The organism is Ruegeria sp. TASC047 (assembly GCF_059612445.1).
In genome coordinates, this window is record NZ_JBXWQP010000029.1 from 395,113 (window position 1) to 449,299 (window position 54,187).

Annotated in this window: 60 protein-coding genes, 1 tRNA gene and 1 riboswitch (2 of these 62 running past the window's edge); of the genes, 29 read left to right on the top strand and 32 right to left on the bottom strand. The window is 59.0% G+C overall.

Annotated features, from left to right (window positions below; translation table 11 throughout):
* Positions 1-144 carry the beginning of an SRPBCC family protein gene (locus AC2FLO_RS09735; RefSeq protein WP_267365293.1) on the bottom strand. The gene continues 282 nt to the left of window position 1, outside the view, so the window shows 144 of its 426 coding nt (coding positions 1-144); its start codon is at positions 142-144; the stop codon falls past the left edge of the window.
* Complete coding sequence (locus AC2FLO_RS09740; protein WP_496752974.1) at positions 141-461, bottom strand: ArsR/SmtB family transcription factor; 321 nt, start codon at positions 459-461, stop codon at positions 141-143. Before AC2FLO_RS09740 ends, AC2FLO_RS09735 begins: the two co-directional genes overlap by 4 nt.
* A 114-nt stretch (positions 462-575) precedes the next feature.
* Between AC2FLO_RS09740 and AC2FLO_RS09745 the strand changes: the two genes are divergently transcribed.
* Positions 576-1,007 (top strand): MmcB family DNA repair protein, encoded by a 432-nt coding sequence (locus tag AC2FLO_RS09745; protein WP_480481559.1) that lies wholly within the window; start codon positions 576-578, stop codon positions 1,005-1,007.
* A gap of 4 nt (positions 1,008-1,011) precedes the next feature.
* On the opposite strand, the gene AC2FLO_RS09750 is transcribed toward AC2FLO_RS09745, so the two are convergent.
* Entirely contained in the window at positions 1,012-1,200 is a 189-nt protein-coding gene (locus AC2FLO_RS09750; protein ID WP_117869403.1) for a DUF6324 family protein, read from the bottom strand.
* Between the two features lie 77 nt (positions 1,201-1,277).
* Here AC2FLO_RS09750 and AC2FLO_RS09755 point away from each other — a divergent pair, with 77 nt between their 5' ends.
* Entirely contained in the window at positions 1,278-1,760 is a 483-nt protein-coding gene (locus AC2FLO_RS09755; RefSeq protein ID WP_496752949.1) for a GNAT family N-acetyltransferase, read from the top strand.
* Positions 1,761-1,808: 48 nt separating this feature from the next.
* A tRNA-His gene (locus AC2FLO_RS09760) sits at positions 1,809-1,885 on the top strand.
* Between the two features lie 93 nt (positions 1,886-1,978).
* Here AC2FLO_RS09760 and AC2FLO_RS09765 read toward each other — a convergent pair.
* The 7 genes from AC2FLO_RS09765 to AC2FLO_RS09795 form a co-directional block, all read right to left on the bottom strand.
* Positions 1,979-2,785: an ABC transporter permease gene (locus tag AC2FLO_RS09765; RefSeq protein ID WP_209595834.1), complete on the bottom strand. Its 807-nt coding sequence runs from the start codon at positions 2,783-2,785 to the stop codon at positions 1,979-1,981.
* A gap of 91 nt (positions 2,786-2,876) precedes the next feature.
* Positions 2,877-3,764 carry an ABC transporter permease gene (locus AC2FLO_RS09770; RefSeq protein WP_480481688.1) on the bottom strand — a complete coding sequence of 296 codons (888 nt, stop codon included), beginning with the start codon at positions 3,762-3,764 and terminating at the stop codon, positions 2,877-2,879.
* A 79-nt stretch (positions 3,765-3,843) separates the two neighbouring features.
* On the bottom strand, positions 3,844-4,593 hold the full coding sequence (locus AC2FLO_RS09775; protein WP_267365285.1) for a transporter substrate-binding domain-containing protein: 750 nt from the start codon (positions 4,591-4,593) through the stop codon (positions 3,844-3,846).
* 34 nt (positions 4,594-4,627) lie between these two features.
* The gene (locus AC2FLO_RS09780) at positions 4,628-5,404 is read right to left on the bottom strand and encodes an ABC transporter ATP-binding protein (RefSeq protein ID WP_267365283.1); all 777 of its coding nucleotides are present in this window, start codon (positions 5,402-5,404) and stop codon (positions 4,628-4,630) included.
* A gap of 128 nt (positions 5,405-5,532) precedes the next feature.
* Complete coding sequence (locus AC2FLO_RS09785; protein WP_480481552.1) at positions 5,533-6,282, bottom strand: phosphate/phosphite/phosphonate ABC transporter substrate-binding protein; 750 nt, start codon at positions 6,280-6,282, stop codon at positions 5,533-5,535.
* Positions 6,279-6,716 (bottom strand): tellurite resistance TerB family protein, encoded by a 438-nt coding sequence (locus AC2FLO_RS09790; protein ID WP_480583528.1) that lies wholly within the window; start codon positions 6,714-6,716, stop codon positions 6,279-6,281. Before AC2FLO_RS09790 ends, AC2FLO_RS09785 begins: the two co-directional genes overlap by 4 nt.
* 20 nt (positions 6,717-6,736) lie before the next feature.
* Complete coding sequence (locus tag AC2FLO_RS09795; RefSeq protein ID WP_480583530.1) at positions 6,737-7,186, bottom strand: tellurite resistance TerB family protein; 450 nt, start codon at positions 7,184-7,186, stop codon at positions 6,737-6,739.
* 126 nt (positions 7,187-7,312) lie between these two features.
* Here AC2FLO_RS09795 and AC2FLO_RS09800 point away from each other — a divergent pair, with 126 nt between their 5' ends.
* Entirely contained in the window at positions 7,313-8,317 is a 1,005-nt protein-coding gene (locus AC2FLO_RS09800) for a methyltransferase domain-containing protein (RefSeq protein WP_496752948.1), read from the top strand.
* Positions 8,318-8,478: 161 nt separating this feature from the next.
* Here the strand turns inward: AC2FLO_RS09800 and AC2FLO_RS09805 are convergent, their stop codons facing one another.
* The 4 genes from AC2FLO_RS09805 to secG form a co-directional block, all read right to left on the bottom strand.
* Complete coding sequence (locus AC2FLO_RS09805; protein ID WP_496752947.1) at positions 8,479-9,249, bottom strand: isocitrate lyase/PEP mutase family protein; 771 nt, start codon at positions 9,247-9,249, stop codon at positions 8,479-8,481.
* A gap of 160 nt (positions 9,250-9,409) precedes the next feature.
* Positions 9,410-9,892 (bottom strand): bacterioferritin, encoded by a 483-nt coding sequence (locus AC2FLO_RS09810; protein WP_496752946.1) that lies wholly within the window; start codon positions 9,890-9,892, stop codon positions 9,410-9,412.
* A 112-nt stretch (positions 9,893-10,004) separates the two neighbouring features.
* Positions 10,005-11,648, bottom strand: coding sequence for a CTP synthase (gene pyrG / locus AC2FLO_RS09815; RefSeq protein WP_267365949.1), 1,644 nt, complete (start codon positions 11,646-11,648; stop codon positions 10,005-10,007).
* 160 nt (positions 11,649-11,808) lie between these two features.
* A complete protein-coding gene (secG, locus tag AC2FLO_RS09820) occupies positions 11,809-12,168 on the bottom strand; it encodes a preprotein translocase subunit SecG (protein ID WP_267365950.1) in 360 nt (119 codons plus the stop codon).
* Between the two features lie 150 nt (positions 12,169-12,318).
* Here secG and nthA point away from each other — a divergent pair, with 150 nt between their 5' ends.
* The 5 genes from nthA (at position 12,319) to AC2FLO_RS09845 (ending at position 15,688) form a co-directional block, all read left to right on the top strand.
* On the top strand, positions 12,319-12,933 hold the full coding sequence (gene nthA / locus AC2FLO_RS09825) for a nitrile hydratase subunit alpha (protein ID WP_480481542.1): 615 nt from the start codon (positions 12,319-12,321) through the stop codon (positions 12,931-12,933).
* Positions 12,930-13,607, top strand: a complete 678-nt coding sequence (nthB, locus tag AC2FLO_RS09830) for a nitrile hydratase subunit beta (RefSeq protein ID WP_496752945.1) — start codon at positions 12,930-12,932, stop codon at positions 13,605-13,607. Before nthA ends, nthB begins: the two co-directional genes overlap by 4 nt.
* The gene (locus AC2FLO_RS09835; RefSeq protein WP_496752944.1) at positions 13,604-13,933 is read left to right on the top strand and encodes a nitrile hydratase accessory protein; all 330 of its coding nucleotides are present in this window, start codon (positions 13,604-13,606) and stop codon (positions 13,931-13,933) included. Before nthB ends, AC2FLO_RS09835 begins: the two co-directional genes overlap by 4 nt.
* A gap of 223 nt (positions 13,934-14,156) precedes the next feature.
* Complete coding sequence (locus AC2FLO_RS09840; RefSeq protein WP_209504287.1) at positions 14,157-15,452, top strand: adenylosuccinate synthase; 1,296 nt, start codon at positions 14,157-14,159, stop codon at positions 15,450-15,452.
* The gene (locus AC2FLO_RS09845; protein ID WP_496752943.1) at positions 15,452-15,688 is read left to right on the top strand and encodes a DUF2842 domain-containing protein; all 237 of its coding nucleotides are present in this window, start codon (positions 15,452-15,454) and stop codon (positions 15,686-15,688) included. The genes AC2FLO_RS09840 and AC2FLO_RS09845 overlap by 1 nt, the downstream gene beginning before the upstream one ends.
* A gap of 200 nt (positions 15,689-15,888) precedes the next feature.
* Here the strand turns inward: AC2FLO_RS09845 and AC2FLO_RS09850 are convergent, their stop codons facing one another.
* Positions 15,889-17,592, bottom strand: a complete 1,704-nt coding sequence (locus tag AC2FLO_RS09850) for a hypothetical protein (RefSeq protein ID WP_496806705.1) — start codon at positions 17,590-17,592, stop codon at positions 15,889-15,891.
* Between the two features lie 123 nt (positions 17,593-17,715).
* Here AC2FLO_RS09850 and AC2FLO_RS09855 point away from each other — a divergent pair, with 123 nt between their 5' ends.
* Complete coding sequence (locus tag AC2FLO_RS09855) at positions 17,716-18,423, top strand: thiamine diphosphokinase (RefSeq protein WP_480583555.1); 708 nt, start codon at positions 17,716-17,718, stop codon at positions 18,421-18,423.
* Here AC2FLO_RS09855 and AC2FLO_RS09860 read toward each other — a convergent pair.
* The 4 genes from AC2FLO_RS09860 to AC2FLO_RS09875 are packed head-to-tail and all read right to left on the bottom strand — an operon-like array spanning position 18,368 to position 21,841.
* Positions 18,368-19,282: a DMT family transporter gene (locus AC2FLO_RS09860; RefSeq protein WP_496752941.1), complete on the bottom strand. Its 915-nt coding sequence runs from the start codon at positions 19,280-19,282 to the stop codon at positions 18,368-18,370. The genes AC2FLO_RS09855 and AC2FLO_RS09860 overlap by 56 nt on opposite strands.
* A 45-nt stretch (positions 19,283-19,327) precedes the next feature.
* On the bottom strand, positions 19,328-19,744 hold the full coding sequence (locus AC2FLO_RS09865) for a GFA family protein (RefSeq protein WP_496752940.1): 417 nt from the start codon (positions 19,742-19,744) through the stop codon (positions 19,328-19,330).
* A gap of 20 nt (positions 19,745-19,764) precedes the next feature.
* On the bottom strand, positions 19,765-21,138 hold the full coding sequence (locus tag AC2FLO_RS09870) for an L-serine ammonia-lyase (protein ID WP_496811671.1): 1,374 nt from the start codon (positions 21,136-21,138) through the stop codon (positions 19,765-19,767).
* A gap of 1 nt (position 21,139) precedes the next feature.
* Entirely contained in the window at positions 21,140-21,841 is a 702-nt protein-coding gene (locus tag AC2FLO_RS09875) for a glutathione S-transferase family protein (RefSeq protein WP_496752938.1), read from the bottom strand.
* Between the two features lie 167 nt (positions 21,842-22,008).
* On the opposite strand from AC2FLO_RS09875, the gene rpiA reads away from it, so the two are divergent.
* From rpiA to AC2FLO_RS09905, 6 genes are all read left to right on the top strand, one after another.
* The gene (gene rpiA / locus AC2FLO_RS09880) at positions 22,009-22,797 is read left to right on the top strand and encodes a ribose-5-phosphate isomerase RpiA (RefSeq protein ID WP_480583566.1); all 789 of its coding nucleotides are present in this window, start codon (positions 22,009-22,011) and stop codon (positions 22,795-22,797) included.
* A 124-nt stretch (positions 22,798-22,921) separates the two neighbouring features.
* On the top strand, positions 22,922-24,280 hold the full coding sequence (gor, locus tag AC2FLO_RS09885; protein ID WP_496752973.1) for a glutathione-disulfide reductase: 1,359 nt from the start codon (positions 22,922-22,924) through the stop codon (positions 24,278-24,280).
* Between the two features lie 72 nt (positions 24,281-24,352).
* Complete coding sequence (hflK, locus tag AC2FLO_RS09890) at positions 24,353-25,495, top strand: FtsH protease activity modulator HflK (protein ID WP_496752972.1); 1,143 nt, start codon at positions 24,353-24,355, stop codon at positions 25,493-25,495.
* On the top strand, positions 25,495-26,391 hold the full coding sequence (gene hflC / locus AC2FLO_RS09895) for a protease modulator HflC (RefSeq protein ID WP_496752937.1): 897 nt from the start codon (positions 25,495-25,497) through the stop codon (positions 26,389-26,391). Before hflK ends, hflC begins: the two co-directional genes overlap by 1 nt.
* The gene (locus AC2FLO_RS09900) at positions 26,391-26,585 is read left to right on the top strand and encodes a DUF2065 domain-containing protein (protein WP_496752971.1); all 195 of its coding nucleotides are present in this window, start codon (positions 26,391-26,393) and stop codon (positions 26,583-26,585) included. The genes hflC and AC2FLO_RS09900 overlap by 1 nt, the downstream gene beginning before the upstream one ends.
* Positions 26,586-26,712: 127 nt before the next feature.
* Positions 26,713-28,206 carry a DegQ family serine endoprotease gene (locus AC2FLO_RS09905; protein WP_496752936.1) on the top strand — a complete coding sequence of 498 codons (1,494 nt, stop codon included), beginning with the start codon at positions 26,713-26,715 and terminating at the stop codon, positions 28,204-28,206.
* A 218-nt stretch (positions 28,207-28,424) separates the two neighbouring features.
* Here AC2FLO_RS09905 and AC2FLO_RS09910 read toward each other — a convergent pair whose 3' ends face one another.
* From AC2FLO_RS09910 to AC2FLO_RS09930, 5 genes are all read right to left on the bottom strand, one after another.
* A complete protein-coding gene (locus tag AC2FLO_RS09910; RefSeq protein WP_209504274.1) occupies positions 28,425-29,093 on the bottom strand; it encodes a Crp/Fnr family transcriptional regulator in 669 nt (222 codons plus the stop codon).
* A gap of 114 nt (positions 29,094-29,207) precedes the next feature.
* Positions 29,208-29,813 (bottom strand): inner membrane-spanning protein YciB, encoded by a 606-nt coding sequence (locus AC2FLO_RS09915; protein ID WP_267363984.1) that lies wholly within the window; start codon positions 29,811-29,813, stop codon positions 29,208-29,210.
* A 16-nt stretch (positions 29,814-29,829) separates the two neighbouring features.
* Entirely contained in the window at positions 29,830-30,732 is a 903-nt protein-coding gene (locus tag AC2FLO_RS09920; RefSeq protein ID WP_496752935.1) for an EamA family transporter, read from the bottom strand.
* 88 nt (positions 30,733-30,820) lie between these two features.
* Positions 30,821-31,963, bottom strand: coding sequence for a signal recognition particle-docking protein FtsY (ftsY, locus tag AC2FLO_RS09925; protein ID WP_496752934.1), 1,143 nt, complete (start codon positions 31,961-31,963; stop codon positions 30,821-30,823).
* Between the two features lie 58 nt (positions 31,964-32,021).
* On the bottom strand, positions 32,022-32,660 hold the full coding sequence (locus AC2FLO_RS09930; RefSeq protein ID WP_496752933.1) for a lysoplasmalogenase family protein: 639 nt from the start codon (positions 32,658-32,660) through the stop codon (positions 32,022-32,024).
* A gap of 140 nt (positions 32,661-32,800) precedes the next feature.
* Between AC2FLO_RS09930 and AC2FLO_RS09935 the strand changes: the two genes are divergently transcribed.
* Entirely contained in the window at positions 32,801-33,196 is a 396-nt protein-coding gene (locus AC2FLO_RS09935) for a hypothetical protein (protein WP_496752932.1), read from the top strand.
* Here AC2FLO_RS09935 and AC2FLO_RS09940 read toward each other — a convergent pair whose 3' ends face one another.
* Together AC2FLO_RS09940 and xseA are read right to left on the bottom strand one after the other, a co-directional pair.
* Positions 33,197-33,838 carry a glutathione S-transferase family protein gene (locus AC2FLO_RS09940; protein WP_496752931.1) on the bottom strand — a complete coding sequence of 214 codons (642 nt, stop codon included), beginning with the start codon at positions 33,836-33,838 and terminating at the stop codon, positions 33,197-33,199.
* A 3-nt stretch (positions 33,839-33,841) separates the two neighbouring features.
* Positions 33,842-35,326, bottom strand: a complete 1,485-nt coding sequence (xseA, locus tag AC2FLO_RS09945) for an exodeoxyribonuclease VII large subunit (protein ID WP_496752930.1) — start codon at positions 35,324-35,326, stop codon at positions 33,842-33,844.
* Positions 35,327-35,402: 76 nt separating this feature from the next.
* On the opposite strand from xseA, the gene purD reads away from it, so the two are divergent.
* Positions 35,403-36,671, top strand: coding sequence for a phosphoribosylamine--glycine ligase (gene purD, locus AC2FLO_RS09950; protein WP_480583580.1), 1,269 nt, complete (start codon positions 35,403-35,405; stop codon positions 36,669-36,671).
* A 135-nt stretch (positions 36,672-36,806) separates the two neighbouring features.
* Here purD and AC2FLO_RS09955 read toward each other — a convergent pair whose 3' ends face one another.
* Positions 36,807-37,550, bottom strand: a complete 744-nt coding sequence (locus AC2FLO_RS09955) for an FG-GAP repeat domain-containing protein (RefSeq protein ID WP_496752929.1) — start codon at positions 37,548-37,550, stop codon at positions 36,807-36,809.
* On the bottom strand, positions 37,550-37,873 hold the full coding sequence (locus tag AC2FLO_RS09960; protein WP_209504265.1) for a 2Fe-2S iron-sulfur cluster-binding protein: 324 nt from the start codon (positions 37,871-37,873) through the stop codon (positions 37,550-37,552). Before AC2FLO_RS09960 ends, AC2FLO_RS09955 begins: the two co-directional genes overlap by 1 nt.
* A 127-nt stretch (positions 37,874-38,000) precedes the next feature.
* Here AC2FLO_RS09960 and AC2FLO_RS09965 point away from each other — a divergent pair, with 127 nt between their 5' ends.
* Together AC2FLO_RS09965 and AC2FLO_RS09970 are read left to right on the top strand one after the other, a co-directional pair.
* Positions 38,001-38,372, top strand: coding sequence for an OB-fold nucleic acid binding domain-containing protein (locus AC2FLO_RS09965; RefSeq protein WP_496752928.1), 372 nt, complete (start codon positions 38,001-38,003; stop codon positions 38,370-38,372).
* 240 nt (positions 38,373-38,612) lie between these two features.
* Positions 38,613-39,110: a hypothetical protein gene (locus AC2FLO_RS09970; RefSeq protein WP_496752927.1), complete on the top strand. Its 498-nt coding sequence runs from the start codon at positions 38,613-38,615 to the stop codon at positions 39,108-39,110.
* Positions 39,111-39,296: 186 nt separating this feature from the next.
* Here the strand turns inward: AC2FLO_RS09970 and AC2FLO_RS09975 are convergent, their stop codons facing one another.
* Together AC2FLO_RS09975 and AC2FLO_RS09980 are read right to left on the bottom strand one after the other, a co-directional pair.
* Positions 39,297-40,133: a class I SAM-dependent methyltransferase gene (locus AC2FLO_RS09975; protein WP_496752926.1), complete on the bottom strand. Its 837-nt coding sequence runs from the start codon at positions 40,131-40,133 to the stop codon at positions 39,297-39,299.
* A 76-nt stretch (positions 40,134-40,209) separates the two neighbouring features.
* Positions 40,210-40,908, bottom strand: a complete 699-nt coding sequence (locus AC2FLO_RS09980; RefSeq protein ID WP_480486013.1) for a glutathione S-transferase N-terminal domain-containing protein — start codon at positions 40,906-40,908, stop codon at positions 40,210-40,212.
* Positions 40,909-41,031: 123 nt separating this feature from the next.
* Positions 41,032-41,109: riboswitch (SAM riboswitch) on the top strand.
* Positions 41,110-41,170: 61 nt separating this feature from the next.
* Here AC2FLO_RS09980 and metZ point away from each other — a divergent pair.
* From metZ to AC2FLO_RS10005, 5 genes are all read left to right on the top strand, one after another.
* Positions 41,171-42,361 (top strand): O-succinylhomoserine sulfhydrylase, encoded by a 1,191-nt coding sequence (gene metZ / locus AC2FLO_RS09985; RefSeq protein ID WP_496752925.1) that lies wholly within the window; start codon positions 41,171-41,173, stop codon positions 42,359-42,361.
* A gap of 250 nt (positions 42,362-42,611) precedes the next feature.
* Positions 42,612-43,715, top strand: coding sequence for a GTP cyclohydrolase FolE2 (gene folE2, locus AC2FLO_RS09990; RefSeq protein WP_496752924.1), 1,104 nt, complete (start codon positions 42,612-42,614; stop codon positions 43,713-43,715).
* 282 nt (positions 43,716-43,997) lie between these two features.
* Positions 43,998-44,636 carry a hypothetical protein gene (locus AC2FLO_RS09995; RefSeq protein WP_496752923.1) on the top strand — a complete coding sequence of 213 codons (639 nt, stop codon included), beginning with the start codon at positions 43,998-44,000 and terminating at the stop codon, positions 44,634-44,636.
* Positions 44,637-44,695: 59 nt separating this feature from the next.
* Positions 44,696-46,144 carry a TrkH family potassium uptake protein gene (locus tag AC2FLO_RS10000; RefSeq protein WP_496752922.1) on the top strand — a complete coding sequence of 483 codons (1,449 nt, stop codon included), beginning with the start codon at positions 44,696-44,698 and terminating at the stop codon, positions 46,142-46,144.
* Entirely contained in the window at positions 46,144-47,718 is a 1,575-nt protein-coding gene (locus tag AC2FLO_RS10005) for a thiamine pyrophosphate-binding protein (protein WP_496752921.1), read from the top strand. Before AC2FLO_RS10000 ends, AC2FLO_RS10005 begins: the two co-directional genes overlap by 1 nt.
* Positions 47,719-47,785: 67 nt before the next feature.
* Here the strand turns inward: AC2FLO_RS10005 and AC2FLO_RS10010 are convergent, their stop codons facing one another.
* Entirely contained in the window at positions 47,786-49,525 is a 1,740-nt protein-coding gene (locus AC2FLO_RS10010; protein WP_496752920.1) for a serine protease, read from the bottom strand.
* Between the two features lie 207 nt (positions 49,526-49,732).
* On the opposite strand from AC2FLO_RS10010, the gene AC2FLO_RS10015 reads away from it, so the two are divergent.
* Positions 49,733-50,665, top strand: a complete 933-nt coding sequence (locus tag AC2FLO_RS10015) for a glycine--tRNA ligase subunit alpha (RefSeq protein ID WP_496752919.1) — start codon at positions 49,733-49,735, stop codon at positions 50,663-50,665.
* A gap of 5 nt (positions 50,666-50,670) precedes the next feature.
* On the opposite strand, the gene AC2FLO_RS10020 is transcribed toward AC2FLO_RS10015, so the two are convergent.
* Positions 50,671-51,303, bottom strand: a complete 633-nt coding sequence (locus AC2FLO_RS10020) for a MarC family protein (protein WP_267363361.1) — start codon at positions 51,301-51,303, stop codon at positions 50,671-50,673.
* 78 nt (positions 51,304-51,381) lie between these two features.
* Between AC2FLO_RS10020 and AC2FLO_RS10025 the strand changes: the two genes are divergently transcribed.
* The 3 genes in view from AC2FLO_RS10025 to glyS are tightly spaced (at most 9 nt apart) and all read left to right on the top strand, a layout consistent with a single transcriptional unit that may run on beyond the window.
* Positions 51,382-51,903 carry a DUF6446 family protein gene (locus AC2FLO_RS10025; RefSeq protein WP_496752918.1) on the top strand — a complete coding sequence of 174 codons (522 nt, stop codon included), beginning with the start codon at positions 51,382-51,384 and terminating at the stop codon, positions 51,901-51,903.
* On the top strand, positions 51,879-53,126 hold the full coding sequence (gene gltS / locus AC2FLO_RS10030) for a sodium/glutamate symporter (protein WP_496752917.1): 1,248 nt from the start codon (positions 51,879-51,881) through the stop codon (positions 53,124-53,126). Before AC2FLO_RS10025 ends, gltS begins: the two co-directional genes overlap by 25 nt.
* Positions 53,127-53,135: 9 nt before the next feature.
* Positions 53,136-54,187, top strand: partial view of a glycine--tRNA ligase subunit beta gene (glyS, locus tag AC2FLO_RS10035; RefSeq protein WP_496752916.1) — the beginning only. It continues 1,168 nt past the right edge of the window; 1,052 of the gene's 2,220 nt are visible here — the first part of the coding sequence; its start codon is at positions 53,136-53,138; its stop codon lies off the right edge, out of view.

The window sequence follows — 54,187 nt, forward strand, 5'->3', positions numbered from 1 at the left end:
CATCTCCAGCTTTTGACCCGCGGTCAGAGGATGTTTCGGTTTGTGGAACCATTCCGCCAGGCGGTCCGGGTCTGTAAGATAAGCCCAAACCGTTTCCGGCTCGGCCCTCAGAAAGATCGATTTCTTCAGAACTGCATCGGTCATTTCGATTTCCTTTCAACAGCTTCCTTGAGAGAGTTGAGGCGATCGTCCCAGAACTGGTCAAAATACCTGAGCCAGTCCAGAACGGGGGCCATGCCTCGTGGTTCAAGACGGTTAATGCGTTCGCGGCCACGGGTTTCAACGGTGATCAAGCCGCCGTCGGATAGCACGGTCAGATGCTTTTTGACCGCGGCCCGGGTCATGTCGAACCGGTCTGTCAACTGCCCGATGGTCATGTCCTGAGACGAGAGCAATTGAACAATGTCCCTACGTGTGGGATCGGCCAGCGCACGGAACGCGTTTTGAGTTCGGTTATCCATATGCAACCCCAGAAGAGATACCATTTGGTATCATATTAATGCGATACCCAATGGTATCATGTCAAGCGCGATGCAGCACTTTACTTTTGTTCACCAATTGTTCACATTTAGGGTATGTTGTTAGATTTGCAGCCCGGACAGAAGCTCGCGCGTGGCGTCGCACGCCACCTTGCCGCGCATGGTTTTGTTTCTGTTGAAGAATTCGTTCCGGCACGTGGTCTGCGTGTCGATGTGATGGGGCTGGGTCCCAAAGGTGAGCTTTGGGTTATCGAATGCAAATCCAGCCGTGCCGATTATCAATCGGATGCCAAATGGCAGGGCTATCTGGAATGGTGTGACCGATTCTTCTGGGCCGTGGATACCGAGTTTCCGACCGATCTGTTACCTGACGAAACAGGATTGATTATTGCCGACGCCTATGATGCCGAGATCGTGCGCATGGCGCCCGAGGACAAGCTTGCTCCGGCGCGGCGCAAGAAGATGATCCAGAAATTTGCAACAGATGCAGCACGCCGTCTGCATGCGCTGCGCGATCCGCGCTTGTAAAAGCTCAGCCTTTGACGGCGAGGGCGGCCTGTATCGCGGCGCGTATCTCGTCGGCGATTTCTTCGGCTTCTTCCGGGTCGAAATCCATCGGAATTTCGATGCCGTCGGCTTCGATGAACAAGCGTACCATCCCCTGATCGGTCGGGCCGATTTGCAGGTTGGCCTGAATATCGCGTTCGGTATTGATGCCCATCTGTGCCTCCGAGACTGAGCGTTCGTGCTAGCGCGCACGGGGTTGAGAATCAAGTCACCTTTGCGGTCAGATAAGACATGGATAAAGTGGTTCTCAGAACGTTTCGCCCCGATGATGCCGCGTGGCTAGTTGAACAGCACGGGTTGCTCTATGCGTGCGACGAAGGATTTGATGACAGCTTTGCTCCATTGGTTGCGCGCATCCTTGAGGAGTTCATTGCCGACAATGACCCGTCCTTTGAAAAAGGCTGGATTGCTGAACGGGCTGGGCAAAGATTGGGTAGCATTTTCTGCGTGCGTGTTGACCTGACAACCGCCAAACTGCGCCTCTTCCTGCTTGTCCCCGAAGCACGCGGACTTGGGTTGGGAAAACGGCTGTTACAGGCCTGTACAGACTTCGCACGCGAGGCTGGATATCGGGAAATGGTTTTGTGGACCCATGAAAGTCATACGGCTGCCTGCGCGCTTTACAGGGCGTTTGGCTGGGAACTGATCGACAGCAAACCGGTGCATTCCTTTGGCGTCGATCTTGTCAAACAAAGCTGGAGAATTCGGCTTTAATCCTCTTGCATTCCCCCGGCGCGTTCGGTACATCGCCCCTCACAAAGTGCCGCCTTAGCTCAGTTGGTTAGAGCGCTGGATTGTGGATCCAGAGGTCCCCTGTTCAAGCCAGGGAGGCGGTACCATTCCCCCCCAAATCGACTGTCCGTGTTCGCATCACCAAGCGTATTACAAGCGTAGTGTAGGCTTGAACGCCGGAATTTGCGGCGCGCCGTCCTTTAGCGCGCCAGGTTCAGTTTGAACCGCATTTTTGCCCGTTTAGCGGTGGGCAGGTGGCGGTTCAGTCGTTTGTTGATCAGGCCGAATCCCCCGACAATCACCAATGTTAGCAGGATGAAATAGAACGCCAGAATTGGATAGGGGATGAAGGGGTTGAACGTTTTGTCCGCGAAATAGCTGGCGTAATAGAGCGCGTCGCCACGCTGCTGCCAGGCCGGAAAGGCCGAGAAGAAGACCAGCGTGGTGGCGTGGAACAGAAAGATCGCTTCGTTCGTATAGGCCGGCCAGGCCAGACGCAGCATGGTGGGCCAGACGATCCGCCGAAACCGCGACCAGCCGGACATGCCATAGGCATCTGCCGCTTCGATATCTCCCTTGGGGATCGAGCGCAGGGCACCGTAAAAAATCTCACCCGAATAGGCTGCGGTGTTCAGGAACAGCACGATCAGCGCCCCCAGCCAGGCCGAGGTGAAGGCGTCGAACATCGGATATGTTTTCTTCAGCGACAGGAAGAAGAAATAAGCAAAGAAGAACTGGATAAAGAGAGGCGAGCCCCGGAACAGAAAGATGAACCATTCGGCAGGTTTGCGCAGCCATTTGTTGGTCGAGGCTTTGCCGACGGCCAGCGCGGTGGCCAGAAAGAACCCGGTCGCCAGCGCCATGACGCCGAAATAGATGTTCCAGATCATGCCCGAGCCGATCAGGGTGAACTGTTCGCACAGGGTGAAATCGGTCTTGGGCAGCAGGCGTTCGCCAAAGCCAAGCGACCGCAGGCCGTAATCCTGAATGGTCTGGATGCAGCTCATGATCGGGCTCCTTGGAAAGGAGATTGCGGGCGCGAGAGAGATTGCTGTGCAATCGCGTGCGGCACCCTGTTGCGGTCTTGAACGCGGATCATCATGCCGTGGTCTCCTTGCGCAGAAGCTCTCCGCCGGAAGTGGCCTGTCCGTGGGACAATCGCCGCATCAGTTTTTCAAGCCCAAGTTCCGAGAAACGGGTCATGCCAAGGTAGAAGATCAGCAGGAACAGGAAATACCACATGCGCCAGTCGCCATGCGGGTATTGCGTGAATTTCGAGGTTTTGGTGCCGCCCAGTTCGCGCGCCCAATACACGATATCTTCGACGCCCAGCAGGAAGAGCAGGGGTGTCGCCTTGATCAGCACCATCCACAGATTGGACAGGCCGGGCAGCGCGTAAACCCACATCTGAGGTACGAGGATTTTCCAGAAGGTCTGGCGGCGATTCATGCCATAAGCTTCGGCCGTTTCCAGTTGCGCATGTGGTACGGCGCGCATTCCGCCGAACAGGACATTGGCCGCAAAGGCGCCAAAAACGATAGAGAAGGTGATGACCGCAAGGAAAAACCCATAGGTTTCATGCACCCATTCAGGCGCGGTTCCGAGTGGCAGCTTGGCGGCCTGACAAACGAGGAAGTCATTGCCCTGGCGGATTGGGTCGGTCCAGTCCGGGCACAATATCTTATGCCGCGTCCACTCAAACGCCTGATCCAACGCGATGACGAAGAACAGGAAAAACGCAATGTCGGGCACGCCGCGCACAATCGCGATATACCCTTTGCCCAGCCAGCTGAGCGGGGGGAAATGCGAGCGCGCCGCCATGGCACCTGCAAACCCGAAGCCAAGAGCGACAGGGGCGGTCACAGCCAGCAAGGCCAAAACCTTGATGAAAGACAGGTAGAACGACCAGTGGACGCCATTGGTCAGGTAGCATGAAAACCAGCGGAACGTGCCCAGCGTGTCAGGATCAGCGCAGTACGAGAACATATGGCGTCTTTCCAACGTCTGTTCCGGCTAGGCCGGAAGCGGCCCGGCGCCAAAGCACCGGACCGGGATTGGTCAGGTCTTAGTTGGTGACGACCGAACCGTCAGTACCGTATGTGGCGGTGCCTTCACCGAACCACTTGATCAGCATCTCGTTCAGCGTGCCGTCAGCTTTCATCGAAGTGATGGCTTCGTCGAACTTGCCGCGCAGTTCACCGTCGCTTTCACGCAGGCCCATGCCGACGCCACCGCCCAGCGGAACCGGATCGCCGATAAAGACCAGCTCACCGCCCGATTCCTCGACCAACGGCACCAGATAGTCGCGGTCGGCCAGAACGGCATCGGCTTCGCCGTTACGGACGGCTGCAATAGTTTCTTCCGGGGTCGCGAATTCGACCAGGGTTGCACCAGATTCGGCAACGTGGCCCGCCTGGATCGTGGCGGTTTGCGCAGCAACGACACCGCCGGTTACGTCTGCCGAGTCAGAGGTCGCGACATAGGCCGAAGCGGTCGGCGGGTAATAGTCTTGGGTAAAGTCGATGACCTCATCACGTTCGGCTGTGATCGACATACCGGCGATGATGGTGTCGTAGTTGCCCGAGACCAGATTCGGAATGATCGAGTCCCAGTCGTTCTTGACCCATTCACACTCCAGGTTAGCGCGTTTGCACAGCTCGTCGCCGACTTCACGTTCGAACCCGTCGATTTCACCTGCATCGTTGATGAAGTTGTACGGAGGGTAGGCGCCCTCGGTGCCCATGCGGACCGTGTCGGCCATCGCGATACCAGCAGTCAGCGCCAGGGCTGCAGTGGACAGAATCAGGTTTTTCATTGGTTACTCCCCAGTTTTGGTTCTGTTCTTGAAGTTAAGCCGCTTGAGTAGCGGAGAGAAAGCCCCGAAGCCGTTCGGATTCGGGTGACGTAAAGATATCTTCGGGCAAACCTTCTTCCTCGATCAGGCCCTGATGAAGAAATACCACGTGGCTCGAGATATCTGCCGCCATTTTCATGTCATGGGTCACGATGATCATGGTGCGCCCTTCTGCGGCCAGATCCTTGATCACCTTGATCACTTCCTGTTCCAGTTCGGGATCCAGCGCCGAGGTCGGTTCGTCGAACAACAGCGCCTGCGGTTCCATGCACAGCCCCCGCGCGATCGCGGCACGCTGTTGCTGACCGCCGGACAATTGTGCCGGATAGGCGTCGCATTTGTCGCCAATCCCTACTTTCTCAAGGTATTTGCGCGCGCTGTCTTCCACTTCGGCCTTGTCGCGGCCCAGAACGGTCACGGGGGCTTCCATCACATTTTGCAGGATGGTCATATGCGCCCACAGATTGAACTGCTGAAACACCATCGACAGGTTGGTGCGGATGCGCAGAACCTGCTTGGGGTCCGCGGGGCGGCGCCCATGGCTATCGCCCGACCATTTGACAGGTTCGCCTTTGAACAGAATTTCACCTTGCTGGCTGTCTTCCAACAGATTGCAGCAGCGCAGCAAAGTTGATTTTCCTGACCCCGACGACCCGATCAGCGAGACCACGTCGCCGCCATGCGCTGTGATATCCACCCCCTTCAACACTTCCAGATTGCCGAAGCTTTTGTGAAGGTTTTTGATTTCGATGACGGGAGCGATTTCTGTCACGGGCAGTCCAGTAGTTTGTGGTGTTGGTGCGGTAATAGGGCCGAAAATTTTGCTCAATGCAATGCGCAATTCGCAAATTCAGGGTCGGAAACAGCCAAAATGACCAAATGCACCGGACAATTTGGTCATCAGATTATCCGCTGTGCGCATGGCGGTGGCGGGGTCGGTACGGACAGGTACTCCTCCGCCGGGATGTCGATCAGCCCCTGAATATGCAGCGTTTTGCGGTCGTGTTCGGCAAGGCCGACTATTGCTGTTCGAACTGCGTCTGCGACCAGATCCGCGTTTTGGTCGGGTCCAGTAATATAGGGCAGGGTTGGTGTAGGAGAGGTTTTTGCCAATTCGCGCAGGCTTTTGCCCAGATCGGTATGTTCCTGCAACATCATCCAGGTCAATGCATCCAGCGCGGCGAAATCTGCCTTCCCGTCCGAGACCGCCTGCGCTGACAGCGCGTGACCGCCTGTTTCCAACAACGACGCAGGATTTAGGTTCTCCCGGGATAGATGCGTGATCGGTGCTGCCCAGCCGGATTGAGACAGCGCTTCGTTATACGCGAAGATACCGTCAGTCATGCCCGCCAGCGTGCGGTTGTCGTCGCGCCGCGCCACAAAGACCGAGCAATAATGCCCGGCAGGACAACCGGGCAGGCCGTAATCCGGGGTGCCCACCAGTTGAACCCGACCATGCAAGCGTGTGCGATAGGGCATTCCACAGGTCTGCGCCAGCACCAGTTCGGGATCAAGCCAGACCTGCCAAACATCGGTGTCTCGGGTCAGCTGTTCTGGCCCGCATCCCAAATGCGCACGAATCAACCCCCAGAACCGATCATTGGCGGCCTGAACCTCGGGCATGTCATACATGCCAAGCATGGCTATCAAGATTTAGCGGCCTTTTGCCGGGCCAAAGCCGAATCCACGTCGCTGACCCCTAGCAGGCTGACAACCAGACGCAGCAGCGAGTCCTCCTCACCCGTACGGTGGCCATCAGCCAGGGCCACCGACCACAGCGCCTGAACCACCGCCAGCCGGTTTTCATAAGCGACTGCTTCCTTGATGGCGCGGGTAAAACGGACCGTGTCGGGGGCCTCGGCCTCAAGGTCTTCGGCACGGGCGCGCAAAGCCGCGCTTTCGAACGGGGACAAACCGTATCGTTCAGCCGAGATGCGGTCGATGCGCGCCATCTCGGAATCAGAATAATCGTTGTCAGATCGTGCCAGACGCACCAGCAGGGCCGTCAGGGCCAGGCGGGCATCATCTTCGACAAGCGGGTCGGGCTTGGGCTGTGTGAGCTTGGAAAGAAAGTCGCTGAACATGGGTAAGATATAGCGGGCGCTTAACTCACATCCAAGCGGCTTTGGACGCGCTCGCGCGATGCCTGACTGTCATTATAGCTCAGGCCCATGGATATGCGGGCTTCTTCGACGATCTTTATCTCGCCCTCGTCCGAACTGCCATCCGCCAGAACGATTTCCCACAACGCGTCAAGGGCTGCCAGCCGCTCTTTCAGGTCCGTGGTTTCCCGGATCAGTTTGCCGAACGTATCAGTTTCCGGTGCCGCAGCATGAAGCTTTTCGCAGGTGGCCCGAACCTTGGCCGCCTCAATCGCGTTATGCTGGTAAAGACGGGCCAGTATCTTGTCGATCAGACTGATCTCTTCCAGCTTATAATCGCGATCTGCCTGCGCGACGCGCACCATCAGAGCACCCAGAGCAAGTTCTGCATCCGGGTCCGGCAATTGTTCATGATGAGGCGGTCTGAGCGCCTTAAAGAACCTTTTCAACATAACAAACACCTAGACGACAGGTCGTGATCGGCCAAGCACGAAATGCCGGTCTTGCTATAGTATGGCGTATGTCCCACGCTGAATCAGAGCTGCGCACGATAAAGTTGCATTTGAAAGGAAATTTACGTGATACCGCGTTTACCTGCCGCAATGGGGATCAGTAAGTCAGACAAGGGGCTGGAAATCGCACCTTGGTTCAATCCGCTCGTTTCGAAAGCTGAAGGCTACAATGTCAAAATAGCAGACGTGCTGACCGCGCAAGAACTATTGGCGTCGGCGGAGAGAAATGACACAATTAACCCCGATAGTTACGGCCTTATCGAGGAGATAGACTTCGTCGGCAGCGCCACCGAGTTGGGTTCAGTTGTGCCAAAGGACGAACATGGCAGTTTTGATTATATATATAGTTCCCATAATTTTGAACATCTGCCGAATCCGATCAAATTTCTTCAGGCTTGTGAGGCGCTACTGAAGCCAGGGGGGCGCTTGATCATGATCGTGCCGGATGGGCGGTTATGTTTCGACCATTTCCGCCCCCCGACAACTACGTCAGAATGGCTTGAAGCCTACCGGGAAGATCGAAAGAAACCGACAGAAAAGCAGGTTTTTGACTCGCGTTACGTTCTCTCTCGCGAGACTTGCGGAGCGGTGTTCAAGCCTGTTAACCACAATACACCACCTGAACTTCACAGACTGCAATTTGATCCCACTGTTTTGTGGGAACAGTGGCAGCAAACAACGCCAGAGTCTCCTTATCAGGATGCTCATTGCACTGTGATGACACCCAGTTCACTGCGCTTGATGCTGCAAGACTGCCAATACCTGGGCTTGTCATCTTTGCAAATCGAAGACGTGCAGGAACCCATGGGTATCGAATTCATGGTCGTGATGCGTAAGCCAGCGCATGAAGTGCAGGTCATGATTGCCGAAGATTACGCAGATGTTCGGTTGGAGCTTTTGCACCGGGTCTGGAAGGATCAGGGCTGGCGTGAAACACGGTTTGGTTCAGTTCAAGGAAAGCATACGCCGCCTTCGGGTGGTAAACGATCTCAATTGAAGGGCTCAAGAATAGGTCGGATTCTAAGGGAGCTGAATTATCGGCGCCTTAAAAAAAGGCGTTCAAAACCATAGCGTTATCTTTCGACTCGTCAGGGTTTACGGGGATTCCGGTTTCTTGATCGGTTTAGTTGGTCGGGGTTATTCAATGAAAACCCTAACCAACTTTGAAGATAGATTGACACCCAGGTCACTCAGAATCCGGAGAAATGGCCTTGGTGAGGTTTTTGAGACGTTTACCGGGTCAGGGCCTCTTTGGCTGCGTTCTGCAACCAGGCCAGCATTTGGCGATAGGGGACCGGACCGTAGCTGATCCGCGCGACCCCGAGCTTTGCCAGAGTGGCCGTATCCGGCGTGCCGGGCAGAGCGATGATATTGACCGGCAACGTGGTGGATTCGCAAAGCCGGGCGATCAGGGCTTCGTTCTTTAGCCCGGGTGCAAAGAATCCACTGGCGCCTGCGTCAGCATAGGCATTGGCACGGGCAATGGCCTCATCCAGCATCGCGTCGTCATGGGTGTCCGCAGCGGCCTTCAGGAAGATATCTGTGCGCGCATTGACATAGGCGGGAATGCTTGCGCGCGCGCAAGCGTCGCACATCGCTTCAACGCGTTTGGCCTGAGTGGCGATATCGTAGAGACCGTCGCCACCTATGATCTGGTCTTCAAAGTTGAACCCGACAACACCGCAGTCCAGCGCGCGCCAAACGTTTTGCCCGATCCCTTGCGGGTCTTCGGCATAAGCACCCTCGAAATCCAGTGTTACCGGCAGATCAACCGCCGCAACGATACGACGTGCATTGTCCAACGCGGCCTCAAGTGGAATGTTCTGCCCGTCGCCATAGCCCTGCGCCATCGCAACAGGGGCACTGCCGGTCGCGATGGCCTGGGCACCGGCGTCCCGAACGGCGCCAGCGCTGCCAGCGTCCCAGATATTGAACAGAATGACAGGATCGCCCTTCTTGTGAAGGCTGGTAAAGGTCACGGCTTTCTGGGACTGGCTGGTCATCGGAACTCTCCTGTTGTCACGTATCCTACAGCTAACGCTGCGAAAATGACCCGGCCAGAGTTTTTGCACCCAGACAGGTCACTTTGAGGTGACGGCACAGGCACAGAATGCGTCAACTGCGCAAAGCACCTGTGACATCCACCGGTTTGAAACCAAGGTCTCAGGCTTCGCCCGCAGCGCCAGAGACGAATTTCGCGCTAAACGCAGATTCGCCCAGACGTTGCAGAAGGCTCAGCTGTGTCTCTAGCCAGGCTTTATGACCTTCTTCTTCCATCAGGATGCGTTCGAACAGTGTACGCGAACCAACATCACCAACTTCGGCCGCCTGTTGCGCTGCATTGGTGTAGAAGTCGACGGCCTCACTCTCGTCTTTGAGATCAGACACGAACATTTCTTCCAGTGTGCCCGCTGCGGCCGGGCTTTTCTGAAACGCAAGCTCGGGGGTTCCACCCAGAAACAGGATACGTTCGATAAAGGCGTCAGAATGCACCAGCTCTTCCTGCATCTCGCCCCGCATTTTCTCGGCCAGAATATCAAGGCCCCAGTCGTCCAGTACGTGCGCGTGCAACTGGTATTGGTGCGCGGCAGTAAGCTCCATATGAAGCGCTTGCTGAAGGTTGGTGATCGTTGTTGCGTTGCTCATCGGAAATCTCCTGAAACCGTGAAATGCAAAAGCAGAAAACCTGCCTCTCCACACAGTTAAGAGGTCAGTCCGCACGAAACAACGTGGGGTGACAGTCCGACACAGTCAGAGATTAGACTAGGCGCGAGGTGTCTTTTGCGGCCCGCACAAATTCGCGAAACAGCGGATGTGGGTCAAACGGCTTGGACTTCAGTTCCGGGTGGTACTGAACGCCGATGAACCAAGGATGATCCGCCCATTCCACGATTTCGGGCAGACGACCGTCCGGGGACATGCCCGAAAACTTCAGGCCCGCTTTTTCAAGCTTGTCGCGATACTTGATGTCCACTTCATAGCGGTGGCGGTGCCGTTCCTCGATCTGCGTGCCGCCATAAACCTCGGACACTTTGGATCCATCCGCCAATACTGCGTTGTAAGCCCCAAGGCGCATTGTGCCGCCCTTGTCGTCGCCGACCTTGCGCTCGACCTTGTGGTTGCCCTGTACCCACTCCTTGAGGTGATAGACCACCGGTTCAAACCGTTTCTTCCCGGCCTCATGGTCGAATTCCTCGGACCCGGCTTCGGCGATTCCCGCAGCGTTCCGCGCAGCCTCGATCACCGCCATCTGCATGCCAAGACAAATGCCCAGATAGGGAACCTTGTGCTCGCGCGCATATTGTGCCGCCTTGATCTTGCCTTCGGTGCCACGCTCGCCAAACCCACCGGGGACGAGGATGGCGTGGAAGCCTTCCAGATACGGGGCCGCGTCTTCGGTATCGAAAACCTCGGCATCCACCCACTCGATCTTGACCTTCACGCGGTTGGCCATACCGCCATGGGTCAGCGCCTCAGCAATCGACTTATAGGCGTCTTCAAGCTGCGTATATTTGCCAACAATTGCCACTTTCACTTCGCCTTCGGCGTTGTGGATGCGGTCGCTCACATCTTCCCATTTGGCCAGATCGGGCTTGGGGGCGGGGCTGATCTGGAACGCGTCCAGAACCGCCTGATCCAGACCTTCGCGGTGATAGGCCAGCGGGGCGTCGTAGATGGTCGACAGGTCCTGCGCTGCGATCACGCTGTCCGGACGCACGTTACAGAACAGGGCCAGTTTTTCCCGTTCCTTGGTCGGGATCGGCCCTTCGGACCGGCAGACCAGAATATCGGGGGCCAGACCGATCGAACGCAGTTCTTTCACCGAGTGCTGGGTCGGCTTGGTTTTCAACTCACCCGACGCTTTGATGTAGGGCAGCAACGTCAGATGCATAAAGATACACTGGCCGCGCGGTTTGTCCTGACTGAACTGACGGATGGCTTCAAAGAAGGGCAGGCCTTCGATATCGCCCACAGTGCCGCCAATCTCACACAGCATGAAATCAACCTCATCCTCGCCGATGGCGATGAAATCCTTGATCTCATTTGTGACGTGCGGGATCACCTGAATGGTCTTGCCAAGGTAATCGCCACGGCGTTCTTTCTCGAGCACGTTCGAATAGATCCGCCCGGAACTGACCGAGTCGGTCTTGCGTGCCGCGACTCCGGTGAACCGTTCGTAGTGGCCAAGGTCCAGATCGGTCTCGGCACCATCATCGGTGACAAACACTTCGCCATGCTCAAAGGGCGACATCGTACCGGGATCGACGTTCAGATAGGGGTCCAGCTTGCGCAGACGCACCGAATAACCGCGGGCTTGCAACAATGCGCCCAATGCTGCCGAAGCCAGCCCTTTGCCCAAGGACGAAACCACACCACCGGTGATGAAAATAAAACGTGCCATAGTTTTTCGGCTGCTCCCGTGAGACGTCAAAATCAGCTGCCCGACGGTTCCGAAAAACCGCTGCATCACGGGACTTCACATATAAAGGATTCGCGCCAAAAGCGCAAGAGAACCGCAAGATGCTGTTGCAGTCCTCTTTCAGGTTTCTAGGTTTTGTGGATCAATCCGCCTGTGGGATCAGTGGCGCGTTGTCGTCCTGCGCCGGCGGCAGAAGATCATCAACCGACGGAATCGCCGGTGTGCTTTCTTCTGTCGAAGCTGGCGCTGGAACACCCAGACGATCGATTACCGAGCTGCCCGAAGATTTCTGAGCCGCAAGAATGGTCAGCGTGATCGAGGTGACGATGAAACAGGCCGCCAGAATCCAAGTCACCTTGCCCAATGCCGTCGCTGCTGCGCGACCAGCCATGGCACCGCCACCACCCATACCCAGGCCGCCGCCTTCGGACCGCTGCATCAGGACAACGGCGATCAGGCCCAGAGCCAGAAGAAGATGGATGATGAGAACGACGTTTTCCATGGTGGTCCTGTACAGCGTGGCGTGTATCGCGTGGTACTTATGCAAGTTTGCCAGCGGGGGCAAGTCAGGAGTTGGCATCAACTTCTTTGATGTATCCCATCACGTCAAAGGGACTGGACAGTGTGTCGATTTGTGACGCAGGCTGCGGCCATGCCACATGACGATCACGACCACCCGCATGCCCTGTTGCCACCTGAACCCGCATTGCGCGTCAAAGCGCTCGAGACGATTCTGACCCGCAAAGGGCTGATCGATCCGGCGGCTCTGGATGAGATTATCGACACTTATCAGAACAGGATCGGGCCGCAAAACGGCGCGCGCGTCGTTGCCAAAGCCTGGAGCGACCCTGCCTTCAAAGCTGCCCTGCTTGAAGACGCCACTCCGGTCGTGGCCGACCTTGGCTATTATGGCCGCCAGGGTGAACATATGGTGGTGGTTGAGAACACACCCGACCGGCATAATATGGTCGTCTGCACGCTGTGCAGCTGTTACCCCTGGCCGCTGCTGGGCATACCGCCCGGATGGTACAAATCCGACGCCTACCGCGCCCGCGCAGTGCGAGAACCGCGCAAGGTGCTGGCCGAATTCGGCGTCACCTTGCCCCAAGACACATCTGTACGGGTTTGGGATTCGACAGCCGAGGTTCGCTATCTCGTCTTGCCCATGCGCCCTGTAGGCACAGACGGGATGAGCGAAGAGGGGCTTGCCGCGCTTGTGACGCGCGACAGCATGATTGGCACGGGCCTTCCAAGGGTGCCCGCATGACCCGCGTTCACGATATGGGAGGACGTTTCGGTGACGGTCCGATAAACCCCGAGACAGAGGATGCGCCGGTCTTTGCCGAAGACTGGCACGCCCGCGCTCTTGCGGTGACACTTGCATCCGGTTTTCTGGGGCAGTGGAACATCGACGTTTCGCGCCACGCGCGCGAACGCCTGTCCCCGAGGGATTACGCCCGGTTTTCGTATTATGAAAAATGGATATCCGGTCTGGCCGATCTGCTGGTCGAAAAGGGTGTTCTGACATTGGATGATCTGCGTGGCGTGAGCGGCGACGAACCGCACCCCTTGGCGGACAGAGCGCTCAAGGCGGAAGCGGTGTCCGCTTCGCTGGCCAAAGGCGGGCCTGCGGACAGGCCTTCCAATGTCGTGGCGCTGTATTCTGTGGGGCAAGAGGTTGTCACGGTCCGACCGGCGGCAAATCGCCTCGTGGATGGAGGTCACACGCGCCTGCCTGTCTATGCATCCGGTGCCAGGGGCCGAATCCTGCGCCTGCACGGAACCCATGTTCTGCCCGATTCCAATGCGCATGGGTTGGGTGAGGCGCCAGAGCCGATTTATGCAGTGGTCTTTGCGGCATCAGAACTCTGGGCCGCCCCCGAACATCCCGCCGACCAGGTGGTTCTGGACCTCTGGCAAAGCTACCTGCAACCGGCATGAACGACTGTATCACATACGGAGCCCCCGAGCCGGTTTTTGCTGAGCCGTGGCACGCTCAGGTCTTTGCCGTCACCGTCGCGCTGAACGAGGCCGGGCGGTTCGAATGGGCGGATTGGGCGGCGCGTTTTTCAGCGACATTGAAACGCAACGGGCTTGCCCGGGAACTGGATGGCGGTGACGATTACTTCCACGCATGGCTGGAAACGCTTGAGGCATTGCTGGTCGAACAGGGCGCTGCCATGCCGAAGGATGTGCTTGATCTGCATAAGGCCTGGGAAGAGGCTTACCTGACCACTCCGCACGGACAACCTGTCCACTTGCGATGACAGGGTAGGGGGCTCTGCCCCCGCCGCCCGTTCCGGGCGCCTCCCCCGGGATATTTAAAGCCAGATGAAGCAGGGGATCCGCTCTTCATCTGGCTTTAAATATCCCCGCCGGAGGCATCGCGCGCCTGCGCGATTTTCCTCTGCGGCGAAATATCGGTTTCCCTGCCGTTTTTGCCCCGCTATATGAGCCGGGTTTGATCACTCAGCACGAAAAGGACCGGATATGGCCAACGTGGTTGTTGTCGGCGCCCAATGGGGCGACGAAGGAAAAGGCAAGATTGTCGACTGGCTCAGCGAAAGGGCGGACGTAATCGCGCGTTTTCAGGGCGGTCACAATGCCGGTCATACGCTGGTGATAGACGGCGAGGTCTATAAGCTGCACGCGCTTCCTTCGGGTGTGGTACGCGGCGGCAAGTTGAGCGTTATTGGCAATGGGGTGGTTCTGGACCCCTGGCATCTGGTCAATGAGATCGCAACCATCCGGGCGCAGGGTGTTGAGATTACGCCCGACACGCTGATGATTGCCGAAAACACGCCGTTGATTCTGCCGATCCACGGCGAGTTGGATCGTGCGCGCGAGGAAGCTGCGAGCAAAGGCACCAAGATCGGAACAACCGGTCGTGGAATTGGCCCGGCCTATGAAGACAAGGTTGGGCGGCGTTCCGTTCGCGTTGCCGATCTGGCGGACGAAGCCACGCTGGAGGCCCGCGTGGACCGCGCATTGCAACATCACGATCCGTTGCGCAAGGGTCTGGGTATCGAACCGGTTGACCGCGACGCGCTAATTGCCCAGCTCAAAGAGATCGCGCAACAAATTCTGCCGTTTGCAGCACCTGTCTGGAAAGTGCTGAACGAAAAGCGCAAAGCCGGGAAACGCATCCTGTTTGAAGGGGCGCAGGGCGCGCTGCTGGATATCGATTTTGGCACCTATCCCTTTGTGACGTCGTCAAATGTGATTGCGGGGCAGGCGGCAACCGGCGTTGGAATCGGTCCGGGCTCGATCAATTTCGTGCTTGGCATTGTTAAGGCCTATACCACCCGCGTTGGAGAAGGGCCGTTCCCGACCGAGTTGGAAGACGCAGACGGTCAGCGTCTGGGTGAACGCGGGCACGAATTCGGCACGACAACAGGCCGCAAGCGCCGCTGCGGCTGGTTCGACGCCTGTCTAGTGCGCCAGACCTGCGCCACCAGCGGCGTGAACGGTATCTCGCTGACCAAGCTGGATGTTCTGGACGGGTTTGAGACCCTTAAGATCTGCACCGGGTATGAGCTGGATGGCGAGCGTTTGGATTACCTTCCAACCGCAGCTGATCAGCAAGCCCGCTGTACCCCGATTTATGAAGAAATGCCGGGGTGGAGCGAATCGACCGAAGGCGCGCGCAGCTGGGCGGATTTACCTGCAAATGCGATCAAATATGTACGTCGGGTCGAAGAACTGATCGAATGCCCGGTGGCACTTTTGTCCACCAGCCCGGAGCGGGATGACACCATTCTGGTGACAGACCCCTTTGCCGACTGATGAGCGAAAAACAGAAGACAAGGTTGAGTTACAAGGCACGCCGGCGCTGGTCGCTGGTGATCCTTGTGCTTGGCCTTCCGCTGTACATCATCGCTGTTGTGACGATCGTGAACTTGCTGGGGCGTCCTCCGATCTGGATTGAGTTGCTGGTTTATATTGTGCTGGGCATCCTTTGGGCCCTGCCGTTCAAGTTTGTGTTTCGCGGCGTCGGTAAAGAAGACCCCGATCAGCCCTAGAGCTCGTCAGGTACGTGTAAATGACCGGGCCTGCTGAGCACCGCGCAGGAAACGCGTGGTTCTCGGCAGTAAGGTGCTGGCTGTCTGGTTTCAGTCGAAACGCTTGGGCTTTGTCATTCAGGGCAGGCGTATGGTCCAATGGCAAAAAAGCAAAAAGGCCGGGGATAGACCCGGCCTTGCTTGGAAACCTTGTGGCGTGATCAGCCTACGGCACGCTCGTCATCGGGGCGAAAACCGATCAGGTTGGACGCCGCGAAACGCCCGCCTCCGGCTTTCTCGATCTTGCCATCGCGCAGCAACTGTCCAAAAGAACGCAGGCTTTCTTCGCGATTGAACTCGTCCTGTTTCAGTGAACGCACCTTGTTCATCAGCTGTGGGCGCGAAAACTGCTCCTGACCTTCGATGAAGGACAGATATGCGGCAGCCGCTTCCAGAAGATCAGGCAGCGATTGCGCACCCTGTTCCTGTGCAAACTGTGCGAAACCGCCTTCCTCCGATCCGGTTGCGTCCTGGTCTGCGGTGACACGACGTGGCGAGACCGGGCTTGCGGATGTTCCGTGTTCATCCACCCGCTGCTCGGCCACCAGCTTGAGCGGCGCCGGAGCTTCCGGTGCCGGACGCATGCTGGTTACCTTGATTTCGGGTCGCCGTGGGCTGACCACGGATGCCAGATCGCCGCGGTAATCCCGGTCGGCCGCCTCTTCCGAGCGTGCCTGACCGTCGCGGTCGGCTTCGGTGGCTGCGACGGCGGTGCGCAGGTGCGAATAGGTTTCGCGCGCATCGCTGCTGCTGGGGTCATCCATATGCTCACCGGTCTTTGCCATCAGGCGCGACATATCCTGATCGGGATCCGCATCGTCCGCCAGTTTTTGGCTCGAACGACCGGACAGGTGCTGTTCGATCTCGGAAATTTCGGTCAGCAGGTGCATTTCGTCTTCTGCCGTCAAAACACCCTGCGTCAGGTCTTCCTCGACCGGTTCATCGTCGGATTCAATTGCTACGTCTTCTACGTTGAGGATGTTGGGGGCATCCTCTTCGTCGAAATCGTCTTCGGCAACGTCTTCAAGATTAGCCAACAGAGGCTCGGCGGCGGTCTGATCCGCCACCGGCGCGTCTTCGATCTCGTCGATTTGCAGGGGCTGGGGGGTCAGGGGCGCCTGCAGGTCAACGTCTTCTTCGATCTGAGTTTCCGCAACTTCGGGAATCAGCGCATCAGCTGTCTCAGCCGCTTGCGGTTCTTCAGCTTCTTGATCCTGCATCTCGTCAATCGCAGGTGCCGCAGGCACTTCGGTTTCCTGGGCTTCAGGCTCTGTGGGCTCGGCAAAGTCTTCCGCGCTGAGCGCACCGGCCTCAAACGCGGCGGCCACTGCATCTACCGGGGGGGCGGTATTGGCCAACAGCGGTGAGTCTTCGTCTTCGGAATACTCGGCCGCGGGCACATCGGAATGAGAGACGACTGCGCGAATGCGTTGCAGTTTCGCCGCGATGCTGTCAGCGGCCGGGGGTGGGGTGTCCGCGACAGGTTCCGCTTCGGCGAACCCGGTCTGCGCAGGGGCCGGTTGTGGCTGAACGTGAGCGGGAGTTTCGGCAACATTGATCGTGGCCGTGTGCGGGGCCGACTCTTCAGCAGCGACAGGGGTTTCGGTTGTCTGAGTGGCGCGCAGCAACAGGCCGGATTCGTTCTGACGGGCTTCGACGCGCTGCGACGCATCGCGCCGGGCGATGCGGGTCAGCATTTCGGCATCAGGTTGCGGGGGTTCCGAGCCGAAGTAACGATCATCCGCTGCGAGATCGCGGAAATATTCGGCGATGGCTTTCATCGTTTCAAAGGAATCATCGAATCCTTCCAAAGTGCAGGAGAAGGTTCCATATGAAACGGTTAGTACCTTGTTATTCTGTACCATCAGACGCACGTCCTTTACAAACTACGAGAGCCCACTTACCCGGAATCGGGAGCACACGAAGGCTCTGAACTTTATGCATGAACCTATCATTTTGTGGTCTTAATGTGTCCAAATCCGGGAAAAATGGCCAATCTTAGGGAAATCGAGCCAATTGTACGCTCTGCCGATCCAATTGGGCTGTTCGGAGGGGGATTTATCGGATCTGGAGACCTGAATCTGGTGCTGAATCGCGTCAATTCGGTCGTTGCCGCCGATGGCGGAGCGGACGTTTTGACAGAATCAGGCCGGATTCCCGATGCGGTGATTGGTGACTTCGATTCGCTGAGCAAAGCGACGCAAGCGAAAATTCCCGCGGATCGCCTGTTTGCCATCCGCGAACAGGACAGCACCGATTTCGACAAGGCTCTTCGCAATCTGCACGCTCCGCTGGTTCTTGGGGCCGGGTTTCTTGGCGGGCGACTTGATCATCAACTGGCCGTTCTGAACGTTCTGGTCCGGCGGCAGGATCAGGCCTGCATATTGCTGGGCGAACGTGAACTGGTTTTTCACGCGCCGCCAGAGATCAAGCTGCCGGTTGCACCCGGCGATGTGGTCTCGCTGTTTCCGATGCAGCCCGTGACGGGGCGCAGTACCGGGCTGGAATGGCCGATTGACGATCTGGCTTTTCGACCGGACGGGCAGGTGGGAACATCCAACCGCGCATTGGCGCCTGTCGAGCTCAAGATGGATGGGCCGGGCCTGTTGGTGATGATCCCGCGCGCAGCGCTTGATCCGCTTATGCAGGTGTTTCTGTCGGGGCGGACCGGGCGCTGGCCCGCTCGCGCAGAATGACATACAGGCCTGCGGCAATGGTTATGACAATGCCAACCGCAGCCAATCCATCGGGCAGATCGCTGAAAATCACCCATCCGATCAGGGTTGCAACCGGGATTTCCAGATACTGCATCGGGGCCAGTGTGGCAGAGGGTGCATAGCGCAGCGACCACGTCATCAGCAGATGCGCGACCGTACCCAACACCCCGATCGCAATCAGCAGCCAGTTCAAATCGCTGGACGGCAGGGTCATCGAGAGCTCCTGAATGTTCATTTGCGTGCCAATCAGAAGGACCGGAGCCAGAAGGACTGTCGCAAATACGCCGGACACAGCCTGCAGCGACACCGGGTCGGTCTCTTTCGCGACTTGCCGGGTGACCAGCATGAACAAGGCAAAGACTACGGCAACGATCAGTGGCAGCAACGCAGGTGCGCCCACCTCGGCAAAGCTGGGTTGAATGACCAGTAACGTGCCAATGAACCCGACGATGCAGGCAGCAAGACGGCGGGAACCGACCTCTTCCTCCAGAACATATTTGCCCAGCAGCAGCATGATGAATGGCATGACGAAGGCAATTGCAACGGCATCCGCCAATGGCAGGAATTGCAGCGCGCTGAACATGGCCGAAATGCCGATGATATGCAGCAGCGTCCGTAGCAGGGTCAACCGCAGGATGCGTCCGCGCATCCGCCAGGGTCGCCCGGTCACCGCAACCAGCGGGATCAGGATCACCGCTTGCACCGCGAAACGGACCATGACCAGCAGACCCAGCGGTGTGGTCTCGCCCAACAGCTTCGCCATCGCATCCCCCAAGGGCGCGAGCACGCAAAAACCAAGCATCAAAAAGATGCCAAAGACGGGTCTGTCCTGAGTCATGAGCGCGACGCTAACTGTTTCGCGACGCAGAGGGAAGCGCTGTTGTCAGCGGTCGGGCAGGGGCTGAACCTTGGTGTAATCCGGCCCGTTGCAGGTAGGCAAACCATCCTCCAATTTCAGCCATTTCAGCTTTTCTTCATGCGCGACATGCAACGTTGGTTCCAGCGCTTCAGGAGCGCCCAGCGTCGCGACATATAGGTGCACCACATCCGACATGGCGGTTGAACGGAAGGACATCGGCGTGCCGCAATGCGGGCAGAAGCTGCGCTCGACACCGGGAGAGGAGTTAAAGCGCTTGGGCTCTTCACCGATCCACCGCCAATGACCATCGCGAACTCCGAAATACGATGTCATCGGCGCTGCGCATTGGCGACGGCAACTGTCGCAATGGCAGGTGACGCATGAAAGTACCGGAGGGTCGACCTCAAACCGGATATTGCCGCACAGACAATGCCCACGCATGTCGCCCCTCGCTTTCTGTTTCAACAGTTCGGTACGTTCACAGCCAGACCACCCAGCGAGGTTTCCTTGTATTTCTCATGCATGTCATGGCCGGTTTGGCGCATCGTCTCAATCACCGCGTCCAGCGGCACGAAATGCTGACCGTCCCCGCGCAAGGCCAGTGAGGCGGCTGAAACTGCTTTGATAGCGCCTAACCCGTTTCGTTCGATACAAGGAACCTGAACCAGTCCGGCAACGGGGTCGCAGGTCATGCCCAGATGATGTTCCAGCGCGATTTCGGCGGCATTTTCCACCTGTTCGGGCGTTCCACCCATCACGGCGCAAAGCCCGGCTGCCGCCATGGCGGCGGCGCTGCCAACTTCGGCCTGGCATCCCGCTTCGGCACCCGAGATTGAGGCGTTGTACTTCACCAACCCGCCAATGGCCGCTGCGGTCAGCAGGAAATCCTCGATATGGCTTTCGGACGCGCCCGGTAAGTGGTCCAGATAGTAGCGCAGAACAGCGGGCAGAACACCTGCGGCCCCGTTGGTTGGCGCAGTGACAACTTGCCCGCCCGCCGCGTTTTCCTCGTTGACCGCCATGGCATAGACGCTCATCCAGTCGTTGATCGTGTGCGGCGCGGTCAGGTTCATGCCGCGCTCGGCCATCAGCGCATCATAGATGCCTTTCGCGCGGCGGCGCACTTTCAACCCGCCCGGAAGGATGCCGTCAGTGGTCAAGCCACGTTCGATACAGGCATTCATGACGTCCCACAAACGGGCCGAGCCTTTCGCGAAACTGTCGGCGCAGCCCCGCGCGATCTCGTTTGCGCGCTTCATCCCGGCTATGGTCTTGCCACTGGATTTGGCCATCTCAAGCATTTCTGCGGCGGATTTGAACGGGAACGGGACCGGGTCGCCTTCATCGGTGGCTTTCCCCGCAGCCAATTCTTCCTCGGTCAGGACAAAGCCGCCGCCGATCGAATAGAACACCTGCCGCAGGATCACATCGCCCTGTGCGTCGGTGGCCATCAGGATCATCCCGTTAGCGTGCCCGGGCAAATTGTTGTCGTAGTCAAAGATCAGATCCGCCTTGGGATCGAAATGAAGCGTCGGCAGGCCTTCGGGCGTGACGGTGTGCGTGCGTGCGATATCGGCCAGCGCTGCCTCGGCCTTTTCGTTGTCATAGGTGTCGGGGACAAAGCCCGCCAGACCCAGAATGGTCGCCCGATCGGTCGCGTGGCCGACGCCGGTGAAGGCCAGCGAGCCGTGCAGTGATCCTTTCAGACCCATAAATTCAAAGGGGGACGCGCGCATCATGTCCAGAAAGCGCGCCGCAGCCACCATCGGGCCCATTGTGTGCGATGAAGACGGGCCAATGCCCACTTTGAACATATCGAAGACAGATAGGAACATATCAGATAGCCGAGCCTTCCGGGGGATTAGCGTAAGTAGGGGATGTGAAGGGTGTAACGCCCAAACCTTCCGCAGCGATTGCCGAACGGGTGGCGGGGCATGTCTCAACGTGCAGAAGCACTTTCTGCAGATGCGGCGTGTCGGCCAGTTGATACCAGCTGCGGTCAGCACTTACAGGGTACAGGGCCATCCAGCGCATCATGCAGGCAACATAATAGGTCAGAACCGATGGGACACCTGCGCGAAACCACTCAGGCCCGCGTTGCGCCAGCGCATCCAGCAACCGCAGGTGCTGCAGCAACCGGGGTCGGATGCCCGCGCGCAGCGTGTCGGCCTGTGAGGCGTCTATGTATTTTTCAGCGTAGAACAGGATGCGCAGATCCGCATGCAACGTGTTGGACGCGAAGAACAGCCATTTCAGAAATCCGGCGCGTTCAGGATCATCCACCGCCGGGGCCAGTTGACCATGGCGCTCCGTCAGCCAAAGCAGGATCGCCGCAGTTTCAAAAATCGGGCCCTGCGGCGTTTCCAGAACCGGGATCAGCCCGTTGGGATTAAGCGACCGATACGCGTCGCTGTCCTGCTCGTTCTGGCGGCGGTCCACCAGCACGGTTTCATAAGCCACGCCTATCTCGTCCAGCGCCAGCCGGATCACCAGCGAGGCGTTGTCAGGGGCATAATGCAGGCGGTACGGCGTCAACATGCGCGCAACTTACAGCGCAAAGATGTGGGTGTAAGACATGATTGCGACTTTTCCGACAGGAAACGCGTAGTCCTGAGACATCTTAACACCTGTCGGATCGCAAAATGGGGTCGCAGTCGTCTGACGCATTCCCTATAACTCCGTCAGAATAAACTGGGAAAGCTGCCATGACCAGAGATCTGTCGCCAATCGACACCGCGAAATACGTTGCCGCGTACCGTGCCGCCGACATGGTTGAAGACGGGATGCGCGTGGGCCTTGGCACAGGATCGACAGCCGCCTGGCTGGTGCGCCGTCTGGGTGAACGGGTGCGCGAAGACGGCCTGCGGATCAAGGGTGTTCCAACCTCGACCCGCACGGCGCAGCTTGCCCGCGAGGTTGGTATTGACGTCATTTCACTGGATCAGGCCGGTTGGCTGGACATGACCATCGACGGCGCGGATGAGTTCGATCAGGACCTGAACCTGATCAAGGGGGGCGGCGGTGCGCATCTGCAGGAAAAGATTGTGGCCACGGCCAGCGACCAGATGATCGTCATCGCCGATGCAGGCAAAGAAGTTGAAACTCTGGGGGCCTTTCCGCTGCCTGTCGAGGTCATTCCCTTTGGCTGGCAGACAACACGCACATTGATCGAGGAAGCTCTGGATACGATGGATGTGCTTGGGACATCCTCGGCGCTGCGCATGAATGGCGAGGCCCCGTTTGTGACCGATGAGGGCAACCACATCCTTGACCTGCACCTCAAGCGCATCGGCAACCCACGCCAGATGGCGCTGATCCTGAACCAGGTGCCCGGTGTTGTGGAAAATGGCCTGTTCATCGACATCTGCGACAAGGTCGTGATCGGCCATGGCGATGGCCGGGTCGAGCTGCGTGATATCAACGCGGGCACGGTCGAACTGGATCAGCTGCTCAGCGGGTCGTGCGATAACCTGTTTTCCGATTTTTCGGACTGAGTATCGTGCAGGTCCCTTCGGCAAGTGGCCATGAAAGTTCGAATTTTCCGCGCCGGGGGTTGGCACAGGGTTTTTTACGCCCAGATATCCAGAGAATTTTGAAAGTTGAATGAAGGAACCCGGCATGAGCTTTGACTATGATCTTTTTGTCATCGGCGGAGGTTCGGGCGGGGTCCGCGCGGCGCGTGTTGCGGCGGGCGAAACCGGTGCCAAGGTCGCGCTGGCCGAAGAAGACCGGTATGGCGGCACCTGTGTGATCCGGGGCTGCGTGCCAAAGAAGCTGATGGTCTTTGCCAGCGAATACTCGGGCATGGTCGGGGATGCGCAGGCCTATGGCTGGGACATTCAGCCCGGCGCGTTCAACTGGAACACTTTCCACGGCAAGCTGGTGGCCGAGCTTGATCGGTTGGAAGGGATATATCGCAATATCCTGAAGAACAACGGCGTCGAAAGCTTTGACCAGCGTGCGCGCCTTGTGGATGCCCACACGGTCGAGCTGGACGACGGAACCCGCAAAACGGCCAAACACATTCTGGTCGCCACCGGCGGTCGCCCGGTTGTTCCGGATTTCCCGGGCTCGGAACTGGCGATTACGTCGAACGAGATATTCCACCTGGACAAGCTGCCTGAAAGCATCCTGATCGTAGGGGGCGGTTATATCGCCTGTGAATTTGCCGGGATCATGAACGGGCTGGGGGTCAAGACGACTCAGTTCTATCGCGGCGCACAGATCCTTCGGGGGTTTGATGACGAGGCGCGTGGACTGATCAGCGAAGAAATGTGCCAGAACGGCATCGACTTGCATCTGGGCACCAATGTGATCGAGATGAAAAAGCAGGGCGACAAGATCTGGGTCAAGGCCACCAACGGCTCCGAGCAGAGTTTTGATGTGGTGATGTATGCCACAGGCCGTGCGCCGAATGCCGATAACCTTGGGCTGGAGGCTTTGGGCGTTGAACGCGGCCGGAAGGGCGAGATCATCGTGGATGAATACAGCCAGACCGCCGTGCCCTCGATCTTTGCCATTGGCGATGTGACCGACCGGGTGAACCTGACACCGGTTGCGATCCGCGAGGGGATGGCTTTTGTGGAAACCGTATTCAAAGGCAATCCGACACCGGTGGATCACGACTTGATCCCGACTGCGATCTTCACTCAGCCTGAGATGGGTACCGTAGGTCTAAGCGAAGAAGAGGCGGCAGCGCAGGAACCAATCGAGGTCTATGCCACATCTTTCAAGCCGATGCAGAAATCTTTTGCTGGCGGCACGCAGCGGGTGCTGATGAAACTCATCGTCTCTCAGGCGACGCGCAAGGTGTTGGGTTGCCATATTGTCGCCCCCGGTGCCGGCGAGATGATCCAGCTGGCGGGAATCGCCGTAAAGATGGGCGCGACCAAGGAAGATTTTGACCGCACGGTTGCAGTTCACCCGGTCATGGCCGAAGAACTGGTGACAATGCGGCAACCTGTGCGCACGGCTTGATTTGCAAGCGCGCGCACACACGTTACAAGGGAACCCGTGATCACACGGTCCAAAACGAAGGAAAAGATACTTATGGCGGGCAACAGCGGCGGCCCCTGGGGGGGCGGAGGCTCATCCGGTGGCGGAGGAAATCGGGGTAACAACGGGGACGGGCGCAAGCCCCCCGAAAGCGATGGCCCGCATATCCCCGAGATTGACGAACTGATGAAAAAAGGCCAGGAGCAACTGCGCGTCCTCATGGGCGGTCGTGGTGGCGGTGGCCGTGGTACCAATGGCTCGGGTGGCGGTGGTGGCCCGGCCTTTACCAAAGGTACAATTGCAATCGGTTTGGTGGCGGCAGCCGTGTTGTGGGGGCTTGCCAGCTTCTACACCGTCAAACCGGAAGAAAAGTCGGTTGAGCTGTTTCTGGGTGAATTCTCGGCCGTCGGTAATCCGGGTCTGAACTTTGCCCCGTGGCCGTTCGTGACTGCCGAGGTCATTGCGGTGACCCGCGAACAGAACGAAGATATGGGCGGCGGAAGCGGCAGCTCAGGTGAACTGATGCTGACCGGCGACGAAAACGTGGTCGACATCGACTATCAGGTCGTCTGGAACATCAATGACCCGGCCAAGTACCTGTTCAACCTGCGTGATCCTCGTCAGACAATCCGAGCTGTATCTGAATCAGCGATGCGTGAGATCATTGCGCAAAGCGAACTGGCACCGATCCTGAACAGGGATCGTGGCGTAATCGCTGACCGTCTGCAGGAACTGATTCAGGATACGATGGACAGCTACGATTCGGGCGTGAACATCGTCCGTGTGAACTTTGACAAGGCCGACCCGCCGCAGGACGTGATTGCGGCATTCCGTGATGTTCAGGCGGCCGCGCAAGAGCGTGACCGTCTGCAGAACGTCGCTGACGCCTATGCCAACCGGGTACTCGCCGAAGCGCGCGGTGAAGCCGCACAGATTTTGGAAGAGGCTGAAGGGTATCGTGCCCAACAGATCAACAGCGCTCAGGGTGAGGCCAGCCGCTTTAGCGCGGTTCTGAAAGAGTATTCCAAGGCACCGGACGTGACCCGCAAGCGTTTGTATCTGGAACGGATGGAACAGATTTTGGGTGACGTCGATAAGATCATTCTGGACCCGAGCTCGAGTGGGCAAGGGCAGGGTGTTGTGCCGTATCTGCCGCTCAACGAGCTGCGCCGAAGCCCTGCAGGGGAGAGCAACTGATGCGTAAGACGACATTTATTCTGCCGATCGTTTTCATCGCGATAGTCGGCGTGCTGTCCTCGATCTTCATCGTGGACGAGCGTGAACGCGCGCTGGTTCTTCAATTTGGCCGCGTTGTCGCGGTCAAGGAAGAGCCGGGTCTGGCCTTCAAGATTCCGCTTATTCAGGAGGTGGTTCGTTACGATGACCGAATCTTGTCGATTGACGTGCACCCGCTCGAGGTCACGCCGCTGGATGACCGCCGTCTGGTCGTTGACGCCTTTGCACGTTACCGAATTTCCGATCTGAACCAGTTCCGTCAGGCGGTTGGTGTTGGCGGTATCCCGGTTGCCGAGGATCGACTGGATCGCATCTTGCGCGCCGAAACCCGTGAAGTTCTGGGTTCGGTGTCCTCACGCGATATCCTGAGTTCCGACCGTGCCGCGCTGATGCTGCGTATCCGTAACAGTGCTATTGCCGAAGCGCGCGCGCTGGGCGTCACCGTAATTGACGTGCGCCTGAAAGCTACCGACCTGCCGCAAGCCAACCTTGAAGCCACGTTCGACCGAATGAAGGCCGAGCGTGAACGCGAAGCGACCGATGAACGCGCTCGCGGTAACGAGGCTGCGCAGCGTGTCCGTGCGCAGGCCGACCGAACTGTGGTTGAACTAGTGTCGGATGCGCGTCGTGAGGCTGAAATCACCCGCGGTGAGGCCGACGCCGAACGCAACGCGATCTTTGCTGAAGCCTACAGTGCCGATCCGGAGTTCTTTGAGTTTTACCGCTCACTGACGGCCTATGAGAATGCGCTGCAAGGCGGTAATAGCTCGATGGTGTTGAGCCCGGATTCCGAGTTCTTCAATTACCTTGGGTCTCCTACAGGGCGGCCTGTGCCAGCGGCTCCGGCCTCTGAATGATGGGTATGATCCTTCTGGCCTTCGGGCTGGTACTGATTGTCGAGGGGCTGGCCTATGCGCTGGCCCCTTCGCTTATCGAGCGGATGCTGGAGGCGCTGCGCGCCATGCCCGTACAGGGCCAGCGACTGGCTGGGTTGCTTTGTGTTGTCAGCGGTTTGATCCTGCTCTGGGGGGCATATCAACTGGGCTTTTGACGGGGCGGTTTCACGTGCGGGTGATTTCCCTGCGATCCCGAGTTGCTCACCGGGTTAAACTGACTACATTGGAAACTAAGAAAGGCCGAAACAGGCCTTGGCAAGATTGTCGACAAGGAGAGCTCAAGTGCAGGCGAAAGCGCGCAGTTTATCCGTCCGGTGGGACGACGTGAGTGTTTGGATGCGGCTGTTGTGGCTGGCCTTTGCCGGTACGCTGCTTGTGCTGGCGCAGTCGGTTTCCGCTCAGGCCAGAGGCGAAAGCCTGGCGCCCTTGGCCGAAAAGATCAGCCCGGCCGTGGTGAACATCACCACAAGCACCCTGATCGAAGGTCAGACAGGTCCGCAGGGTATCGTGCCCGAGGGGTCTCCGTTCGAGGATTTCTTTCGCGAGTTTCAGGATCGCAACGGCGGCAATGACAACAGCCCGCCTCGACGTAGCAACGCCCTTGGGTCGGGTTTTGTGATCTCTGAAGATGGCTACATTGTCACCAACAATCACGTCATTGCGGAAGCTGATGAAATCCTTGTGGAATTCTTCCCCGGCGACGGGCAGCCCAAAAAAGAACTGGTGGCCAAGGTCATCGGAACCGATGAGAAAACCGATATCGCGCTGCTCAAGGTCGAGGCGTCCGGCCCCTTGAAATACGTGCAATTTGGCGACAGCGACGTGGCGCGTGTGGGTGACTGGGTTATTGCCATGGGCAACCCGCTGGGCCAGGGCTTTTCTGTATCCGCTGGTATCGTATCGGCCCGCAACCGGGCGCTCAGCGGATCTTATGACGATTACATCCAGACAGATGCGGCGATCAACCGGGGCAACTCGGGTGGTCCGTTGTTCAACATGGACGGCGAAGTGATCGGCGTGAACACCGCGATCCTGTCGCCAAACGGTGGCTCGATCGGTATCGGCTTTTCGATGGCGTCGAACGTGGTGGTAAAGGTCGTCGATCAGCTGCGCGAATTTGGCGAAACCCGGCGCGGCTGGCTGGGCGTCCGCATTCAGGACGTGACCGAGGATATGGCCGAGGCGATGGGGCTGGAAAAACCCGGCGGCGCGCTGATCAGCGATGTTCCGGAAGGCCCCGCCCAAGAGGCCGGTCTGAAAGCGGGCGACGTGATCATCAGCTTTGACGGTGTCGAAGTTGAAGACACCCGTGGTCTGGTCCGTCAGGTCGGTGAAACAGAAGTCGGCAAAGCCGTACGGGTCATTGTGCATCGCGATGGCGGCACGCAGACAGTTCTGGTCACGCTGGGGCGCCGTGAGGACGCAGAAAGCAAAGAAGATGACGAAGAAGAAACGCAGGATGCTCCGGTCGAAGAAAACGCAGATATTCTCGGGCTGACCATCTCCCCGCTCACAGATACGCTGCGCGCGGATATGGGATTGGATGCAGATGCCGAAGGTCTGGTGATTTCGAATGTCGATGAAGCGTCTGAGGCCTACGCGAAAGGGCTGCGCGCGGGTGACCTGATCACGGAAGCGGGTCAGCAGAAAGTGGAAACCATCGCGGACCTGGAAGCTAGAATGGACCAGTCGCGAGAGGCTGGGCGGAAATCTCTGCTGCTTTTGGTCCGCAGGGGGGGCGAGCCGCGATTTGTGGCGCTGAGCCTGGAAGAGTGATTGGAAAAGGCCGGGACAAGCGCCCGGCCTTTTTCATTGCCTGAACACCTGAAGAGGCATGCAGAAAGAAAATGAGCCATACGCAGTAATTGCGTATGGCTCAGATACAGGGAGAGATCAGTGGACAGATATCGGGGATGATTCTCTGACCTCCTACGGTAACAACTTCACCTTAGGTCAACACGGACCCCTTCGTATGTGAACCAGATCACACTGGTTCAGATAAGTTCGGAATCGGCCAGTTCCCGCAAAGCATCGAAATCCTGAATCAGCAATCCGCCGCGCGAGGATTCGACAATATTGTCGCGTTTCCAGATCGAGATTGTCTTGGAAACGGCCTCGCGCGTAGCCCCGACAAATTCGGCAAGTTCGCTCTGCGACAGGGTGATGCGCTGCGTCGGGTCGTCCTGCAATTCCGACAGATGCAGCAGCTTTCGGGCCAGTCGAATGGGCATGGGCAAAAAGACCTGCTCGTTCAGCTGCAACCCCATCCATCGCATCCGCAGCCCGGCCAACCGGATCAGATCCACGGCAAGGTCAGGCTGTTTTCTGATCTGGTTCATGACGTCATTGCGACGCACACGCAGGACGCGCGATGGCTCGGCCGCGGCAATAGTCGCCGTGCGCGGGCCGTTGTCAAACAGTGCGATTTCGCCAAAGACTTCGCCAGGGCGCATCAGGGTCAGCGTCAGCTTTCGACCGCTCATGGCCAGAAAGGACACTTCAAGCGTGCCTGCCAGAATGGCATAGAGCGAATCCCCTTCATCGCCCTGTTCGAAAAGAGTTTCTCCTTGAGCCAGCGAGATGTCGGTCGCCTGCGCCGAAAGCATCTCTCTAAGCCCGTCGGAGGCCTCCGAAAGGAAGCCGCTGGTGGGAAAGGCCGTCATGTATACACCGATCTTGGGCAAGGTGTGAGTGTGGGTGGTGATACAACTTCCCATAGCTCGGCGGCTAAGCCAAGAATTTTGTTTGTTTTTGCAGGTATGGCGACGTCAGGGCAGTTATTTCTGTTCCGGGTCGTCCATGTAGCGTTGCAAGATACTGAATTGCAGCATCAGGAAGGCCATCAGCGCGATGGGAAATCCAAAGGTTTCTATCTTGACCCAAAGGTCGGTCGACATGGTGCGCCAGACAAACTCGTTTGCGGCGGCCAGAACAGCGAAACAGGCGCATAGGCGGCGCGTCAGAATCATCCAGCCTTCGTGCTTCATCGGCAGCATTTCATCCAGTACGTAGGCCAGATAGGATTTCTTTTGCAGCAACCCGATGCCAAGGATCAGGGCGAACAGGCCATAGACAAGCGTGGTTTTCATCTTGAAAAACCGCTCGTCATTGAACCATGCGGTCAGGCCGCCGAAGAAAATAACCATGAAGGCCGTGAAAATCTGCATCCGGCTAAGCTGGCCGGTCAGGTACCACAGGATACCCATTGCCCCCAGCATCAGGGGGACAAAGATAATCGTGGCGATGATAAAGCCGGAATATTCGGTGCCACCGATCAGAAAGCTGTCATCACGCAAGCGCAGGTAGATGAAGAAGAAGGCCAGCGGCGGGCCAAGCTCCAGCACCTGTTTCAGAAATGGGTTGATGTCTTTTTTGCCTGTCATCGGTATGTCCTGCTGCTTACCCGCCCATTTCAACTATTACGGCGCCGAGTGCAATCAATGCCATCAATGCAATGCGTCTTGGGCCAACGGTCTCCTTCAGGACAAGCCAGCCGATCAGCGCCGCAAAGACGGTTGAGGTTTCGCGCAGCACGGCCGCTTCGCCGACTTTGTCCAGTCGTGTGGCCAGCATGATCGACCCGAAGGACAAAGGCGCGATGATGCCCCCGGCCAGACCCCGCAGCATCAGCGGGCCGGGCGCAGGGCGATGCGTCATCGCGCGCCATCTGAGGAAGGCATAGATCGGCATGGCCGCGCCGTCGATCATGAAGAACCAGGCCAGAAATGTGAACGGGTCGGCGGTGGCGCGTATGCCATAGGCGTCATAGGTGGTGTAAAGGGCGACAAACAGCCCCGTGATGATCGCGAGGACCAGCGCAATCCCCAGCGTGTCCCGGTTGGTTTCGAGAAACCGGAAATTATAGGCGGCCAGGCCGAATATCCCGGCCAGCAGGGTTGCGACGCCCAGCCACTGCACGGTCGAGAATGTTTCACCGAACAGAAGATAGGCACCAATGACCGTAAACAGCGGACCCGTACCACGCACCACCGGATAGACGACCGTGTAGGACCCTTTGGTGTACGCTGCGGCTTGCAGCGTCTTGTAGGCAATGTGGATCAGCCAGGCGAGGGCGAAGATCGGCCACATATGAGGTTCAGGCCAGGGCACCACGAAGAAGGCAAAGGGGGCGGCCATCAGGCCATAGCTGGCGTCAATGGCGCCGCGGGACAGCCATGGATCATGGCGGCCTTTCTGCAGCGCCCCGAACGCGGCGTGCAGGAAGGCGGCCATCAACGCCAGTGCCAGCGCCAGTTGGTGACCGGCTTCGGTGCCTTCAAGTGAGATCAGCCAGTCGCTCAAATACGCAGACCTTTTGTAGGGCGGAGAGGTGGGGGGGCTGTCTGCCCCCACACCCCCGAGGATATTTGGGGCCAGATGAAGTGGCGGATCAGCCCTTGTCGAGCCCGGTCAGGGCGGCGGCGAATTCTTCGGGATCGAAGGGGGCAAGGTCATCGATCTGTTCTCCCACCCCGATTGCATGGATCGGCAGGCCGAACTTGTCGGCCAGCGCGACCAGCACACCGCCCTTGGCGGTTCCGTCCAGCTTGGTCATGATCAGGCCCGAGACATCGGCCAGCTTGCGAAAGGTTTCCACCTGGCTCAGCGCGTTCTGACCTGTGGTGGCGTCAAGGACCAGCAAGGTGTTGTGCGGTGCGGTCTCGTCGACCTTGCGGATGACGCGGACGATCTTGGCCAGTTCCTCCATCAGGTCGGTGCGGTTTTGCAGGCGCCCGGCGGTATCGATCATCAGCAGATCCGCGCCTTCGGCCTGTGCCCGGGTCAGCGCGTCAAAGGCGAGGCTGGCGGGGTCCGAGCCCTCGGGCGCGGTCAGAACCGGAACCCCGGCGCGGTCGCCCCAGACTTGCAGCTGTTCGACGGCCGCAGCGCGAAAGGTGTCACCGGCGGCGATGACGACTTTTTTGCCAGTCTGCTTGAACTGGCTGGCCAGTTTGCCGATGGTCGTGGTCTTGCCCGAGCCGTTGACGCCGACGACCAGCACCACTTGCGGGCGTTTGGGATAGATCGGCAGGGGCCTGGCCACGGGCTCCATCACGCGGGCCACTTCCTGCGCCAGCAACTGTTTGATTTCCCGGGTCGAGAGTTTGCGCCCAAAGCGCCCCTCGGCCATGTTCGAGGTGACACGCAGGGCGGTGTCGACGCCCATGTCAGAAGCGATCAGCAGCTCTTCGAGTTGCTCGAGCATGTCGTCATCCAGCGTGCGTCGCATTTCTGTGGCAGCGCTGCCACGGCTGAACAAGCGGTTCAGGATGCCTTTGGACTCAGGGATTTCTGGTGGCGGGGCAGCTGGTGTGGGATCCGCCGGGGCGGGGGCAGGTTGTTCAGCCGGTTCCTGCGCCGGTTCAGGGGTCGGGATTTCGGGAACCGGTTGCGGCTCGGGCTCAGGTTCGGGGAGGACAGGGTCGGGTGCGGCGGTTTCCTCGCCACCATCCTCGACGATGGCGTCCAGCCCCTGTTCGAGGCGGGATGAGGATTTGAACAGCTTGTCCTTTAGCTTTGAGAAAAACGCCATATTTGGTCTCCGCAGGTGTTCCTTTCACCTAATGCGGATTTGCGGCAGTTGCAAAGGGTCACGCAAAAGCGAAGACGAAACCAAATTGCGCGCCCCAGTAGAGCGGCCAGATCAGATAGGGCGTCAGCTTGTGGGCGGGGTGGTTCGCAGGCAGCAGGAACTTTTCCGTAGCAAGGATCAGATCAGACGCGATGAAGGTGATTGCAGCCGGGAACGCCCATCGCAGGGCACCTGTCTGGGGCAGCGCCAGCACGGTGATCCCCATGCCAAGGATGATCGGGATATAGGCCAGAACAGGGCCTTTCAGGTCTCCGGCGCGGGGGGCAAGCAGTGTGGCCATGACAATGCCCAGAATGACCAGAGACCACACGATCGCGGGGGCATCCCAGATCAGGCTGGCGGAGCTGGCAGGATGCGACAGGAACAGGGCGATATAGGCCAGATGCCCGGCGGCAAAAGCGGCAATGCCGGCCATGAACGTGGCATCCGTTTCACGCGACAACAGCGCGTCCCCGGTTGCGCACAGGGCAAGCGCAGCGGCAAGCATCCATGGGCTGCCCTGCAGAACCACAATGACTGCCAGCGCGGCGACCGAGGTGGTTTTCAGCACAGTGCGCAAGGAACTGGCTGGTCGGGCCGTCAGGGGCAGGTATCCCAATGCGCAGCCAAGGGCGATCCGGAAGAGAAGGGTTGCCATGTCACCTCACCGCGGTTTTCGAATACCTTCATCCCGAGCGCGGCATATAATCAAGCGCTTACGTTGAGTTAAGCATGTTTCCCCAAGCCCTGGCCAAAGGGTGAATGGCATAGCGGGATCGCATCTGACACAATGGGCATATGTTCCGAGCGCTGATGATTCTCGCCTGCTTTGCCACGCCGCCCGTTGCGGCCCAGACCCCTTTGTCCGGCCCCGAATTCGACACCTATACGCAAGGCAAGACCCTGTTTTACGGGTTCGAAGGGCAGGTTTACGGGGTCGAACGCTATTTGCCCAACCGCCGCGTGATCTGGTCTTTTCTGGATGGCGATTGCAAGGAAGGTGTATGGTATCAGCAGGAAGAGCAGATTTGTTTCATCTACGAAGACCGGTTTGACCCGCAATGCTGGGTCTTTACGCGATCCGGTGGTGGCCTTGTCGCGCAGTTTGAAGGCGACCCGCAGGCGACCGAGCTGTACGAGGCGGAAGATATGGGGGAAGAAATGGTGTGTTATGGCCCCGACGTCGGTGTCTGACTAGGTCACCCGAAGCTCATCATAGCTGAGCATGACATGCTCCTGATATGCAGGTCTTTCTGTCAGCTTATCGTAATAGCGCCGCAGGTTGTGCAGGACCGCGCGGGATATCGCGATGTCGTAATAGCGATAAAGGATATGTCCCAGCTGAATATCGGCCAGTGTCAGATCGGGCCCGCACAGGTAGGTGTTTTCTGACAGCCGGGTATCGGCAAGTGCCAGTTTGCTATCCAGCGCGGCAGCGGCCTGCTCAATCGCGTTTTGGTCCTGCTCTGCCGGGGCGGTCCGGACAACCTGCCAGAACACGGGCACCGTGAAATCCATCGCAACGTTGATCTTGGCCCATTCCGCCCATTTGTCGACTTCGGCCCGTTGAACCGGGTCGCGTGGCCAGAACGCATTCCCGCCATAGGCATTCGCCAGGTAGCGCAGGATTGCACCGGTCTCCCACAGCGGTGGGTGATCGCCATCCTGTAGCACTGGGATGGTGCCGTTCGGGTTCAGCTTGCGAAAGGCATCGGTGCCCAGCCCGCCGAACCTGTGCCCTGCATCGTGGCGATGAAAGCGCAGATCCAGCTCTCCGACGCACCACATCAGGGCCTGAACATTCGATGACGTTTTGCGGCCCCAGATTGTCAGCATGGCTTAGAACAACGATCCCTGATCTGGTGCATCCGGTTTGGATTTCCGGTTGGTCTGCTTTGCGGCTGTCCCGGTGTCAAGAATGCCATCGGCGAATTCGATGTCCAGCACCGTGTGTTTTGCCGCCTCGGCCTTGGTCGTGATGACATTCCCATCTGCGCGGACCACAGCATATCCGCGTTCCAGCGTCGCCTTGTAGCTGAGCGTTTCGCGCAGGCGGTCGGTGGCCTCCAACTGATGTTTCAGACGATCCAGCCGCGTAGTCTGTGCCGCGTTCATCCGATCACCAAGCCGGGCAAGGTTTTGCGCGTGCTGGCCGATCTCGTGTTGAATCGGGCGCAGGGACAGGCGCGACGACAGGTTGCGCAGTGATTCCTGCCGGGCCGAGACCAGACCGCGCAGAGTTGACGGGCGCAGATGGGCTGACAGTTCCACTACTTGCAGGCGGCGGTTTTGCACTCCTCGCGTCAAAGCCGGGGTCAGGCGATCCGCAATCAAATCAAGGCGTTGCCGGGGGGAGTTCAACAGGTTGTCCGGGCGCGGCAGGGCGCGGGACAAATCGCGCAGCCTTTGCGAACGGCGCTGCACCGCGTCCGTTGCCGCGCGCGACAGGCGGGCGCCTTGCTCGCCGGTCCAGGCGAGCAGTTCGATACGGACCGGCACGGCCAGCTCTGCCGCAGCTGTGGGTGTAGGCGCGCGGCGGTCCGAGACGAAATCGATCAGGGTCGTGTCGGTTTCATGCCCAACGGCCGAAATCAGCGGTATGTCCGATGCGGCGGCGGCGCGCGCGACACTCTCTTCGTTGAAGCCCCAAAGATCTTCGATCGACCCACCGCCACGGGCCACGATGATCAGGTCAGGACGGGGCAGTGCGCCGCCGGGTGTCAACTGGTTGAACCCTTCGATGGCGCGGGAAACCTCGGGGGCGCAGTTTGCGCCCTGCACGGCCACGGGCCAGATCAGCACCTTTCGCGGGAACCTGTCCCGAAGCCGGTGCAGAATGTCACGGATCACCGCGCCCGAAGGCGATGTCACGACGCCGATGATCTGCGGCAGATACGGCAGGGGCTTCTTGCGTTCGGGCGCAAACAGACCTTCGGCCTCAAGCTGTTTCTTGCGCTTTTCCAGCAAGGCCATAAGTGCGCCCTGACCGGCAACGGCAACTTCATCGACATTCAGGTTGTATTTGGACTGTGCGCCAAAAGCGGTCAGGCGACCGGTGACGACAACCTCCAGTCCTTCCTCTGGCACGACCGAGAGGCTGGAAACCTGACCTTTCCATGTCGTGCAGGCCAAAACGTTACGGTCGTCCTTGATGTCGTAGTACAGGTGCCCGGACCGGGCCTTGAACACGCGCCCGACTTCGCCGCGCACGCGGATTCGCCCGAACGCGCCTTCCAGCGTGCGCTTCACCTCGCCCGATACCTCGGAAACCGTGTATTCAGGGGTGTTTTGGCCCGGAATCGGGTCATCAAGCAGGTCGGACATTTCAGCGCCTTGTTTCAATTGCTCACCCAGCTTAGAACGCCGCGCAGGCGAGGCCAAGCAGATCGGAGACGACCCCATGAACATCCTTATTCTCGGCAGCGGCGGGCGCGAACACAGCCTGGCCTGGGCAGTGATGCAAAACCCAAAATGCGACCGTCTGATCGTGGCGCCGGGCAATGCCGGGATCGCTCAGATCGCGGAGTGTGCCGCTCTGGATATCGAAAACGGCGGGGCCGTCGTCAGCTTTGCCGAGGAAAACGCGATTGATTTCGTGATTGTCGGTCCCGAGGCCCCCTTGGCCGCCGGAGTGGCGGATCGCCTGCGCGAAGCCGGGGTGCTGGTTTTCGGACCGTCTGCCGAAGCGGCCCGGCTGGAAGCCTCGAAAAGCTTTACCAAGGAAATCTGCGACGCGGCACATGCGCCCACCGCCGCTTATGCGCGGTTCACCGCGCCCGAGCCCGCCAAGGCCTATATCCGCGAACAGGGCGCGCCCATCGTGGTCAAGGCCGATGGTCTGGCCGCCGGCAAGGGCGTGATCGTGGCCATGGACGAAGACACGGCGCTTGACGCCATTGACGACATGTTCGGCGGTGTCTTTGGCGGGGCCGGGGCCGAGGTCGTGATCGAAGAGTTTATGGACGGTGAAGAAGCGTCTTTGTTTGTTCTGTGCGACGGCCAAAACATCCTGTCCATCGGCACGGCCCAAGACCACAAGCGGGTGGGCGAAGGGGATACCGGCCTGAATACCGGGGGGATGGGTGCCTATTCTCCGGCGCCGGTTCTGAGCGCGGAAGTTGAAGCGCGTGCAATGGAAGAGATCGTGCGCCCCACCATCGCCGAGATGAAGCGCCGGGGCACGCCGTTTCAGGGAATCCTCTATGCGGGGCTGATGATCAAGGACGGCCAGCCGCGCCTTGTGGAATACAACGTCCGTTTTGGGGATCCGGAATGTCAGGTCCTGATGATGCGTCTGGGCGCGCAGGCGATGGACCTGTTGCATGCCACCGCCGAAGGGCGGCTGGGCGAGATGCGGGTCAACTGGGCCGATGATCACGCGATAACGGTCGTGATGGCGGCCAAAGGTTATCCGGGAACCTACGAGAAGGGCACGGTCATCAAAGGATTGGACGGCTTGCCCGAGGACAGCAGCAACATGGTGTTTCATGCGGGCACAAGCGAGGCTGCGGGGCAGGTGCAGGCCGTCGGCGGGCGCGTTCTGAACGTGACCGCGCGCGGAAAAACGCTGCAAGAGGCGCGCGACCGGGCGTATCAGATGGTTGATGCCGTGGATTGGCCCGAAGGGTTCTATCGCAGCGATATCGGCTGGCGCGCTTTGGAGGGATGATCGGGCAGGGGGCTTTGCCCCCTCGGCCTTGCGGCCTCCCGGCGCTGCGCGCGTTTGCGGTCGAAATCGTCCGCTGGACGATTTCTTTTCAACCACTCACCCTCCAGGATCTTTTTGGCCAGATGAAGAGGCGGATCAGCAATTCAGGGCTGATGTGAGATTGTCGCGCTGTTTGAGCGGGCCCAAGTCCGTCAGATGCCAGCCATCCTGATAGGAAACACGGATGATCCGCGACCAGTCGGCGCTGGCGAGGATCATTTCGGGATGGTCGCCGCAGCTCCGCAGGCCGCCGGAAATGAAATCCTCACCGATCTTGTGGTTGGTCAGGCCGGGCAGAACAGCGATTTCGGTCAGTCCGCTATCTTTGAAGCGCCAGATGCGCAGGGTTTTGGCCAGGTGGGGGCGGTCGATATAGGCGATTTCGATATTGCCATCACCATCCAGATCAGCAGCACCGACCGGGGCGAGCCAGCGGAAACGTGCGCCGATATGAGGAGTGGCCGCTATCTTTTCGCCAGCGGCGTTGTAGATCGCAAGCTGAGCGCCTGTTGTGTCCTGCGTTTCAACGACAACTGCTTCAACCGCGCCGTCCCTGTCGATGTCTGCCAGACGCGGCGCGAGGTCTTCGAATACACGGTCCTGTGGCAGACGAACCGTTACGACTGTGTCATCGACCACAAGTTCCAAAGCGCCGTATTCGATATAGTCACCCAAAACGCCATGCGCGTATCGCGTGGTTGGTTCCGCGAAGCGGGCGTCGGTGATGGTATCCGCCGCGACGGCGATTGGCAGCGTGCACCACAGGCCAAAAGGGAGCAAAGCGCTGCGCACCCGACATTGCAACAGGCGGGCGGGCTGACGCGGCGCTTTGTTGGGCATCAGATCTGCTTTTCAGGCATCTGGACAATCAGGCCGTCCAGCGCGTCGGTGACCTTGATCTGGCAGGTCAGGCGCGAGCGGGCCGGGTCGGGCTCATAGGCGAAATCCAGCATGTCCTCTTCCATGTCGTCCTTGGCCGGGATCTTCTCGACCCAGTCCGGGTGAACATAGACATGGCAGGTCGAGCAGGCGCAGGCACCGCCGCAATCGGCCTCGATGCCGGGAATGTTGTTGTCACGGGCCCCTTCCATGACGGTCAGTCCGTTGGCGACCTCGACAGTGTGCTCGGTACCGCCATGCTCGACATAGGTGATCTTTGCCATTGCGTGCGTCTTCCTTTTGCGATGTTCGAAACCTTCCTTAGTGAAGGGAGTTAGGTGTTTCCAGCCTCATTTGCGACTCCTTGCGCCGTGTCTGGACTTTCCTGCATTTTGTTCTATTTTTGTTCCTATGCTTATTGCCCCTTTTCACCGCGCGGTTTCAAACCGGAACTGGCCGCGACCGCCGTCCTGTCTGCCCTCCGCCCAGCTGGAGGCCCCGCCCGAAGGGGCGCGTGTGGCCGTGGCCGGGCTGGTGATCCTGCGGCAGCGGCCGGGGACGGCCAAAGGCGTGATCTTTCTGACGCTTGAGGATGAGACCGGGATCGTCAACGTGGTGGTCTGGCGCAAAATCTACGAACGCTTCCGCCGTGCGGTGATCTCGGGGCGATTGCTGAAGGTGACGGGTCGGATGCAGCGGGCGCATTCGGTGACCCACGTGATCGCGGAAGAGATCGAGGATATCTCGGGCATGCTGGACTTGCTGGTGCAGGGGCAGGGTTAGGTCTGTCGTGCGGATCAATCCTAAATTGTCCGTCGCAGTGCCACAAACCCGCGCCTGGAGAGCGGGCGATATGTTTTCTTTGTCCCAAATGCGCGATTAAGGCGCTTTTCCGCCACTTGAACGCGGGATGGTCGACTCTTTGGAGCCGGGCACGTAGTGACACGCATCTTTGCGCATCGGCTTGTGTCAAAGCTCGGGCCGGATTGCGCATCACTCAACGTCTTTTCAGAGTCAGTTCGGATGCCCAACGCAACGCACCAAGGATCGCTCCAAAACACCATCTCTCGGGACGAAAGCCGGATTTCCGACCGTCTGGCCGAGCTCTCGGAACTCACGCGTTCAGCGGGATATGTTCACACCGCCCGAATGATTGATGAGGCGTTAGGCGCTTATTCCTTTGAACGCAGACAGGCTGAGACTGCAAAAAGGCTTCGGTCAGAGTTGCAGCTACTCAAGCAGATTGAGGCGTCGCGCCCGGCGGAAGAAGCGGATCGAAAGCCGCATTTGGTCCCGAACTTTCGGTCCCGGCGGTCGGCAAAACCCGATGGGATTCTGTTCGACAGGGCCGAGCGTTCTGGCGACGCAGCCCAGAAAGCCGGGGCGCGCAAAGGGCAGGCCGCATTTGTCCTGACGACCCGGATGCGTGTTGACGGGCGGAACGTTGCAAGGCTGCGCAATGGGCATTGGACGGGCATATCCATGTCTTTCCCCGCGGAACCTGAATTCCAGTTTCGCTGACAGGTCGCCCCGCGACAAGGATCCTCCGCCAGGGGCGTTGCAGGGCAGGATTCAGAGGGCAAACTAGGTAACCAATGCGATCGCGGAAAGGATCGAGGATATTCCGGGGATACAGGATGTTTTGGTGTGGGGGAGAGGGTTAGTCCGCTTTGCGGGACAAAACGGACTTCGACAGAATAACGGCTGCTATTCAGCCTCTGCCTGCACGATCGCGATGGCCACTGGTACGCGATATATATTCTTGTCGCGGAAATTAGCGCTTACCGCATCGGTTACTTGATCCCGAATTACTTCAATCACTTCCGGCTTCTGACCCTTGATAAGCTGGGATGCCGCAACCGTTGCCGTTAGGAAAATATCGAATAATTCACCCGGTTCATCCAAGAGCCAATGCGTCGTGACATTTTCATGGGAAACCATGCGCAAGCCAGATGCCTGCATCATCGCCTTCGCTTCGTCGGGCCGCGCAAAAGCGAAAAGGTCCGGCTGAGGGGGGGCATCGGAAAAATCTGCATTCGTCTTTATCGCTCCAAACACAGTTCCGAATGCCGGAGAAACATCTGGGGTCGCCCAAGTTGCCATCAAGAAACGGCCCCCGGTACGCAGCACTCTGTTGATTTCATCTAACGCTTTCGGTTGCTCAGGTAAGTGCATCATACCAAAGTTGCAGACCACCTGATCGAATTGGCCGTCAGCGAAAGGAAGTGCTGCGGCGTCACCTTGCTGAAGAACAGCATCTGGTGCGGTCTCAGCTGCTAAGGCAAGCATTACTTCCGAAAAGTCTAAGCCAGTAACACGTGAACCCGCCTCGCTAAGCATTGCGGTCAAGGCGCCTTGACCGCAACATAAATCAAGAACCGACATTCCTTTTGGCGATCCACGATTGATCAACTCTTGGGCCGCATAGTCCGTGACAGGGCCAAACTTTCTTACATAAGCGGAGACAATGCTCTCGTCGGCCCAGCCGAGGCGCTCGCGGGCTGCGAATTCGCCAAAATCTTGCATATTTCCCCCGTCCTCCATCTGGCATCCTCATAGGCAGTTGAATGATAGATGAAAACAGAGAGGTCAGCTACGGCCTCAAAGCAGCCCATAAGCCTTACCGCTTGAACAAAACGCTCTGTGCCTGTTTGTCCCGGTGATCCCCTCGCAACTCGGCATACAGCGCGCGTCCGGCTTGTACGGCTGGGCGGGCGCTGACGGTTTCCAGCCAGCGGGCAAAGTGCGGTTTGTCCTCCAGCACCTGCTGCTGGCCTTCCCACAGGCTGGCCCAGCCCCAGATCGACATGTCGGCGATGGAATAGAAATCGCCCGCGACATACTCGTTTTCGGCCAGCCGCCGGTCCAGTACGCCGTAAAGCCGCGCGACCTCGGCGCGGTAGCGGTCCTTGGCATAGGGCAGGTCCTGCGGCGGGTCCAGTTGCGGGGCGTATTTCAGGAAGTGATGCGCCTGACCGGCCATCGGGCCAACGCCGCCCATCTGCCACATCAGCCATTCCTCGACCGCGATCCGGTCGCGTTCGGTCGTGCCATAGAACCGCCCGGTCTTGCGTGCCAGATACATCAGGATCGCGCCGCTTTCGAAAACCGAAACAGGTGCGCCATCCGGCCCGTCGGGATCGACAATGGCGGGCATCCGGTTGTTGGGCGCGATTTTCAGGAACGCGGGATCGAACTGGTCACCCTTGCCGATATTGATCAGATGGGTGGTGTAGGGCAGCTCCATCTCCTCCAGAGCGATGGAAACTTTCCAGCCATTCGGTGTCGGCCAGAAATACAGATCAATCGGGTCAGCCATGTGTTCTCCTGATGTTGACAGGGATCATGCGGGTTTCTGCCGGTTCGGCAAGTACCGCTTACGAAAGCGTGACCGACGCGCAGGCCGGGCTTGACCGCGAACCGCCCGAAGCGTATTGCGATCCTGAAGCTACGTGGCGATTTGTTACCGGATTGCGGGCCACGCTAAACAACACCGCTAAAAGGTCAGGATGAAAGACCCCTTTCGCTTGGCCGCGTCTGGGGTTTTTTGTTTGCCTCCCCCCGAGGCTGAAAGGAATGAGATGAGCGAGAACTGGAACAAACGCACCCAAGCCGTTCATGGCGGCATCCGTCGCAGCCAGTATAACGAGGTGAGCGAGGCGATTTTCCTGACGCAGGGCTTTGTTTACGAAAACGCGGAGCAGGCCGAGACCCGGTTTCTGGAATGTGGCCCGGACGAGTTCATCTATGCCCGTTACGGCAACCCGACCGTGTCCATGTTCGAACAGCGCATCGCGGCGCTGGAGGGCGGTGAAGATGCCTTTGCGACGGCCTCGGGCATGGCCGCCGTCAACGGCGCGCTGACCTCGATGCTGAAGGCCGGGGACCATGTCGTTTCGGCCAAGGCGTTGTTCGGCTCGTGCCTCTATATCCTTGAAAACATCCTGAGCCGCTATGGCGTGGAGGTGACCTTTGTGGACGGCACCGATCTGGAGCAGTGGAAGGCTGCGATCCGCCCGGACACCAAGGCCGTTTTCTTTGAATCCATGTCGAACCCCACGCTTGAGGTGATTGATATCGCTGCCGTGGCCGATCTGGCCCATGCGGTCGGTGCTGTTGTTGTGGTGGACAACGTGTTCTCGACCCCGGTGTTCTCGCGCGCGATCCAGCAGGGCGCGGATGTGGTCGTCTACTCAGCGACCAAGCATATCGACGGGCAAGGCCGTGCGCTGGGCGGTGTCATCATCGGAACCAAGGACTTCATCCGCGGAACGGTTGAACCCTATCTCAAGCATACCGGTGGAGCGCTGAGCCCGTTCAACGCGTGGATCATGCTCAAGGGCCTTGAGACGATGGCGCTGCGGGTCAATGCACAAGCCGAAAGCGCGCAAAAGATTGCCGAGGCGCTGGAAGGGCACCCGGCATTGGAACGGACGCTTTACCCCGGTTTGAAAACCCACGCCCAGAACGCGCTGGTTCAAACCCAGTTGGGCGGCAAGGGCGGGACCGTGCTATCGCTGGACATCAAGGGCGGCAAGGATGCGGCGTTTGCCTTCCTGAACGCAATGAACATCCCTGTGATTTCGAACAATCTGGGCGATGCCAAATCCATCGCGACGCACCCGGCGACAACAACGCACCAGCGTCTCAGTGACGTGCAGAAGGACCAGCTGGGCATTACACCGGGTCTGATCCGCTTTTCCGTCGGGCTTGAGGATGCCGGTGACTTGCTGGCCGACCTTCAGCAAGCGCTGGAAGCCTCGCAGAAGTAAATCAAAGCCCCCTGCGCGCCTTTTTCGTGCGTAGGGGGCAGGCTGTGCCTGCCCAAGCGGCCACTCTGTTTCAGGCGGCAGCCAGACGCGCCGCCCGCTGTTCCCACCGTCAAAAGGCGCTAACTGTTGCAAGATGACGGTTTTGCGCCGGATTTTTCAATCCGGGCTGCTATTGCCGACGTATCGGGTTAGACTGATAATAGACCATCAGTCATATATAGTCCGACGACCAACCAAGGAACCGCCGCTGATGAACGTTCACCCGCGCGACATTGATGAAAAACCGGATCGGGACAAGGCTGCCGAAGCTCTGAACGTTCTGCGGCAATGGGCCAAATCTGCCTCGGAAGCCGAGATAAACCAGCTTGACCCGGCTGTGGCCCGGCTGCTGCCCGGTCTGGCGGCGGGCAACTATCCGCCTTTTTTGCGCGCTTACCCCGATGACTTTACCGTCGATGCGGCGTACCGCGCATCCTTGCCGGATTTGCAGAACGGCCCGTCCAGCCTGATCCGTGGGGCCAAACAGCAGATCCAACATGTGGGTATTTCGAACTTCCGCCTGCCGATCCGGTTCCACCGGAAAGAGGGCGAAGACCTGACGCTGGAAACCTCGATCACCGGCACGGTCAGCCTCGAGGCCGAGAAAAAGGGCATCAACATGTCCCGGATCATGCGGTCTTTCTACAAACATGCGGAACGGACGTTCAGCTTTGAGGTCATGGAATCCGCTCTGGACGATTACATGTCCGATCTGGACAGCTTCGACGCCCGTATCCAGATGCGCTTTTCCTACCCGGACAGGATCAAAAGCCTGCGTTCAGGCCTTGAAGGGTACCAGTATTACGATATCGCACTGGAACTGGTCGAACAGAACGGTGTGCGTCAAAAGATCATGCACCTTGACTACGTCTATTCCTCGACCTGCCCATGTTCTTTGGAACTCAGCGAACATGCCCGGTCGATGCGCGGTCAGCTGGCGACGCCGCATTCGCAGCGCTCCGTCGCGCGGATCTCGGTTGTCGTGGATTGCGATGCGGATTGCCTGTGGTTTGAAGACCTGATTGCGCTGTGCCGCCGTGCGGTTCCGACGGAAACGCAGGTGATGGTGAAGCGCGAAGATGAACAGGCTTTCGCCGAATTGAACGCAGCCAATCCGATCTTCGTCGAAGATGCCGCGCGCCTGTTTTGTGCCGAGTTGCTGGCAGATCATCACGTCGGTGATTTTCGCGTTGTCGCAAGCCATCAGGAAAGCCTGCACAGCCATGACGCCGTGTCGATTCTGACCGAAGGCCCAACCTTCGCCGCGTCCAGCCTTGACCCGAAACTGTTCACGACCCTGTTTCACGTTGGCTGAACGTCTCGGGTAAGTGGCTAGAATTTAATCAGAGATTTACCTGATCGGCGCTCATTAGCCGCAGCGCAGCAAAAATGCTGCAATTGCGTGAAAAACTCCTGTATCCTGACGGGGAATGCAGCTTCGGCACACCGGCGCGCTCAATGGTGTGTCACCCGAAAGGAAGCCGAGACGTGAGACGCCTTGGACTGCAAGACCCCAACCTCCGCCCGGCCCCCCGAGCGGGCAGGGCGCTTTACCCTTACTCTTCTGGCTGCATCGTTTTCACAGGAGATCTATGGAATGAATCCGATTACCCAACCGCTGGAGCTTCAGGCCGCGGCTATACGCATGGCTGGCTATGCGATCGTCAACCAGATCAAGATTGCACAGATCATGACCCGTTCGGCGCTTGAACTGCCGATGGTGCCGGTCCACGCCCTGCATCTGGCAGCATCAGCACCGGGTCCAGTGGTGGAAGCTCCGGCGGAAAAACCGGCGGCCAAACCCAAACCTGCCGTGGCGCGCACGAAACGCGTACCGGCGAAATCGTCAACGGCCAAGAAAAAGCTGGCCCGCAAACCTGCGCCGGCCAAGCCGGTAGCCAAACCTGTTGAGTTTTCAGCCAGTCCGCGGCCCACGGCGGCACCCCCGGCGGCAGCCAAACCGACACCAGCGGTTAGTGATGAAAAAGCAGTGAAGCCTGTTGAATCCGCGGCGACACCTGCGACCGAAACCGTGTCGCCCGTAACGCCCAAGCCCGCCCCTGCGACACCGGCGCCTGTTCAGGCAGCGCAGGTCAAGCCGACACCGGTCGATCCTGCCCCGGCCAAGGTGCAGGCGAAACCAGCCCCGGCGACGGAACCGCCCAAACCGCAGGCGCGAAAATCACGCGCCCCGTCCAAACCGCCTGTGATGCCCGGAACAGATGTCAAAAACTGACGGGTAAACCGGGATCATCTGCTTGACACGGTCGGGTTGGCACGCCAACCCTGCGCGTCATGATGGATCTTCGCCCGGTCGGATATGTGATTGGCTTGCTGGTCGCCATTCTTGGGGCGACCATGCTGCTGCCTATGCTCGCGGACCTGATCGAAGGGCGCGGCGAATGGCCGGTATTTCTGGAAAGCGCCATTATCACGACGCTGACCGGGACCGTTCTGGCGATGAGCTGCTCGAACGGTGTGGGCGAAGGGCTGACCATCCGCCAGACCTTCCTGTTGACAACCGGTGTTTGGGCGGCGTTGCCCCTGTTTGGGGCAATTCCGTTTCTGTTCGGTGAAACCGAGCTGCGCTTTGTTGATGCGTATTTCGAGGCGATGTCCGGCCTGACAACAACAGGTTCAACGGTGATTTCCGGGTTGGATACCCTGCCGCAAGGGCTATTGCTGTGGCGTGGTATCCTGCAATGGCTGGGGGGTATCGGGATCATCGTTGTCGCCATGGTGTTCCTGCCCGAACTGCGTGTCGGCGGCATGCAGATCTTTCGCTCGGAAGGCTTTGAAACAATGGGTAAAATCCTGCCGCGCGCGCAAGAGATCGCGGGTCAGATTTCGCTCATCTATGTTTTCCTGACACTGGTTTGCGCGCTGGTTTACGCCGGTCTGGGAATGAACTTTTTCGATGCGCTGGTACATGCGTTGACAACGCTTTCGACCGGTGGGTTCTCGAACTATGACGCCTCGTTCGGAACCTTTTCGGGCCCCGCCGAATATGCGGCGTCGGTGTTCATGATATTGGCGGCGCTTCCTTTTGTGCGCTATGTCCAGCTGGCAAACGGTTATACAGCGTCCTTGTGGAAAGACAGTCAAATTCGCGCGTTTCTGGCGACCATTCTGGTTCTGGTCATCATCATGTCGATTTTCCTGACATCGGTCTTTCCGCATCACTGGGAACAGGCGTTTCGGGAATCTCTGTTCAACATCACCTCGATCATCTCGGGCACCGGCTATGCCAGTGTCGATTACATGGGCTGGGGCAGCTTTCCGATCATGATGTTCTTCCTGATCGGCCTGATTGGCGGCTGCGCGGGATCGACTGCATGTTCGATCAAGATATTCCGCTATCAGTTGCTGTTTGCCTCGATCAAAAGTCAGATCAAACGGATCAGGTCTCCGCATGGCGTGTTTGTGCCGCTCTATGATGGGCGGCCCGTGGGGCAGGGCGTTCTGACCTCGGTGATGAGCTTCTTCATGTTCTTCGTCCTGTCGATGGGCGTGCTGTCCTGGGCGCTGGCGCTGACCGGTCTGGACTTCATCACAGCCGTTTCCGGGGCGGCGACCGCGCTGGCCAATGTCGGCCCCGGTCTGGGCGATCAGATCGGACCAGCGGGCAATTTCGCAAATCTCAACGACACGGCCAAATGGTTGCTGACAATCGGGATGCTGGTCGGGCGGCTCGAGCTGTTGGCCGTTTACGCGATCTTCACCGTTCAATTCTGGAGAGGCTGATGAAAAGACCCCTTGGCGCGCAGATTTCGCATATGCTCAAGGATCGTGGCGTGGACGTGATTTTTGGCATACCCGGCGTTCACAATCAGGAAATGTACCGCGGCATCGAAGAGGCTGGCATCCAACATGTTCTGGCCCGTCACGAACAGGGGGCGGGGTTCATGGCCGATGGGTATGCCCGCTCAACCGGCAAGCCGGGGGTTGCCTATGTGATCACCGGGCCCGGCCTGTGCAACATCATGACGCCGATCGGGCAGGCCTACAGCGACTCGGTGCCGATGCTGGTGGTGTCGTCCTGCCTTGATGAAACACAGGCCTTGCGCGGCCAGTTGCACCAGATGAAGGACCAGCGCCTTGCGGCCGGAACCGTTGCCGACTGGTCGGCACAGGCCAACACGGCCGAGGCCGCCTATGCGCTGGTCGAACGCGCCTTTGAAGAATTCGAGCTGTCGCGCCCGCGCCCCAAGCACATTCAGGTGCCAATCGCGCAGTTGCAGGCCGAGGCTGATCCGGCACCTTTCCCCAACCAGCCCGCGTTGCGCATCAAGGCGTTGCCGCCTGACGTATCGCCTGTTGTCTCGATGCTGAACCTTGCGCGCAGGCCGCTGTTCATTCTGGGGGGCGGTTGCAAGTCCAACGACTGGCGGCAGATTCTGGCACAGCTTGGGGCTGCCTGCTTTACCACATACGCAGGGCGCGGGCTGCCGGGCGCAAACTATCCGCTGGATTTCGGCGCGTCGCTGCCGCGCCCCGGCAGCGCCGAGGTTATCGCCTCGGCGGATCTGGTCATCGCGGTCGGCGCAGAACTGGGCGAGGTCGATCTGTGGCGCAGCGACCTTGGGCATTCGGCAACGCTGATCCGCGTTGACCTTGATCCCGAAGTCCTGTCCGACCAACATCGCGCCGCGATCAAACTGCAAACCGACAGCGAAAGCTTTGCCCGCGCCTTGTGGCAGGCGACCGAAAACCTGAAACCGGCAACCGGCTGGTCGCCCGATGAAATTTCCGAAACCCGCGCCCGGTGGCGGGCCGAGGTGGATGCCGAACGGCCCGGAATTGCAGCAGTGGCCGATGCGCTGCGCTCGGCGATGCCGGCTGATACCATGATCTATTCCGACATGACCCAATTCGCCTATGTCGCGAAAGAAGTGTGGGACATGGCCTATCCGCATCACTGGCACCATCCCACCGGGTTCGGAACGCTGGGCTATGGTCTGCCGGCTGGAATTGGCGGCGCGGTGGCGCGGCGCGGCAAACCAACGGCGGTTATCGCCGGGGATTACGGGTTCCACTATACGATGCAGGAACTGGGTGTTGCGGTCGAACTGGGTTTGTCGCTGCCGATCATCCTGTGGGACAATGGCAAGCTGAAAGAAATCGAAGACAGCATGGTCCGCAGCCAGATCGCGCCCAATGCGGTGGTGGCGCATAACCCGGATTTCTGCAAACTGGCCGAGGCTTTTGGCGCGCGCGCCTCAGCGCCTTCATCTCTGGCTGAGATGCAGAGCGCGGTTCGCGCGGCGTTTGATGCACCTGTCCCGACCTTGATCCACGTGACCCCGGACATTCTGTAACAAAAAGCGCCGCATGGTCATGCGGCGCTTTGGTGTTTCAACGTCTGGTTTCAATGTCTGCGCGGGCTCAGTCCCAGCAGTGTACCAGAACCGTCATTCCGGTCGCGCGCCGGTTCAGCTCGTTAGGGGAAATCCGGGTGGTTTCCTCGCTTGACTGACCGGAAACGCCGGCTTTCGTCAGGATTTCTGTCAACCGCTCGACCGTTGCCGCAAGGCTGACCGATGCGGGCAGGGTGCGCCCCTCGGACGGTGTGGGCAGCAGCATACCAACCACGTTGCCGCTGTCGTTGAAGACCGGTCCGCCTGCATCTCCGGGCTGAGCGTTCAGCGCCAGCCGTTTGACACCTGTCTCGCCGTTCAGGCCGCGGATATCCGCGATTTGGCCGTAGGTCAGCGTCGGTGCGCCCAAAGCCCCCTGATAGGAAAAGCCGGATACGGCCACTTCGGACTGGATGCGCGGCTGGGTGGTACTGAAAGCAGCAACACTCATCGGTGCAAGGGCTTTTGCAGGGCGCAGGACCGAAACACCAAGCTCCGGGTCCGTCAGCGCCAGTTGCACCTCCTGATCCCCTTCCAGTGTGATCCGGGTGCAGCTTTCGGCGGCTTCGGATACCGTCAGAACCGTACCGTCCGCGCCAGCGAAAAAGCCCGACCGCGACAACCGGGGCTTGCGGATTTGAAGACCCGAGACCAGATCGATGCGCTGTTCCGCATCCGCACCGGCGGCGGCATCCAGAACCGCGTCCGTTGTGCTCAGGCTGGTCGCCATCGCAGCCAGAACACGCAGGCGGCGCGCCTCGTCCCCTTCGGGCCAGACCAGCGTAAAGCCCTTGATTTTCCCATCGGCCAGCCGCGCCTGCGTGAATGACACGATCCCATTGCCGCGCCCTTCAAGGGTGAACTGGTCGCGGCCCAGCTCGCGCGGGCCGTTCAGCGGTACAATCTCAAGCGACTGCATCACCTCGTAAAGGGCGCGCAACGTGTTCTTGTCACCCTCCTGACTGATCAAAAGGGCCTGGGCCTTCAGGTCCGAGGCGCTTTTGAAATGTACGAACGGAGCTTCATAGCGGTCAAAGCTGACTGTACCCAACGGCATATCCAGCGCAATTCCGGCCGCGTCGTCGGAATACCGGTCCATCCCGGCCGAGATCAGCGGCGCGTTGTATTCATCCATCAAGGCCTTGCGCTGCACCGTGGTCAAAACGCCCGTCGCCTCATAGCCGTTGAACCGCTGCCAATCGCCCATCGACCGGCGGGTTCCCTGACCGAAAGCACCATCAATGGTCGAATAATAGAAACCCGCAGCCTGCAGGGCCGTTTGTAGGTCTTTCCGTTCCTGCGCGGTCAAAAGGCGCTCGGACTGCAATGCTTGTGCGCGGGTTTCATCCGAAACCTGTGGGGTCGTGATTGTCAGGGTTTTTTGCGGCTGTGCTGCCGGTTCCGTCGGCGCGCTTACAGCGTCGCGGTTCAGGGCGTTTTCGCCGACGGGCCAGAACTGTTGCCCCAACGAACTTGAAAACGCGACAAAGCTGTCACGCGGGATCTGCCCCTCAGCCCGGTATACGCGTAAAACCTGCTCGGCATCGCCGCGCGAATAGGGGCCAATGACGATGGCATACCAGCCACTATTCAGCCGAAACCCGTTCACATCGGGCAGGGTGCTGGCATAGGCTTGCGCCCGGTCCTGCGCTTCGCGCAGCGACGGCTGCGCCTCGACCTGAACCCAGACGCCGGGGTCTTGTTGAGCGGTCGCGGTGCGCAGGCCGACCAGAAGAAACAAAAGAATTGCTGAAAATACGCGTGTCATTGTCTGCCCGTGTTATGCGGTGTTTGTACTGAGGTGCAGAATACGCGATTTCATTTGCCAAATACCATGCTGAGAATGCGGGGAATTTGTGGTGTGGCCGCGCAGATACAGCCACAGCCCAAAGCCCCGTTGACGCCCCTCGGCCCCTTGCATAGGAAGGGCCAAACCGACCGGAACCGGGCGCACGGGGCGCCCAGAGGGAATGTCATGACCGAACCGACCAGCGCACCGCGTTCATTTCAGGAAATCATCCTCAGGCTTCAGTCCTACTGGGCCTCGAAAGGCTGTGCGATTCTGCAACCCTATGACATGGAGGTCGGGGCAGGGACGTTCCATCCCGCAACCACCTTGCGGGCGCTGGGGTCCAAGGCATGGGCCGCAGCCTATGTTCAGCCGTCGCGCCGTCCCACGGATGGGCGTTATGGCGAAAACCCCAACCGGCTTCAGCATTACTACCAGTATCAGGTGCTGATCAAACCCAGCCCGCCGGATTTGCAGGAGCTGTATCTGGGCAGCCTTCAGGCCATCGGCATCGACATGGACCTGCATGATATCCGCTTTGTCGAAGACGATTGGGAAAGCCCCACACTGGGCGCATGGGGGCTTGGCTGGGAGGTTTGGTGTGACGGAATGGAAGTCAGTCAGTTCACCTATTTCCAGCAGGTCGGCGGCCATGACTGCGCGCCTGTCTCGGGCGAGCTGACTTATGGTCTCGAGCGTCTGGCCATGTATGTGCTGGGTATCGACCACGTGATGGACATGCCGTTCAACGATCCGCAATCGCCCAGCCCGCTGAAATACGGCGATATCTTCAAACAGACGGAAGAGGAATACGCCCGCTGGAATTTTGACGTGGCCAATACCGAGGTTCTGCTGCGCCATTTCGAAGAGGCCGAGGCTGAATGCGCCACTATCCTGGCGCAGGCGCATGACGATCCGAAAACCGGCAAGCGCATCATCATGGCGCACCCGGCTTATGACCAATGCATCAAGGCGTCACACATCTTCAACCTTCTGGATGCGCGGGGCGTGATCTCGGTCACCGAACGACAGGCCTATATCGGACGCGTGCGGGCGCTGGCCAAGCAATGCGCGGATGCCTTTGTGCAGACCGAGGCCGCCGGGTTCAGCGCCGGATGAGGCGATCAGGCCAGCCCCGGCAACAGAGCTTTCAGGCCGTCCGCAATCATGCTGACGGCGATAGCCGCAAGAATCATCCCCATAAAGCGGCTCATGATCACGCGCGCGGTGTCGGACAGGCGTTGGGCCAGCCAGGCCGCGTTCCAGAACGTGATCAGAAGCAGGCCAACAACGGCAAGGAATACGCCTGCATAAACAAAGGCTTCTATAGGCTTCTTGATCTGGTGTGCATACAGGATCAGCGTGGTGATGGTGCCGGGGCCTACCAGAATGGGAAAGGCCAGCGGATAAAAGGCGACGGTGTCGGGTTCGGGGTAAGCGTCCTTCTCCCCCTTCGTCCCGTGGTGAGAGGTGCTTTCGTGCCCGTTCAGCATGTTCAGACCGATCATCATGACAACCAGACCACCGGCGACGCGCAGATGATTGACGCTGATGCCAAAAAGGCCAAGCGCCTGACTGCCGACCAGGGCAAAGGCACCGCCAAGGATCAGGCAGTAGATCACGGTTTTGACCGCTATCTTGCGCTGTTCGGCGGCGGACAGGTCCTGAGTGACGCTCAGAAACACCGGCAGGTTGGTGACCGGGTTCATGATCGCAAACAATGCGCCGAAAAATCCGACGGCAAGGGTGGATTCCATCGTGTTGACCTCGTTTCTGCCTGTTCCCCGATGAAACCTGTCCTATTTTACAAGAACTTGAAAGAGGCGGCCTGAAAGATGACGGGAAAACTGCTGGCAATTCTTCTGCTGCTGTCGGCCATCGTGGCAGGCCTCGGCATGTATTATCTACAGGTCTACGGCTATTATTATGAGGTCGAACCGCAACCGGGGCAGGACGTTGCCCTGATGACGGATGCGGGCGGTGTGCCGGAACCCATCGCCTATTCCGGGTTTCAGGCAATCGACGCCGACAGTTCGCCTATTCGGTATCGCGCCTGTTTCGAGACCGAATTGTCGCCGGACCAGATGGCTGGATACGTGCCTGTCGAAAACTCCGAACCCCTGACCGCACCGGGATGGTTTGAATGCTACGATGCGGTGTCTTTGGCGGAAGCGCTTGAATCCGGGCAGGCGCGGGCGTTCATGGGGGTGAAGAACATTCATTTCGGCGTCGACCGGATCGTGGCGATCACCGAAGAAGGCAAGGGCTATGTCTGGCACGCGTTGAACAATTGCGGTGAAAAAGCCTATGACGGTACCGTCGTGGGCGAGGAATGTCCGCCGCGCCCGGAAAACTGAAGGAGCAGACCGTGGGCCATGTCATAGAAATCCCCGATTTCCTGACGGCCACTCTGGGGTTTGCGGTCTATCTGATCGGGGCCGAGATCAACGCACGTGTGACAACCCTGCGCAATTTCAACATCCCCGAACCCGTAACAGGGGGCCTGCTGGCCTCGCTGGTGGTTCTGATGCTCTATCTGGTCTTCGGGATCGAACTGTCCTTTGGCCTGACAGCCCGCGATTTCCTGCTGGTCCTGTTTTTTGCCGGGATCGGCCTGAACGCCCGTCTGTCTGACCTCATTGCGGGCGGTAAGCCGTTAATCTTGCTTTTGATTCTCACTCTGGCGACGATAGTCTTTCAGAATGTGATTGGCGCGGCTGGGGCGGTGATCTTCGGCTATCCCGCACAGGCCGGTGTGTTGTTCGGATCGGCGGCCCTGATCGGTGGGCACGGTACGGCAATCGCATGGGCGCCGGACGTGGCGCAGGCAACGGGCCTTGACGGCGCGACCGAACTGGGTGTGGCCGTCGCCACCCTTGGATTGGTGCTTGCCGCGCTGGTTGGCGGCCCGATTGCGCGCCTGCTGGTCGAACGGCGCGGCCTGACGCCTGACCGCCCCGACGAAGAACACAGCATCGGATTGCCGGATGAGCATGACGGGCACACCGCAAACATCGATCATCTGACCGTCATGCGCGTCTTGCTGCACCTGAACCTGGCGATCATCTCGGGATATGCGCTGAATGAATCAATTGCCGCCGCCGGGCTGAAACTGCCGCTGTTCGTGCCCTGCCTGATCATGGGCATCGTGATCGCCAATCTGCGGGACGCGCTGTTTCCCGATGCTCCGAAAGTGTCGCGCACACCGTCGCTGGCGCTGATTTCGGAATTTGCGCTGGGCGCGTTTCTGGCAATGTCGCTGATGAGCCTGCAACTCTGGACCATTGCGCAGCTGGGCATGGCCATTGCCGTGATCATGACAGCGCAGACGCTCTTTGCTGTGCTGTTCGTCCTCTGGCTGCTGTTCCCGGTCATGGGGTCCAACTATCGCGCCGCAGTACTGGCCGCCGGGTTTGGCGGCTTTGCGTTGGGGGCCACACCCACCGCTATCGCAAATATGACAGCCGTGACCAAGCGATATGGCCCATCGCCTATTGCCTTTATCGTGCTGCCCCTTGTATCCGCCTTCTTTGTGGATATCGCCAATGCCATCGTCATTCAGACGATCGTCAATTTCTAAGGACCGACAATGCCCGACCTGCTGATCGAACTGTTCTCCGAAGAGATCCCCGCACGGATGCAAGCCCGTGCCGGCGAGGATCTGAAAAAGCGGATTACTGATGGTCTGGTCGAGGCCGGTCTGACCTATGCAAACGCCGCCGCCCTGACCACGCCCCGCCGCCTGACGCTGGCGGTCGAGGGGCTGCTGGCGAAAAGCCCCACCATCCGGGAAGAACGCAAGGGCCCAAAGGTCGGCGCACCCGACAAGGCAATCGAAGGGTTCCTGCGCGGCGCGGGCCTGACCCGTGATCAGCTGGAAGAACGCGAAACGCCCAAGGGGGCCATCTATTTCGCCACCATCGAAAAGGCCGGTCGCCCCGCGGCTGAGATCATTGCCGAAGTGCTCGAAACCACCATCCGCAATTTCCCTTGGCCTAAGTCCATGCGTTGGGGCAGTGGCAGCTTGCGCTGGGTGCGCCCGCTGCATTCGATCCTGTGCATTCTGACGGATGAGGCCGGGGCGCAGGTCGTGCCAATGGATGTCGATGGCATTTCGTCCGGCGACACCACAGCAGGACACCGCTTCATGGCGCCCAACCGGTTTTCGGTCACGTCCTTCGACGATTACGCGGCCAAGCTGAAGCGGGCTTTTGTCGTCCTGTCCCCCGAGGAACGCGCCCGGCACATCTGGAACGACGCCCAGAACATGGCCTTTGCCGCCGGTCTTGAACTGGTCGAAGATCAGGGCCTGCTGGCCGAGGTCGCCGGTCTGGTCGAATGGCCGGTCGTCCTGATGGGGCGGATCGACGACGAATTCCTCGACCTGCCACCCGAGGTGCTGCAAACCTCGATGAAAGAACACCAAAAGTTCTTCTCGGTCCGCAATCCCAAAACGGGCCGGATTGAACGGTTCGTCACTGTTGCGAACCGCGAAACCGCTGACGATGGCGCGACCATTCTGGCGGGCAATCAGAAAGTGCTGTCGGCCCGTCTGGCCGATGCCAAGTTCTTTTGGGAAAATGACCTGCGCATTGCCAAATCGGACATTGCACAATGGACCCGCGCGCTGGAAAACGTCAC

What these genes read in the sequence shown, in the direction of transcription:
- AC2FLO_RS09865 (WP_496752940.1), bottom strand. Translation starts at nt 19,744, where the DNA reads ATGCGTGGGCATTGTCTGTGCGGCAATATCCGGTTTGAGGTCGACCCT.
- AC2FLO_RS10020 (WP_267363361.1), bottom strand. Translation starts at nt 51,303, where the DNA reads ATGGAATCCACCCTTGCCGTCGGATTTTTCGGCGCATTGTTTGCGATC.
- AC2FLO_RS09900 (WP_496752971.1), top strand. Translation starts at nt 26,391, where the DNA reads ATGGGTATGATCCTTCTGGCCTTCGGGCTGGTACTGATTGTCGAGGGG.
- AC2FLO_RS09805 (WP_496752947.1), bottom strand. Translation starts at nt 9,249, where the DNA reads ATGACCAGCCAGTCCCAGAAAGCCGTGACCTTTACCAGCCTTCACAAG.
- AC2FLO_RS09935 (WP_496752932.1), top strand. Translation starts at nt 32,801, where the DNA reads ATGTTCCGAGCGCTGATGATTCTCGCCTGCTTTGCCACGCCGCCCGTT.
- AC2FLO_RS09750 (WP_117869403.1), bottom strand. Translation starts at nt 1,200, where the DNA reads ATGGGCATCAATACCGAACGCGATATTCAGGCCAACCTGCAAATCGGC.
- AC2FLO_RS09970 (WP_496752927.1), top strand. Translation starts at nt 38,613, where the DNA reads ATGCCCAACGCAACGCACCAAGGATCGCTCCAAAACACCATCTCTCGG.
- hflC (WP_496752937.1), top strand. Translation starts at nt 25,495, where the DNA reads ATGCGTAAGACGACATTTATTCTGCCGATCGTTTTCATCGCGATAGTC.
- AC2FLO_RS09860 (WP_496752941.1), bottom strand. Translation starts at nt 19,282, where the DNA reads ATGACTCAGGACAGACCCGTCTTTGGCATCTTTTTGATGCTTGGTTTT.
- AC2FLO_RS09770 (WP_480481688.1), bottom strand. Translation starts at nt 3,764, where the DNA reads ATGTTCTCGTACTGCGCTGATCCTGACACGCTGGGCACGTTCCGCTGG.
- xseA (WP_496752930.1), bottom strand. Translation starts at nt 35,326, where the DNA reads ATGTCCGACCTGCTTGATGACCCGATTCCGGGCCAAAACACCCCTGAA.
- nthA (WP_480481542.1), top strand. Translation starts at nt 12,319, where the DNA reads ATGCCACATGACGATCACGACCACCCGCATGCCCTGTTGCCACCTGAA.
- AC2FLO_RS10025 (WP_496752918.1), top strand. Translation starts at nt 51,382, where the DNA reads ATGACGGGAAAACTGCTGGCAATTCTTCTGCTGCTGTCGGCCATCGTG.
- AC2FLO_RS10000 (WP_496752922.1), top strand. Translation starts at nt 44,696, where the DNA reads ATGATGGATCTTCGCCCGGTCGGATATGTGATTGGCTTGCTGGTCGCC.
- AC2FLO_RS09775 (WP_267365285.1), bottom strand. Translation starts at nt 4,593, where the DNA reads ATGAAAAACCTGATTCTGTCCACTGCAGCCCTGGCGCTGACTGCTGGT.
- rpiA (WP_480583566.1), top strand. Translation starts at nt 22,009, where the DNA reads ATGACCAGAGATCTGTCGCCAATCGACACCGCGAAATACGTTGCCGCG.
- ftsY (WP_496752934.1), bottom strand. Translation starts at nt 31,963, where the DNA reads ATGGCGTTTTTCTCAAAGCTAAAGGACAAGCTGTTCAAATCCTCATCC.
- AC2FLO_RS09915 (WP_267363984.1), bottom strand. Translation starts at nt 29,813, where the DNA reads ATGACAGGCAAAAAAGACATCAACCCATTTCTGAAACAGGTGCTGGAG.
- AC2FLO_RS09810 (WP_496752946.1), bottom strand. Translation starts at nt 9,892, where the DNA reads ATGAGCAACGCAACAACGATCACCAACCTTCAGCAAGCGCTTCATATG.
- AC2FLO_RS09835 (WP_496752944.1), top strand. Translation starts at nt 13,604, where the DNA reads ATGAACGACTGTATCACATACGGAGCCCCCGAGCCGGTTTTTGCTGAG.
- AC2FLO_RS09930 (WP_496752933.1), bottom strand. Translation starts at nt 32,660, where the DNA reads ATGGCAACCCTTCTCTTCCGGATCGCCCTTGGCTGCGCATTGGGATAC.
- AC2FLO_RS09960 (WP_209504265.1), bottom strand. Translation starts at nt 37,873, where the DNA reads ATGGCAAAGATCACCTATGTCGAGCATGGCGGTACCGAGCACACTGTC.
- nthB (WP_496752945.1), top strand. Translation starts at nt 12,930, where the DNA reads ATGACCCGCGTTCACGATATGGGAGGACGTTTCGGTGACGGTCCGATA.
- AC2FLO_RS09875 (WP_496752938.1), bottom strand. Translation starts at nt 21,841, where the DNA reads ATGTTGACGCCGTACCGCCTGCATTATGCCCCTGACAACGCCTCGCTG.
- metZ (WP_496752925.1), top strand. Translation starts at nt 41,171, where the DNA reads ATGAGCGAGAACTGGAACAAACGCACCCAAGCCGTTCATGGCGGCATC.
- gltS (WP_496752917.1), top strand. Translation starts at nt 51,879, where the DNA reads ATGTCCGCCGCGCCCGGAAAACTGAAGGAGCAGACCGTGGGCCATGTC.
- AC2FLO_RS09795 (WP_480583530.1), bottom strand. Translation starts at nt 7,186, where the DNA reads ATGTTGAAAAGGTTCTTTAAGGCGCTCAGACCGCCTCATCATGAACAA.
- AC2FLO_RS09940 (WP_496752931.1), bottom strand. Translation starts at nt 33,838, where the DNA reads ATGCTGACAATCTGGGGCCGCAAAACGTCATCGAATGTTCAGGCCCTG.
- AC2FLO_RS09745 (WP_480481559.1), top strand. Translation starts at nt 576, where the DNA reads ATGTTGTTAGATTTGCAGCCCGGACAGAAGCTCGCGCGTGGCGTCGCA.
- folE2 (WP_496752924.1), top strand. Translation starts at nt 42,612, where the DNA reads ATGAACGTTCACCCGCGCGACATTGATGAAAAACCGGATCGGGACAAG.
- AC2FLO_RS09980 (WP_480486013.1), bottom strand. Translation starts at nt 40,908, where the DNA reads ATGGCTGACCCGATTGATCTGTATTTCTGGCCGACACCGAATGGCTGG.
- AC2FLO_RS09790 (WP_480583528.1), bottom strand. Translation starts at nt 6,716, where the DNA reads ATGTTCAGCGACTTTCTTTCCAAGCTCACACAGCCCAAGCCCGACCCG.
- AC2FLO_RS09965 (WP_496752928.1), top strand. Translation starts at nt 38,001, where the DNA reads ATGCTTATTGCCCCTTTTCACCGCGCGGTTTCAAACCGGAACTGGCCG.
- AC2FLO_RS09870 (WP_496811671.1), bottom strand. Translation starts at nt 21,138, where the DNA reads ATGTTCCTATCTGTCTTCGATATGTTCAAAGTGGGCATTGGCCCGTCT.
- AC2FLO_RS09840 (WP_209504287.1), top strand. Translation starts at nt 14,157, where the DNA reads ATGGCCAACGTGGTTGTTGTCGGCGCCCAATGGGGCGACGAAGGAAAA.
- AC2FLO_RS09955 (WP_496752929.1), bottom strand. Translation starts at nt 37,550, where the DNA reads ATGCCCAACAAAGCGCCGCGTCAGCCCGCCCGCCTGTTGCAATGTCGG.
- pyrG (WP_267365949.1), bottom strand. Translation starts at nt 11,648, where the DNA reads ATGGCACGTTTTATTTTCATCACCGGTGGTGTGGTTTCGTCCTTGGGC.
- AC2FLO_RS10005 (WP_496752921.1), top strand. Translation starts at nt 46,144, where the DNA reads ATGAAAAGACCCCTTGGCGCGCAGATTTCGCATATGCTCAAGGATCGT.
- gor (WP_496752973.1), top strand. Translation starts at nt 22,922, where the DNA reads ATGAGCTTTGACTATGATCTTTTTGTCATCGGCGGAGGTTCGGGCGGG.
- AC2FLO_RS10015 (WP_496752919.1), top strand. Translation starts at nt 49,733, where the DNA reads ATGACCGAACCGACCAGCGCACCGCGTTCATTTCAGGAAATCATCCTC.
- AC2FLO_RS09995 (WP_496752923.1), top strand. Translation starts at nt 43,998, where the DNA reads ATGAATCCGATTACCCAACCGCTGGAGCTTCAGGCCGCGGCTATACGC.
- AC2FLO_RS10010 (WP_496752920.1), bottom strand. Translation starts at nt 49,525, where the DNA reads ATGACACGCGTATTTTCAGCAATTCTTTTGTTTCTTCTGGTCGGCCTG.
- AC2FLO_RS09850 (WP_496806705.1), bottom strand. Translation starts at nt 17,592, where the DNA reads ATGGTACAGAATAACAAGGTACTAACCGTTTCATATGGAACCTTCTCC.
- AC2FLO_RS09765 (WP_209595834.1), bottom strand. Translation starts at nt 2,785, where the DNA reads ATGAGCTGCATCCAGACCATTCAGGATTACGGCCTGCGGTCGCTTGGC.
- secG (WP_267365950.1), bottom strand. Translation starts at nt 12,168, where the DNA reads ATGGAAAACGTCGTTCTCATCATCCATCTTCTTCTGGCTCTGGGCCTG.
- purD (WP_480583580.1), top strand. Translation starts at nt 35,403, where the DNA reads ATGAACATCCTTATTCTCGGCAGCGGCGGGCGCGAACACAGCCTGGCC.
- AC2FLO_RS09855 (WP_480583555.1), top strand. Translation starts at nt 17,716, where the DNA reads ATGGCCAATCTTAGGGAAATCGAGCCAATTGTACGCTCTGCCGATCCA.
- AC2FLO_RS09755 (WP_496752949.1), top strand. Translation starts at nt 1,278, where the DNA reads ATGGATAAAGTGGTTCTCAGAACGTTTCGCCCCGATGATGCCGCGTGG.
- AC2FLO_RS09740 (WP_496752974.1), bottom strand. Translation starts at nt 461, where the DNA reads ATGGATAACCGAACTCAAAACGCGTTCCGTGCGCTGGCCGATCCCACA.
- hflK (WP_496752972.1), top strand. Translation starts at nt 24,353, where the DNA reads ATGGCGGGCAACAGCGGCGGCCCCTGGGGGGGCGGAGGCTCATCCGGT.
- AC2FLO_RS09845 (WP_496752943.1), top strand. Translation starts at nt 15,452, where the DNA reads ATGAGCGAAAAACAGAAGACAAGGTTGAGTTACAAGGCACGCCGGCGC.
- AC2FLO_RS09910 (WP_209504274.1), bottom strand. Translation starts at nt 29,093, where the DNA reads ATGACGGCCTTTCCCACCAGCGGCTTCCTTTCGGAGGCCTCCGACGGG.
- AC2FLO_RS09975 (WP_496752926.1), bottom strand. Translation starts at nt 40,133, where the DNA reads ATGGAGGACGGGGGAAATATGCAAGATTTTGGCGAATTCGCAGCCCGC.